The 55,243-nt window shown below is 65.1% G+C and carries 57 protein-coding genes (2 of these 57 cut by a window edge); 36 read left to right on the forward strand and 21 right to left on the reverse strand.

From position 1 onward, the window contains the following. Positions 1-891, reverse strand: partial view of an aldehyde dehydrogenase gene (locus JG743_RS26450; protein WP_202294287.1) — the 5' portion only. The gene continues 600 nt to the left of window position 1, outside the view; only the first 891 of its 1,491 coding nucleotides appear in the window; it begins with the start codon at positions 889-891; its stop codon lies off the left edge, out of view. 74 nt (positions 892-965) lie between these two features. Continuing rightward, complete coding sequence (locus JG743_RS26455) at positions 966-2,411, reverse strand: APC family permease (protein WP_202294290.1); 1,446 nt, start codon at positions 2,409-2,411, stop codon at positions 966-968. Between the two features lie 176 nt (positions 2,412-2,587). On the opposite strand from JG743_RS26455, the gene JG743_RS26460 reads away from it, so the two are divergent. Genes JG743_RS26460 through JG743_RS26475 form a run of 4 tightly spaced genes read left to right on the forward strand, consistent with a single transcriptional unit; the run spans position 2,588 to position 6,678 of the window. Continuing rightward, positions 2,588-3,352, forward strand: coding sequence for an IclR family transcriptional regulator (locus JG743_RS26460; RefSeq protein ID WP_202294293.1), 765 nt, complete (start codon positions 2,588-2,590; stop codon positions 3,350-3,352). Continuing rightward, positions 3,349-4,635: a Tm-1-like ATP-binding domain-containing protein gene (locus JG743_RS26465; RefSeq protein WP_202294296.1), complete on the forward strand. Its 1,287-nt coding sequence runs from the start codon at positions 3,349-3,351 to the stop codon at positions 4,633-4,635. Before JG743_RS26460 ends, JG743_RS26465 begins: the two co-directional genes overlap by 4 nt. Positions 4,636-4,643: 8 nt before the next feature. Continuing rightward, on the forward strand, positions 4,644-5,327 hold the full coding sequence (locus JG743_RS26470; RefSeq protein ID WP_202302977.1) for an HAD family hydrolase: 684 nt from the start codon (positions 4,644-4,646) through the stop codon (positions 5,325-5,327). Further along, the gene (locus JG743_RS26475; protein ID WP_202294299.1) at positions 5,320-6,678 is read left to right on the forward strand and encodes an aminotransferase class III-fold pyridoxal phosphate-dependent enzyme; all 1,359 of its coding nucleotides are present in this window, start codon (positions 5,320-5,322) and stop codon (positions 6,676-6,678) included. Before JG743_RS26470 ends, JG743_RS26475 begins: the two co-directional genes overlap by 8 nt. A 61-nt stretch (positions 6,679-6,739) precedes the next feature. Here the strand turns inward: JG743_RS26475 and JG743_RS26480 are convergent, their stop codons facing one another. Continuing rightward, positions 6,740-7,618: a helix-turn-helix domain-containing protein gene (locus tag JG743_RS26480; RefSeq protein WP_202294301.1), complete on the reverse strand. Its 879-nt coding sequence runs from the start codon at positions 7,616-7,618 to the stop codon at positions 6,740-6,742. Positions 7,619-7,712: 94 nt separating this feature from the next. Between JG743_RS26480 and JG743_RS26485 the strand changes: the two genes are divergently transcribed. Together JG743_RS26485 and JG743_RS26490 are read left to right on the forward strand one after the other, a co-directional pair. After that, the gene (locus JG743_RS26485; RefSeq protein WP_202302979.1) at positions 7,713-9,257 is read left to right on the forward strand and encodes a 4-hydroxyphenylacetate 3-hydroxylase N-terminal domain-containing protein; all 1,545 of its coding nucleotides are present in this window, start codon (positions 7,713-7,715) and stop codon (positions 9,255-9,257) included. An 11-nt stretch (positions 9,258-9,268) separates the two neighbouring features. Next, positions 9,269-9,778, forward strand: coding sequence for a flavin reductase (locus JG743_RS26490; RefSeq protein ID WP_202294304.1), 510 nt, complete (start codon positions 9,269-9,271; stop codon positions 9,776-9,778). Between the two features lie 6 nt (positions 9,779-9,784). Here the strand turns inward: JG743_RS26490 and hpaR are convergent, their stop codons facing one another. After that, positions 9,785-10,195: a homoprotocatechuate degradation operon regulator HpaR gene (gene hpaR, locus JG743_RS26495; RefSeq protein WP_244672915.1), complete on the reverse strand. Its 411-nt coding sequence runs from the start codon at positions 10,193-10,195 to the stop codon at positions 9,785-9,787. 213 nt (positions 10,196-10,408) lie between these two features. Here hpaR and JG743_RS26500 point away from each other — a divergent pair, with 213 nt between their 5' ends. The 5 genes from JG743_RS26500 (at position 10,409) to hpaH (ending at position 15,105) form a co-directional block, all read left to right on the forward strand. Then, positions 10,409-10,795, forward strand: coding sequence for a 5-carboxymethyl-2-hydroxymuconate Delta-isomerase (locus JG743_RS26500; protein WP_202294307.1), 387 nt, complete (start codon positions 10,409-10,411; stop codon positions 10,793-10,795). 27 nt (positions 10,796-10,822) lie between these two features. Next, positions 10,823-12,340 (forward strand): 5-carboxymethyl-2-hydroxymuconate semialdehyde dehydrogenase, encoded by a 1,518-nt coding sequence (gene hpaE / locus JG743_RS26505; protein WP_202294310.1) that lies wholly within the window; start codon positions 10,823-10,825, stop codon positions 12,338-12,340. 15 nt (positions 12,341-12,355) lie between these two features. Further along, the gene (gene hpaD / locus JG743_RS26510) at positions 12,356-13,336 is read left to right on the forward strand and encodes a 3,4-dihydroxyphenylacetate 2,3-dioxygenase (protein ID WP_202294313.1); all 981 of its coding nucleotides are present in this window, start codon (positions 12,356-12,358) and stop codon (positions 13,334-13,336) included. Positions 13,337-13,429: 93 nt separating this feature from the next. Then, complete coding sequence (locus tag JG743_RS26515) at positions 13,430-14,305, forward strand: fumarylacetoacetate hydrolase family protein (protein WP_202294316.1); 876 nt, start codon at positions 13,430-13,432, stop codon at positions 14,303-14,305. Continuing rightward, a complete protein-coding gene (gene hpaH, locus JG743_RS26520; protein WP_202294319.1) occupies positions 14,302-15,105 on the forward strand; it encodes a 2-oxo-hept-4-ene-1,7-dioate hydratase in 804 nt (267 codons plus the stop codon). Before JG743_RS26515 ends, hpaH begins: the two co-directional genes overlap by 4 nt. Before the next feature lie 203 nt (positions 15,106-15,308). Here the strand turns inward: hpaH and JG743_RS26525 are convergent, their stop codons facing one another. From JG743_RS26525 to JG743_RS26545, 5 genes are all read right to left on the reverse strand, one after another. Then, positions 15,309-16,322, reverse strand: coding sequence for an isopenicillin N synthase family dioxygenase (locus JG743_RS26525; RefSeq protein WP_202294322.1), 1,014 nt, complete (start codon positions 16,320-16,322; stop codon positions 15,309-15,311). 169 nt (positions 16,323-16,491) lie between these two features. After that, on the reverse strand, positions 16,492-17,145 hold the full coding sequence (locus JG743_RS26530; RefSeq protein ID WP_202294325.1) for a methionine ABC transporter permease: 654 nt from the start codon (positions 17,143-17,145) through the stop codon (positions 16,492-16,494). Beyond that, positions 17,126-18,217, reverse strand: a complete 1,092-nt coding sequence (locus JG743_RS26535) for a methionine ABC transporter ATP-binding protein (RefSeq protein ID WP_202294328.1) — start codon at positions 18,215-18,217, stop codon at positions 17,126-17,128. Before JG743_RS26535 ends, JG743_RS26530 begins: the two co-directional genes overlap by 20 nt. Before the next feature lie 83 nt (positions 18,218-18,300). Beyond that, positions 18,301-19,152 (reverse strand): MetQ/NlpA family lipoprotein, encoded by an 852-nt coding sequence (locus tag JG743_RS26540; protein ID WP_202294331.1) that lies wholly within the window; start codon positions 19,150-19,152, stop codon positions 18,301-18,303. 244 nt (positions 19,153-19,396) lie between these two features. Beyond that, positions 19,397-20,086: an SDR family NAD(P)-dependent oxidoreductase gene (locus JG743_RS26545; protein ID WP_202294334.1), complete on the reverse strand. Its 690-nt coding sequence runs from the start codon at positions 20,084-20,086 to the stop codon at positions 19,397-19,399. Positions 20,087-20,287: 201 nt separating this feature from the next. Here JG743_RS26545 and JG743_RS26550 point away from each other — a divergent pair, with 201 nt between their 5' ends. Beyond that, on the forward strand, positions 20,288-21,403 hold the full coding sequence (locus JG743_RS26550; protein WP_202294337.1) for an anhydro-N-acetylmuramic acid kinase: 1,116 nt from the start codon (positions 20,288-20,290) through the stop codon (positions 21,401-21,403). Here JG743_RS26550 and JG743_RS26555 read toward each other — a convergent pair whose 3' ends face one another. From JG743_RS26555 to JG743_RS26585, 7 genes are all read right to left on the reverse strand, one after another. Then, entirely contained in the window at positions 21,404-21,832 is a 429-nt protein-coding gene (locus tag JG743_RS26555) for a GNAT family N-acetyltransferase (protein WP_202294340.1), read from the reverse strand. A gap of 126 nt (positions 21,833-21,958) precedes the next feature. Next, the gene (locus tag JG743_RS26560) at positions 21,959-23,218 is read right to left on the reverse strand and encodes an ABC transporter substrate-binding protein (RefSeq protein WP_202294343.1); all 1,260 of its coding nucleotides are present in this window, start codon (positions 23,216-23,218) and stop codon (positions 21,959-21,961) included. Between the two features lie 48 nt (positions 23,219-23,266). After that, positions 23,267-23,689 (reverse strand): DUF4440 domain-containing protein, encoded by a 423-nt coding sequence (locus JG743_RS26565; RefSeq protein WP_202302983.1) that lies wholly within the window; start codon positions 23,687-23,689, stop codon positions 23,267-23,269. Positions 23,690-23,697: 8 nt separating this feature from the next. Continuing rightward, positions 23,698-24,747, reverse strand: a complete 1,050-nt coding sequence (locus tag JG743_RS26570) for an aldo/keto reductase (RefSeq protein WP_202294346.1) — start codon at positions 24,745-24,747, stop codon at positions 23,698-23,700. After that, positions 24,744-25,097, reverse strand: coding sequence for a TIGR04076 family protein (locus JG743_RS26575; protein ID WP_202294349.1), 354 nt, complete (start codon positions 25,095-25,097; stop codon positions 24,744-24,746). Before JG743_RS26575 ends, JG743_RS26570 begins: the two co-directional genes overlap by 4 nt. Beyond that, positions 25,098-25,586, reverse strand: a complete 489-nt coding sequence (locus JG743_RS26580) for a DUF3830 family protein (protein WP_202294352.1) — start codon at positions 25,584-25,586, stop codon at positions 25,098-25,100. A gap of 8 nt (positions 25,587-25,594) precedes the next feature. Then, a complete protein-coding gene (locus tag JG743_RS26585; RefSeq protein WP_202294355.1) occupies positions 25,595-26,323 on the reverse strand; it encodes a GntR family transcriptional regulator in 729 nt (242 codons plus the stop codon). A 128-nt stretch (positions 26,324-26,451) separates the two neighbouring features. Here JG743_RS26585 and JG743_RS26590 point away from each other — a divergent pair, with 128 nt between their 5' ends. The 5 genes from JG743_RS26590 to JG743_RS26610 are packed head-to-tail and all read left to right on the forward strand — an operon-like array spanning position 26,452 to position 31,178. Next, a complete protein-coding gene (locus tag JG743_RS26590) occupies positions 26,452-27,243 on the forward strand; it encodes an ABC transporter ATP-binding protein (RefSeq protein ID WP_202294358.1) in 792 nt (263 codons plus the stop codon). Next, positions 27,240-27,989 (forward strand): ABC transporter ATP-binding protein, encoded by a 750-nt coding sequence (locus JG743_RS26595; protein ID WP_202294361.1) that lies wholly within the window; start codon positions 27,240-27,242, stop codon positions 27,987-27,989. Before JG743_RS26590 ends, JG743_RS26595 begins: the two co-directional genes overlap by 4 nt. After that, complete coding sequence (locus JG743_RS26600) at positions 27,986-28,894, forward strand: branched-chain amino acid ABC transporter permease (RefSeq protein ID WP_202294364.1); 909 nt, start codon at positions 27,986-27,988, stop codon at positions 28,892-28,894. Before JG743_RS26595 ends, JG743_RS26600 begins: the two co-directional genes overlap by 4 nt. Beyond that, complete coding sequence (locus tag JG743_RS26605; RefSeq protein WP_202294368.1) at positions 28,891-29,874, forward strand: branched-chain amino acid ABC transporter permease; 984 nt, start codon at positions 28,891-28,893, stop codon at positions 29,872-29,874. The genes JG743_RS26600 and JG743_RS26605 overlap by 4 nt, the downstream gene beginning before the upstream one ends. Then, positions 29,871-31,178: an NAD(P)/FAD-dependent oxidoreductase gene (locus JG743_RS26610; protein WP_202294371.1), complete on the forward strand. Its 1,308-nt coding sequence runs from the start codon at positions 29,871-29,873 to the stop codon at positions 31,176-31,178. The genes JG743_RS26605 and JG743_RS26610 overlap by 4 nt, the downstream gene beginning before the upstream one ends. On the opposite strand, the gene JG743_RS26615 is transcribed toward JG743_RS26610, so the two are convergent. Then, on the reverse strand, positions 31,170-32,363 hold the full coding sequence (locus JG743_RS26615) for an MFS transporter (protein ID WP_202302985.1): 1,194 nt from the start codon (positions 32,361-32,363) through the stop codon (positions 31,170-31,172). The genes JG743_RS26610 and JG743_RS26615 overlap by 9 nt on opposite strands. Before the next feature lie 48 nt (positions 32,364-32,411). Between JG743_RS26615 and JG743_RS26620 the strand changes: the two genes are divergently transcribed. After that, a complete protein-coding gene (locus tag JG743_RS26620) occupies positions 32,412-32,951 on the forward strand; it encodes an Lrp/AsnC family transcriptional regulator (RefSeq protein ID WP_192254581.1) in 540 nt (179 codons plus the stop codon). A 193-nt stretch (positions 32,952-33,144) separates the two neighbouring features. Further along, positions 33,145-34,167, forward strand: a complete 1,023-nt coding sequence (locus tag JG743_RS26625; protein ID WP_202294374.1) for a LacI family DNA-binding transcriptional regulator — start codon at positions 33,145-33,147, stop codon at positions 34,165-34,167. On the opposite strand, the gene JG743_RS26630 is transcribed toward JG743_RS26625, so the two are convergent. Then, entirely contained in the window at positions 34,155-35,150 is a 996-nt protein-coding gene (locus tag JG743_RS26630; protein WP_202294377.1) for an alpha/beta hydrolase, read from the reverse strand. The two genes, JG743_RS26625 and JG743_RS26630, sit on opposite strands and share 13 nt — an antisense overlap. Positions 35,151-35,165: 15 nt before the next feature. After that, entirely contained in the window at positions 35,166-36,314 is a 1,149-nt protein-coding gene (locus JG743_RS26635) for a Gfo/Idh/MocA family protein (RefSeq protein WP_202294380.1), read from the reverse strand. A gap of 180 nt (positions 36,315-36,494) precedes the next feature. Here JG743_RS26635 and JG743_RS26640 point away from each other — a divergent pair, with 180 nt between their 5' ends. From JG743_RS26640 to JG743_RS26695, 12 genes are all read left to right on the forward strand, one after another. Next, a complete protein-coding gene (locus JG743_RS26640; RefSeq protein WP_202302988.1) occupies positions 36,495-37,295 on the forward strand; it encodes a class I fructose-bisphosphate aldolase in 801 nt (266 codons plus the stop codon). Between the two features lie 3 nt (positions 37,296-37,298). After that, on the forward strand, positions 37,299-38,249 hold the full coding sequence (locus JG743_RS26645; RefSeq protein WP_202294383.1) for a PfkB family carbohydrate kinase: 951 nt from the start codon (positions 37,299-37,301) through the stop codon (positions 38,247-38,249). Positions 38,250-38,339: 90 nt separating this feature from the next. Beyond that, a complete protein-coding gene (locus JG743_RS26650) occupies positions 38,340-39,485 on the forward strand; it encodes an ABC transporter ATP-binding protein (RefSeq protein ID WP_202294386.1) in 1,146 nt (381 codons plus the stop codon). 119 nt (positions 39,486-39,604) lie between these two features. Further along, a complete protein-coding gene (locus JG743_RS26655) occupies positions 39,605-40,852 on the forward strand; it encodes an ABC transporter substrate-binding protein (RefSeq protein ID WP_202294389.1) in 1,248 nt (415 codons plus the stop codon). A 134-nt stretch (positions 40,853-40,986) separates the two neighbouring features. After that, on the forward strand, positions 40,987-41,883 hold the full coding sequence (locus tag JG743_RS26660; RefSeq protein WP_202294392.1) for a carbohydrate ABC transporter permease: 897 nt from the start codon (positions 40,987-40,989) through the stop codon (positions 41,881-41,883). Between the two features lie 5 nt (positions 41,884-41,888). Next, positions 41,889-42,731 (forward strand): carbohydrate ABC transporter permease, encoded by an 843-nt coding sequence (locus tag JG743_RS26665; protein ID WP_192254565.1) that lies wholly within the window; start codon positions 41,889-41,891, stop codon positions 42,729-42,731. A gap of 110 nt (positions 42,732-42,841) precedes the next feature. Continuing rightward, positions 42,842-43,663 carry a sugar phosphate isomerase/epimerase family protein gene (locus tag JG743_RS26670; RefSeq protein WP_202294395.1) on the forward strand — a complete coding sequence of 274 codons (822 nt, stop codon included), beginning with the start codon at positions 42,842-42,844 and terminating at the stop codon, positions 43,661-43,663. A 4-nt stretch (positions 43,664-43,667) separates the two neighbouring features. Then, positions 43,668-44,744 (forward strand): Gfo/Idh/MocA family protein, encoded by a 1,077-nt coding sequence (locus JG743_RS26675; protein WP_202294398.1) that lies wholly within the window; start codon positions 43,668-43,670, stop codon positions 44,742-44,744. Then, positions 44,744-45,562 carry a sugar phosphate isomerase/epimerase family protein gene (locus JG743_RS26680; RefSeq protein WP_202294401.1) on the forward strand — a complete coding sequence of 273 codons (819 nt, stop codon included), beginning with the start codon at positions 44,744-44,746 and terminating at the stop codon, positions 45,560-45,562. Before JG743_RS26675 ends, JG743_RS26680 begins: the two co-directional genes overlap by 1 nt. Continuing rightward, positions 45,562-46,389, forward strand: coding sequence for an alpha/beta fold hydrolase (locus tag JG743_RS26685; RefSeq protein ID WP_202294404.1), 828 nt, complete (start codon positions 45,562-45,564; stop codon positions 46,387-46,389). The genes JG743_RS26680 and JG743_RS26685 overlap by 1 nt, the downstream gene beginning before the upstream one ends. Next, entirely contained in the window at positions 46,386-47,108 is a 723-nt protein-coding gene (locus JG743_RS26690; protein ID WP_202294406.1) for a ribulose-phosphate 3-epimerase, read from the forward strand. Before JG743_RS26685 ends, JG743_RS26690 begins: the two co-directional genes overlap by 4 nt. Further along, on the forward strand, positions 47,108-48,139 hold the full coding sequence (locus tag JG743_RS26695; RefSeq protein ID WP_202294409.1) for an ROK family protein: 1,032 nt from the start codon (positions 47,108-47,110) through the stop codon (positions 48,137-48,139). The genes JG743_RS26690 and JG743_RS26695 overlap by 1 nt, the downstream gene beginning before the upstream one ends. Here JG743_RS26695 and JG743_RS26700 read toward each other — a convergent pair. Then, positions 48,114-48,389 carry a hypothetical protein gene (locus JG743_RS26700; protein WP_202294412.1) on the reverse strand — a complete coding sequence of 92 codons (276 nt, stop codon included), beginning with the start codon at positions 48,387-48,389 and terminating at the stop codon, positions 48,114-48,116. The genes JG743_RS26695 and JG743_RS26700 overlap by 26 nt on opposite strands. Before the next feature lie 103 nt (positions 48,390-48,492). Continuing rightward, positions 48,493-49,410, reverse strand: a complete 918-nt coding sequence (locus tag JG743_RS26705) for a LysR family transcriptional regulator (RefSeq protein ID WP_202294415.1) — start codon at positions 49,408-49,410, stop codon at positions 48,493-48,495. A gap of 110 nt (positions 49,411-49,520) precedes the next feature. Between JG743_RS26705 and JG743_RS26710 the strand changes: the two genes are divergently transcribed. From JG743_RS26710 to JG743_RS26730, 5 genes are all read left to right on the forward strand, one after another. After that, positions 49,521-50,159 carry a DsbA family protein gene (locus JG743_RS26710; RefSeq protein ID WP_202294429.1) on the forward strand — a complete coding sequence of 213 codons (639 nt, stop codon included), beginning with the start codon at positions 49,521-49,523 and terminating at the stop codon, positions 50,157-50,159. A gap of 41 nt (positions 50,160-50,200) precedes the next feature. Beyond that, positions 50,201-50,809, forward strand: a complete 609-nt coding sequence (locus JG743_RS26715; RefSeq protein WP_202294432.1) for an NAD(P)-dependent oxidoreductase — start codon at positions 50,201-50,203, stop codon at positions 50,807-50,809. 229 nt (positions 50,810-51,038) lie between these two features. Further along, complete coding sequence (locus tag JG743_RS26720) at positions 51,039-51,677, forward strand: response regulator transcription factor (protein WP_202294434.1); 639 nt, start codon at positions 51,039-51,041, stop codon at positions 51,675-51,677. A 410-nt stretch (positions 51,678-52,087) separates the two neighbouring features. Beyond that, positions 52,088-54,178: a DUF5801 repeats-in-toxin domain-containing protein gene (locus JG743_RS26725; RefSeq protein ID WP_202294436.1), complete on the forward strand. Its 2,091-nt coding sequence runs from the start codon at positions 52,088-52,090 to the stop codon at positions 54,176-54,178. A 450-nt stretch (positions 54,179-54,628) separates the two neighbouring features. Then, positions 54,629-55,243, forward strand: partial view of a type I secretion system permease/ATPase gene (locus JG743_RS26730; protein ID WP_244672916.1) — the beginning only. Its footprint extends 1,338 nt past the window's final position; 615 of the gene's 1,953 nt are visible here — the first part of the coding sequence; it begins with the start codon at positions 54,629-54,631; its stop codon lies off the right edge, out of view.

A 55,243-nucleotide genomic window follows, 5' to 3' on the forward strand; every position in this document is an offset into this window, starting at 1 on the left:
TCCGGAGTTGCGGAAAATGCCGTTGGCCGAGACGGTCGCCGCCTGCTTCAGGTCGGGCGCATCGGCGAAGACGATGTTGGGCGACTTGCCGCCGAGCTCGAGGAAGACGCGCTTCAGGTTGGAGCGCGCGGAATATTCGAGCAGCCGGCGGCCGACCGGCCCCGAGCCGGTGAAGGCGATGGCGTCGACATCCATATGCAGGCCGAGCGCCTCGCCGGCAACGGCGCCACGGCCGGTGACGACGTTGAGCACTCCGGCGGGAAGTCCGGCCTCGGCGGCGAGTTCCGCCAGCCGCAAAAGCGTCAGCGAGGCGATCTCCGGCGGCTTGACGACGATCGAGTTGCCGGCGGCGAGCGCCGGCGCGATCTTCCAGGCGCCGATCATCAGCGGGAAATTCCAGGGCACGATGACGCCGACGACGCCGAGCGGCTCCTTGTGGATCAGCCCAAGCACGTTGTCGGCCGTCGGTGCGATCTCGCCATAGATCTTGTCGATCGCCTCGGCGTAGTAGCGGATGGTGCCGGCCGCCGACAGCGGCTCGGCCTTGTAGGCCATGCCGATCTCGGTGCCGTTGTCGCGCACGCCGAGCACGGCGAGCTCGTCGGCGTGCTTCTCGACCAGCTCGGCGAGCTTCGTCAGCACCTTCTTGCGAGAGGCCGGTGCAGCGCACGACCAGGAACCCTTCTCGAAGGCCTTGCGGGCAGCGAGCACCGCGCGATCGATGTCGGCGGCATTGCCGTCGGCGATGCTGGCGAACGGACGCCCGTCGATCGGCGAGATCACCGACAATGTGGCGCCAGTCGCGCCCGCCGTCTGGACGCCATCGATGAACAGGTTTTGCGCGCCGATCTCGGCCTTGCGCAGCGTGTCGATGGTGGTCTGGCTGATCATTGGCTAGCGGCTCCGAAGGCAACGTGAAGGGTGGTTCGAGAAGGGCGGCGCCGGGCGCCGCCCCTCTGTCAGTCTCAATCCTTCAGAGGCACACCGAGATTTTCGAAGGCGACCGGATCGCGGCCCTTCAGCGCGCCCGCCAGCAACAGGCCGACCACGGCGGCGATCAGCACCAGTAGCGGCAGGAACACGCCGAGGAAGCCGCCCGCGCCCGACAGGCTGCCGAAATTGATGACGATCAGGTAGATGATGACGACAAAGGCGATGAAGGTAAGCCCCGGCAGGACGGTGGTCTTCAGCGCGTTTTCCTGGGCGGACGGATGGGCGCGGAAGTACATCACGACGGCCAGCGAGGCCACCGCCATCATCACGATGACGCCGAGCGTGGCGACGTTGGTCAGCCACGAAAACAGCGCCAGCACCGGATCGAGGCCGAGCACGGCGAAGAGCCCGACGACAACGGCCGCAAGCACGCTCTGGATGACCGAGGCGACATGCGGGCTCTGGTGCACCGAATGGGTCACGCCGATGGTCTGCGGCAGAAGCTTCTCGCGGCCGGCGACGTAGATGTAGCGGGCAACCGCGTTGTGGAATGCCAGCACGCCGGCGAACAGGCTCGACACGAACAGGATGCTCATGGCGTGGGTGAGCAGCGTTCCGGAATAGCGGTCGGACAGGCCGAACAGGAAGGTGGTCGGATCCTGGAGGCCCTGCAGGGCCGGCAGCAGCTTGTCGACGCCGGCGCCGACCGCCATCAGCCAGGCGGTGACCATGTAGAACAGGCCGATCAGGATGACGGAAAAGTAGGTGGCGCGCGGAATGGTGACCTTGGGGTCGCGCGCCTCCTCGGCATAGATGGTTGTCGCCTCGAAGCCGATAAATGCGGCAAAGCAGAACAGGATGGCGATCGCCGGCGCGCCGCTGGTGATCTGGCTCCAGCTGAACGGCGCGGCCGACAGGCCGCTGTCGCCGCCGGTCCTAAGGATCGTCAGGTCGAGGATCAGCACCACCACATATTCGGCAAGCACCAGCACGGTCAGGATCTTGGCCGACAGGTCGACCTGGCGGTAGCCGAGCACGGCGACGATGGCGATGGCGATGAAGCTCCACACCCACCAGGGCAGAGCGATGCCCCAGCCGGCGAACAGGCCGGCGGTGGCGGCGCCGAGCAGGCCCATGACGCCGATCTGCATGGCATTGTAGGACAGGATGGCGATCAACGCCGTGGCGCCGCCGGCGAGGCCGCCGAGCCCGCGCGCCGCATAGGCATAGAAGGCGCCCGCATTGCCGACATGGCGCGACATGGCGACGTAGCCGACCGCGAACAGCAGCAGCAGCACCGTCACGATGAGATAGGTGCCGGCAAAACCGGCACCGTTGCCCATCAGCATGCCGAGCGGCGTGCCACCCGCCACAGCCGTGAGCGGCGCCGCGGCCGAGATCACCATGAAGGTGATGGCGCCAACGCCAAGGCTGTTCTTCCTTAGCCGGTTCGCTTCGCCGGCTTCAATTGTCGTCATCTTTCCCTCCAGATCCGCGCTCGCGGAAACCAAGTGTCCCTGAAATGCCGGGGCCTTCTGCGGGCCATTTATCGTTTCACTATTTGGAACGACATTTCGAATATAGACTTGCAAAGGAATCGACTTGCTGTCAAGTTAATTCGCACGTTAAGTATCTGATGGAGGATCAGACCGGGATGGGCACGGTAGGCAAAGCCGTTTCACTGCTGGAAATGCTCGGTCGCGGCGCGCCCGAGACGGCGCTGGCCGACCTCGCCAGGCGCGCCGGCTTCGACAAGGCGACGACGCGGCGGCTGCTGGTCTCGCTCATCGAGCACGGGCTGGTGGAGCAGGATGAAACCACGCGGCTTTACCGGCTGGGCGCCGGCGTCGCGCGGTTGGCGCTGATGCGCGAGGTGCAGTTTCCGTTCCTGCGCATGGCGGTGCCGGTGGTCGAGCACCTGGCGGCCGAGACCGGCGAGACCGTGCATCTCTCCGAATATTCGAAGCGCGGCCTGATCTCCGTCCATGTCATCGAATCGGCCAAGGCCAACCGCGTCAGCGTGCAGCTTGGCGAGGTGCTGCCTATGCATGCGACAGCTTCCGGCATCGCCTTCCTGGCGTTCACCGAAGAGCATGTCCGCGCCGGCGTCCTCGCCGGACCGCTGCCGGCCTTCACCCCCTACACGATCGGCGATGCCGAAACGCTTGCTGAACACATCGCCGCCGCCCGCGCGCGCGGGCATTCGACCGGCTCGCAAGGCTATGAGGAAGGCGTGCTCAGCGTCGCGGCGCCGATCCTCGGCGCCGACGGCTTGGCCATCGGCACCATCGCGGTCGCAGCACCCAGGGTGCGAATCCAGAAGGGCGACATCGAGCGCCATGGCGCCAGCGTCGCGGCCGCGGCGCGCGGCATCAGCGAGCGGCTTTTCGGCGGCCTGCCGGGCCGCAAGCGGGCATGACAACAACGACATTGCAGGGAGAACCGACTGTGGAGGAAACACGCCGTATCCTGGTTATCGGCACCGGCGACACCAAGGCCGACGAGCTTCTGTTCATGCGCGAGCGCATCGAGGCCGTCGGCGGTGTCGCCGTGATGATGGATGTCAGCGTGCTTGGCGACCCGCCCTACCGGCCGGCCTATGACAGGCATGCCGTGGCCAGCGCCGCCGACACGACGATCGAGGCGATCATCGCCAGCGGCGACGAGAATTCGGCGATGACCTTGATGGCGCTCGGCGCCTCGCGGCTGGCGCGGGCTCTGCACGACAAGGGCGAGATCGACGGCGTCATCGCGCTCGGCGGCTCGATGGGCACCGACCTTGCGCTCGACGTGGCGCTGGCGCTGCCGCTCGGCGTGCCGAAATTCGTCGTCTCGACGATCGCCTATTCGCACCTGCTGCCGCCCGAGCGCATCGCCACCGACCTGATGATGATCCTGTGGGCGGGCGGGCTCTATGGGCTGAACAGCGCCTGCAAGGCGGTGCTGTCGCAGGCCTGCGGCGCGGTGGTGGGCGCGGTGCGCGCCGTCGTCAAACCGGACGAGGCCAAGCCGCGGATCGGCATGAGCTCGCTCGGCAAAAGCTGCCTGCAGTACATGGTGACGCTGAAGCCGGAGCTCGAAAAGCGCGGCTACGAGGTGATCGTCTTCCATACCACCGGGATGGGCGGACGGGCGCTGGAGGCGATCGCCGCGCAGAAGGGCTTTGTCGCGGTGATGGATTTCAGCCTGCAGGAGCTCGCCAACCAGCTCACCGGCTCGGTGGTGAATTCCGGCACCGACCGGCTGGAGAATGCCGGGCGGCAAGGCATCCCGCAGATCGTCGCGCCCGGCGCCATCGACATGGTCGATTTCCCGACCTGGCAAGCGGTGCCAGCCCGCTTCAACGAACGGCCCTACCATGCGCACAACCGCCTGCTCGCCTCGGTGACCTCGGACGGCGCGACCCGCAGGGAGATCGCGCGCGCCATCGGCGACAAGCTCGCTGCAGCGACAGGCCCGACCGCTTTCATCCTGCCCGCCGGCGGCATCCAGCAATGGGATCAGGAGGGCGAACCGTTGCATGAACCGGAAGCGCTGTCGGCCTTCATCGACGAGATGCGTTCGAGCGTGCCCGCCAATACCGAGCTGCACGAGATAGCCGGGCACATCAATGACGCCGCCTTCAGCGCCAAGGCGCTGGAGATCTTCGACCGCTGGGTCGCAGACGGCATCGTTCCGCCCGGCCGGAGGCATGCCGCATGAGCAGGTCCTTGCCAAAGGCGCTGGTGCTCGATTTCGGCGGCGTCGTCACCCGCACGCTATTCGAGACGCACGCCCTGACCGAACGCGCGCTGGGGCTGGCGCCGGGCACGCTTGCCTGGCGCGGCCCATTCGACCCGGCCTCCGACCCCCTGTGGCGCGCCATGCAAGCGGACGAGATCAGCGAGCGCGACTATTGGAGGACGCGCACCCGCGAGGTCGGCCAGCTGGTCGGCGAGGACTGGCGGGATATGTCGACCTTCGTGCAGCGGGCGCGCGGCGCCGACCCGCAGGCGGTGGTGCGGCCTGAGGCCGAGCAGGCGATCCGGGCGGCGCATGCGGCCGGCGTCAGGCTCGCCATTCTCTCCAACGAGCTCGACCTGTTCTACGGCAAGAGCTTTCGCCAGCGGCTGCCGCTGCTGTCGCTGTTCGAGACGATCGTCGACGCCACCTACACGCATATCCTCAAGCCCGACCGCCGGGCCTATGCGATGCTCGGCGAGGCGCTGGAGCTGCCGCCTGGCGAGTGCGTCTTCGTCGACGACCAGCAGCGCAACATCGACGGCGCCAACGCCGCCGGCATGCTCACCGTGCATTTCGACGTCGCCCAGCCGGCGCAAAGCTACGCCGAGGCGCTTGGCCATTTCGGCCTCGCCCTCTCCCAATCGGAAACCGGAGTCTCCACCGATGCGTGACATCAACTTCCTCACCGAGAACAATGCCAAGCCGATCTGGCATCCGATGGCACATCCGGCCGAGATGCGGGCGACGCCGCCGAAGATCATCATGAAGGGCGACGGCGTGTCGGTGACAGATGCCGACGGCCGCACCGTGCTCGACGCGGTCGGAGGCTTGTGGAACGTCAACCTCGGCTACAGCTGCGACCCGATCAAGAAGGCGATCGCATCGCAGCTCGACGCACTGCCATATTATTCCGGCTTTCGCGGCACCTCGACCGGACCGTCGATCGAGCTCGCCTACGAGCTTTGCGAATGGTTTGCCCCGGAGGGCATGGTGAGGGCCTTCTTCACCTCGGGCGGTTCGGATTCGGTCGAGACGGCGCTGCGGCTTGCCCGGCAATACTGGAAGATCAGGAGCCAGGGCGACCGGACGAAATTCCTGGCGCTGAAGAAGGGCTATCACGGCACGCATTTCGGCGGCGCCTCGGTCAACGGCAACGCCAATTTCCGCCGCAACTACGAGCCGCTGCTGCCCGGCGTCTTCCACACGCCGGCGCCGTGGACCTACCGCAATCCGTTCGACGAGACCGATCCGGCGAGGCTGGCGAAGCTCTGCGCGCGGGCGATCGAGGACGAGATCGCCTTCCAGGGCGCCGACACGATCGCGGCCTTCATCATGGAGCCGGTGCTCGGCGCCGGCGGCGTCATCGTTCCGCATGAGAGCTTCATGCCGCTGGTCCGCGCCATCTGCGACCGCCACGACATCCTTTTGATCGCCGACGAGGTGGTGACCGGCTTCGGCCGCACCGGGGCCTGGTCTGGCTCGCGGCTCTCTGGCGTCAAGCCCGATTTCATGACCATCGCCAAGGCGATCACGTCGGGTTATTTCCCGCTCGGCGCCACGCTGATCGGCGCCAAGGTCGCCGACGTGTTCGAGGCCGACAAGACGAGTTTCGGCGCCATCGGGCACGGCTACACCTATTCCGGCCACCCGGTCGGCTGCGCGGCAGGACTGGCGGCGCTCGCCGAAACAAGACGGCTTGCCGTCAACGAGAACGCCGCCGCCCGCGGCATCGAGCTCGGCAAGGCGCTGGAGGCGCTGAAGGCGAAGCATCAACTGGTCGGCGACGTCCGCTATCAGGGCCTGATGGCGGCGCTGGAGCTGGTTTCCGACCGCGCCGCCAAGAAGCCGGCCGACAAGAAGACCCTGGCCGTGGTGGCCGAAGCCGCCTACCAGGCCGGCGTCATGCTGCGCGTCTCCGGCAACACCATCATCCTGTCGCCGCCGCTGGTCATCTCGGCGGCCGATGTGGCGAAGATCGGCGAGGCACTTGATGCGGGGCTGAGGGCCGCTGACGCGGCCTAGGGAATAGGCAGTAGGGATTGGGGACTAGAGAGCCGAACCCCTACTGCCTACTGCCTACTGCCTACTGCCTATTCCCTCTTTCCAACCGTTCCTTCCGCCACGCCGCCGGCGACAAGCCAACCGTCTGCCGAAAGAAGCGCGAGAAATAGGCCGGGTCGTTGAAGCCGGTCTCGTATGCGATATCCTCGACCGTGCGGATGGTGAAGAGCAGCAGGCGCTTGGCCTCGACGAGGCGCCTTTCGCCAATCGCCTGCCGCACGCCGGCGCCCAGCACCTGGCGCGCGGCCTTGTCGAGCAGGTGGCGGGTCGTGGCGAGCTCCTCGACATAGCGCTCGACCGGCCAGTCGTCGCGGAAGTGACGGTCGATCAGGCGCCGCAGCCGGCCGCCCAGCGCCACCGCCGCCGGCACTGCGACGGCGTGCGATTCGGCATCGAGGCGGGCGATGCCTGACAGCGCCACGGCGATCAGCGGCGGCAGGATTTTGTCCATGCCGGGCAGCCTGTCGGCATATTCCGCCTGGATCATCCTGACCGTATCGCGCAACCGCTCCCACAGAGCCGTTTCTCCGCGACCTGTGACGAAGACCGGCTGGTCGAGCGGCAGCGCGGACTGTTCGGCGAGCACCGCGAGTGCCGCATCGGCGACCGAGATGACGATGGCGTCTGTCCCCGGCTCGATGTCGAAGCCATGCACCACGCCACTCGGCATGAAGCTCACCGTTGGAGCCGAAAAACTCCAGCCTTTGTCCTCGATCCGATAGGTGCCGTTGCCTCCGGTCCAGAAGGTAATCTGCGCCATCTGCGGATGCTTGTGCGCCAGCACCTGGCCGCGATGCACGGAGGCGCGCGCCTGCACCGTCTCGACATGCAGGAAGCCGACGTCGAGCGCGCGCGTGGGCTCGCCATAGACGAAGAACTCGGGGATGGCGGCCTGGCTCATGGCTTTCCGGAAAAAGTCCAAGTGGTTTTGGTGTTTCGTCCATAAACCATTGCACCGCTTCGGGCTACTCTCCAACAATCAAGGGAGGATCATGATGCGATCGGAAGATTTCCGGGCCGACACGAAACGGCCGTTCACAGGCGCCGAATATCTCGAAAGCCTGCGCGACGGGCGCGCGGTCTATATCAATGGCGAGCGGGTGGCCGACGTCACCAGCCATCCGGCGATGCGCAACTCGGCGCGCTCGCTGGCACGCCTCTACGACGCGCTCCACGATCCCAACCGACAGGCGGTGCTGACCTCGCCGACCGACACCGGATCGGGCGGCTACACGCACAAATATTTCCGCGTCGCGCATTCGGCCGCCGACCTTGCCCAGCAGCAGACGGCGATCGCCGACTGGTCGCGCATGTCCTATGGCTGGATGGGGCGCACGCCTGACTACAAGGCGGCGCTGATGAACACGCTCGGCGCCAATGCCGAATGGTACGGCCCGTTCAAGGACAATGCGCTGGCCTGGCACAAGCGTGCCCAGGAAGCGGTGCTGTTCATGAACCACGCCATCGTCAACCCGCCGATCGACCGCCACAAGCCGGCCGAGCAGGTGAAGGACGTGTTCGTCCACATCACCAAGGAGAACGATGCCGGCATCTGGGTGTCCGGCGCCAAGGTGGTGGCGACGTCGTCGGCGCTCACGCATTACAATTTCCTGGCGCAGAGCTCGGCGACGGTGACCGAGGACCCGTCGCTGTCGGTGATGTTCATCGTGCCAATGAACGCGCCGGGGATAAAGATGTTCTGCCGCGTCTCCTACGAGCAGACGGCCAACACGGTCGGCCAGCCCTTCGACTATCCGCTGTCGTCGCGCTTCGACGAGAACGACGCGATCCTGGTGCTGGACAACGTCTTCATCCCCTGGGAGGACGTGCTGGTGCTGCGCGACGCGCAGAAGATCCTATCCTTCCATCCGGCGTCCGGCTTCATGCATGGCTACTGCTTCCAAGGCTGCACGCGCTTTGCCGTCAAGCTCGACTTCCTCTGCGGCCTGCTCGCCAAGGCGCTGCGCGCCACCGGCGGCGATGCCTTCCGCGGCAACCAGGCAGCACTCGGCGAGGTGATTGCGCTGCGCCACATGTTCTGGAGTTTTTCCAACGCGATGGCGCACAATCCGATCCCGTGGGCCAGCGGCGCGGTGCTGCCCAATCTCGAAGCGGCGCTCGCCTACCGCACCTTCATGTCGGAGGCCTATCCACGTGTCATCGACACGGTGCGCCGGGTGATCGCCTCGGGGCTGATCTACCTGCCGTCCTCGGCCAAGGATTTCGACAATCCGGAGATCGACCGCTACCTCGCGCAATATGTGCGCGGCTCGAACGACATGGGCCATGTCGAGCGCATTAAGATCATGAAACTGTTGTGGGACGCGACCGGAACCGAATTCGGCGGCCGCCATGCGCTCTACGAGCTCAACTATGCCGGCGCGCCGGAAGAGGTGCGGCTGCAGGTGCTGAAGGGCGCCGAGCGCGGCGGCCGGCTGAAGCAAATGGAGGAACTGGTCGACGCCTGCATGGCCGACTATGACGAAAAGGGCTGGACCGGCGACACCTGGCTGCCGCCGCTCTCGGCCGCGGCAAGCTGAGGAGCCCGGCCATGGAGGCGCAGGTCTCGAGGCTGGAATTCCGGGACGCCATGGCGCGGGTCTGCGCGCCGGTCAACATCGTCACCACGGACGGCCCGGCGGGGCGCGGCGGCTTCACCGCGACCGCCATGTGCAGCGTTTCCGACGATCCGCCGACGCTCTTGGTGTGCATGAACGAACGTTCGACGCAGACCGGCCTGTTCCTCGCCAACCAGCGCTTCTGCGTCAACGTTCTCACCCAGTCGCATATGCATCTGGCGGGAAAGTTCGCCGGCGCGATCCGCGACATGGCCGAGCGCTACAATGCGGCGCGGTGGCAGACCATGCCGTCCGGCATGCCGGCCCTGCTCGACGCCATCGTCAGCTTCGACTGCGAGATCGGCGCGGTGAACAAGGTCGGCACACACAATGTCATGTTCGGCCGCGTCGTCGACATCCGCCATGGCAGCGACGAGGCGGCGCTGCTCTACGTCGGCCGCAACTACATGCAGCCGAGCGCGGTCGGCAGTTTTGGCGGGTGAACGCCGTCAGGTCTGGTTCTCGGACGACTCCGACTGGATCAGGCCCTCGAGCATATCGAGCAGCCGCTCGTGCTGCTCGGCGCCGTAGCGCTGCTCGATCGCCTCGTAGATGGCGATGCGCTCGGGCGCCAGGTCCTCGATCAGCGCCAGGCCGGCCGGGCTGATGGCAAGCAGCGCGCGGCGGCCGTCATCCTTGACCTTGTTGCGGGTGATGAACTCGCGCTCCTCCATCGCCTTGATGATGCGGGTCAGGCTCGGCGGCAGGATCGAGGCGCGGTTGGCGAGCTCGGTCGCTTCCAGCGGACCAGTTTCGGCAAGCACGCGCAGCACGCGCCATTGCTGCTCGGTGATGTCGTGGCGGGCGAGCATCGGCCGGAAATGCGCCATGATCACCTCGCGGGCTCGCAGAAGCGCCATGGGCAAGGAACGGCGGGTGCTGGGCGGTAGCAAGGTCAGGTCTCCGGCAAATCCAGTTCGACTCGCGCATAAGGCTCGGATCGCAGCTATATCCGCGATTTTGCCGGGAGCGGCAATCCCGCCGCCCGGATGCGCGATCCCTATAGAGAACGACGCTTGACATTCGATCGTCAAGATGTAATTCACACGTTAATTAAAAGGTGGAGGAAACCTTTGCCCCATATGGCGATCGAATATTCCGCGAATCTCGACGCGAAGGTCGACATGGGCGCGCTTTGCGAACTCGTCTCGCGCACCATCCTCGAAACCGGCCTGTTCGAGCCGGGCGCGGTCCGGGTGCGCGCCTTCCGCGCCGAGGCTTATGCGATCGCCGACCGCCTGCCCGAGAACGGCTTCATCGACATGAACTTCCGCATCGGCAAAGGCCGCAGCACTGATGAGAAGAAGCGCGCCGGCGAAGCGATCTTCGCCGCGGTGTCCGAGCATCTGGCGTCGTTGCTCACGACACCGCACTTCGCGCTGTCGCTGGAGATCCGCGAAATCGACGCCGAGCTGAGCTGGAAGAAGAACGCCATCCACCCGCGGCTCCGCGGCAAGTGACTGGTGCTAGAGAACAGGAAAGACCCCATGGCGACACTGGACGACAATCTGCGCAAGGCAGAGGCCTATCTGGAGCGCTTCAGGAAGGATGGCGTGCTCAACCAGATCGGCGGCGAGGCGGTGCCTTCCGCCGACGGCTCGACGTATGAGACGATCTCGCCGATCGACCTGAAGCCGATCGCCAGGGTGGCGCGCGGCAAGCCCGCCGACATCGACCGCGCCGCCAAGGCAGCGAAAGCCGCCTTCAAGGAATGGGCGGCGATATCGGGCGACGCCCGCAAGAAGCTGCTGCACAAAATCGCCGACGCCATCGTTGCGCGGGCCGAGGAGATCGCCTTCGTCGAATGCGTGGACACCGGCCAATCGCTGAAGTTCATGGCCAAGGCTGCCCTGCGCGGCGCCGAGAATTTTCGCTTCTATGCCGACCGCGCGCCATTGGCCCGCGACGGCCAGACGATCCGCGCGCCGAACCAGGTCAATATGACGACGCGTGTGCCGATCGGCCCGGTCGGTGTGATCACGCCGTGGAACACGCCGTTCATGCTGTCGACCTGGAAGATCGCGCCGGCGCTCGCCGCCGGCTGCACGATCGTCCACAAGCCGGCCGAACTGTCGCCGCTGACGGCGCGGCTGCTGGTCGAGATCGCCGAGCAGGCCGGCCTGCCCAAAGGCGTGTGGAACCTCGTCAACGGCTTCGGCGAGGACGCCGGCCGGGCGCTGACCGAGCATCCCGACATCAAGGCTATCGGCTTCGTCGGCGAAAGCCGCACCGGCTCGATGATCATGAAGCAGGGCGCCGAGACGCTGAAGCGCGTGCATTTCGAGCTCGGCGGCAAGAACCCGGTGATCGTCTTCGCCGACGCCGATCTCGAACGCGCCGCCGACGCCGCCGTCTTCATGATCTATTCGCTGAACGGCGAGCGCTGCACCTCATCGTCGCGCCTGCTGGTCGAGGAAGGCATCTATGACAAGTTCACCGCGCTTGTCGCGGAGAAGGCGAAGCGTATCAGGATCGGCCATCCGCTCGACCCCGAAACGGTGGTCGGGCCGCTGATCCATCCGGTGCACGAGGAAAAGGTCCTGTCCTACATCGACATCGGCAAGTCGGAAGGCGCGGTCGTCGCCGCCGGCGGCGGCAAGTTCGCCGGGCCGGGCGGCGGCTGCTACGTCAGCCCGACGCTGTTTGTCGGCGCCACCAACAAGATGCGCATCGCCCAGGAAGAGATCTTCGGGCCGGTGCTGACCGCGATCTCGTTCAAGGACGAGGCCGATGCGCTGGCTTTGGCCAACGACACCCAATACGGCCTGACCGGCTACCTCTGGACCTCGGACGTCACCCGCGCCTTCCGCTTCACCGACGCGCTTGAGGCCGGCATGATCTGGGTCAACTCCGAGAATGTGCGCCACCTGCCGACGCCGTTCGGCGGCGCAAAGAGCTCGGGCATCGGCCGCGATGGCGGCGACTGGTCGTTCGATTTCTACATGGAAACCAAGAACATCGCGTTCGCCACGGCGCCGCATTCCATCCAGAAGCTCGGCGGCTGACCGGAGACCCCAAAGATGCCCCTGCCCCAACCCAATCTCTACCCGGAATTCAACATCGTGCGGCTCTCCCATGTCGAGCTCGCCGTCACCGACCTCGCCAAGTCCCGCGCCTTCTATGTCGACACGCTCGGCCTGCAGGTGACCGACGAGACCAGCGACGCGATCTATCTGCGCGCGCTCGAAGAACGTGGCCATCACTGCATCGTGCTCAGGAAGGGCCCGGTCGCGGAAGCGCGCGACCTCGGCTTCAAGCTGTTCTCGGAGGAGGATCTCGACAAGGCCGCGCATTTCTTCAAGGCCAAGGGCCTGCCGGTGGAGTGGGTCGAGCGGCCGTACCAGTCGCGCACCTTCCGCACACGCGATCCGCACGGCATTCCGCTGGAATTCTATTCCAGGATGGAACGGCTGCCGCCGATCCATCAAAAATACGCGCTGTACAAGGGCGTGAAGCCGCTGCGCATCGACCACTTCAACTGCTTTTCGCCGAACGTCGATGAATCGGTGGCGTTCTACAACGAGCTCGGCTTCCGCGTCACCGAATACACCGAGGATGCAGAAACCGGCAGGCTGTGGGCCGCCTGGACGCATCGCAAGGGCGGCGTCCACGACATCGCCTTCACCAACGGCCTCGGGCCGCGGCTGCACCATGTCGCCTTCTGGGTGCCGACGCCGCTCAACATCATCGACCTGCTCGACCTGATGGCGACCACCGGCTGGCTAGCGAACATCGAGCGCGGCCCCGGCCGGCACGGCATCTCCAACGCCTTCTTCCTCTACATCCGCGACCCCGACAACCACCGCATCGAGATCTACTGCTCCGACTACCAGACGGTCGACCCCGATCTCGAGCCGATCAAATGGGACCTCAAGGACCCGCAGCGCCAGACGCTGTGGGGCGCGCCGGCGCCGAGGAGCTGGTTCGAGGAAGGCAGCGTCTTCGCCGGCGTCAAGCCGCGCCCGTCCGACCTGGCGGCGTCGCCGATCGTGGCGCCTTAGTCTCGCGATGACAGCGATCCTTCGCGCCCCCCTCTGTCCTGCCGGACATCTCCCCCACGAGGGGGGAGAGCGGCCATTCACCGGAGTTTCAGCATGAGCGCGGCACGCCTCGCCACCTTCACGGTCGGCGGCAGGACGCGCTACGGCGCGATCACCGGCAAGGGCGTCGTCGATCTCTCGGCGCGCCACGGCCAATGGCCGACGCTGCGCGAGGTGATCGAGGCCGGCGCCTTGCTACGGCTGGCCGAGGAAGCAGATGCTTTCGCACCCGACTTCAAGGTGGAGGACATCGCCTACGAGATCCCGGTCCCTTCGCCGGAAAAGATCATCTGCGTCGGCGTCAACTACCCGGACCGCAACGAGGAGTACAAGGACGGGCAGGCGGCGCCCTCCAACCCGTCGCTGTTCATCCGCTTCCCGCGTTCCTTCGTCGGCCACGGCGCGCCGCTGGTGCGGCCGCCGGAATCGCCGCAGCTCGACTATGAGGGCGAGATCGTCATCGTCATCGGCAAGGCCGGCAGGCGCATCGCCGAAGCCGACGCGCTCGGCCATATCGCCGCGCTTTCGCTATGCAACGAAGGCACGCTCCGCGACTGGGTGCGCCACGCCAAGTTCAACGTCACCCAGGGCAAGAATTTCGACCGCTCCGGTTCGATCGGCCCTTGGCTGGTGCCGTTCACCGACGAGGCGCAGATCGCCGACATCTCGCTCACAACCCGCGTCAATGGCGAGGTGCGACAGCAGGACCGCACCAGCCGCATGATCTTTTCCTTCCGCAAGATCATCGCCTACATCTCGACCTTCACCACGCTGGTGCCAGGCGACGTCATCGTCACCGGCACGCCGACCGGTGCCGGCGCCCGCTTCGACCCGCCGATCTGGCTGAAGCCGGGTGATGTGATCGAGGTCGAGGCCGACGGCATCGGCCTGCTCCGCAATGGCGTCGTCGACGAAGGGACTGACCGATGATGACGGAGGCTGACGTCGAGGACGCGGCGGCAAGGCTGTTCAAGGCCGAGCGCGAGCGCCGGCAGATCAGGCTGCTCAGCCTCGACTTTCCGCAAGCGACGATGGACGACGCCTACCGGGTGCAGGCCGCGTTGGTGAAGAGGAAGGTCGCCGCGGGACTGGCGATCAAGGGTTGGAAGATCGGCCTGACCTCGAAGGCGATGCAGTCGGCGCTCGCGATCGATATCCCGGATTCCGGCATTCTGTTCGACGACATGTTCTTCGACGACGGCGGCATCGTTCCGGCCGACCGCTTCATCCAGCCGCGCATCGAGGCCGAGATTGCCTTCGTCATGAAGGCGCCGCTCGCCGGCCCCGACGTGTCGATCGACGACGTGCTCGCCGCCACCGACCATATCACGCCAGCGCTGGAGATCCTCGACACCCGCATCGAGCGGATGAACAAGGAGACCGGCCGGATCCGCACCTTCTTCGACACCATATCCGACAATGCCGCCAACGCCGGCATCGTCGTCGGCGGCCGCAGCGCCGGCCCGCGCGAGGCCGATCTGCGCTGGATCGGCGCCATCGTGTCGCGCAATGGCGAGGTCGAAGAGACCGGGCTTGGCGCCGGCGTGTTCGACCATCCGGCGAGAGGCATCGCCTGGCTGGCCAACCGGCTGCACCAATACGGCATGCGGATATCCGCCGGAGAGGTGGTGCTGTCCGGCTCCTTCATCCGGCCGGTGGAGTGCCGGAACGGCGACGAGATTGCTGCCGATTTCGGCCCGTACGGAACCATCCGCATCGCCTTCGCCTGACAGCTCATTCGGATAGAAAAAAGGCCGGGCGCGAAAGCGGCCCGGCCAGAAATGAAGGTCAAACCTTCAGAGGGGAACACCGTCCGGCGCAATGGGAGGAGAACGCCGAACGATGTCCTGTATGTGGGCTTTGATCGGCATGTTTGCGACGAACAAAATTCCAAAAACTGGCCAAACAGCGAAAAAATCTCGCTTACTGCGGCTCAACTAGCCGCCGTCTCCAGCAGATCGGCATAGTGACGCCGCGCCACATCCGGATGGGAGCGCAGGCGGCTCTTCAGCACATTGGTTCCGACGTCGCGGAACAGCGGATTGTCTGGATCGCACGCGGGGCCGCGCGCCTCGGCCGCCAGTTCCTCGGGCAGCTCGAGCAGCGGAATCGTCGCATCGAGCCGGGCGCTGAAGAAGAACGGCACCGAGATGCGCTCGACGCCGGGCGGCGGCGTCACCACGCGATGGACAGTTGCCCTGAGATAGCCGTTCGAGGCCAGTTCGAGCAGCTCGCCGATGTTGACCACCAGCGTCTGCGGGATCGGGTCCACATTAACCCAGCCGCCATCGTACTCGACCTGCAGGCCCTTGTTCTCGTCCTGCAGCAAAAGGGTCAGGAAGCCGCCGTCCTTGTGCGCGCCGACGCCCTGGTCGTCGCCGGTGGCGTCGCGACCGGGGTAGCGCACGATCTTCATGCGATGGTTGGGCTCGTCGCGATAGATCGGATCGAAGGCGTCTTCCGGCTGCTCAAGCGAGAGCGCGAAGGCCTTGAGCAGGCGGATCGCCACCTCTGTCGCCTTGGCCTGCCAGGCGAGCAGCGCCGGTCTCAGCTCCGGCAAGGATTGCGGCCACTGGTTCGGCCCCTGCAACCGCGTCCAGGCCGGGACGCCCGGCCCCTGCGGGATCGTCGGGCGCTCGACGCCGATGTCGAGCTGCTCGCGCCAGTCGGCCTTGCCCTTGGTCAGCTCGCCGCCAGCGCGCGTATAGCCGCGGAACTGTGAGGATTTCACCATCTCGATGGCCAGCTTGTCGGCCTCCGGCAAGGCGAAGAACCGGCGCGAGGCGTCGAGCACCTCGGAGATTTCAGAAGCCGATATGCCGTGGCCGGAGAGATAGAAGAAACCGACGTCCCGCGCGGCCGTGCGCAGGTCGAACAGAAAGGTCCACAGTTCCGAGGCGCCCTGGTCGAGACGGTCGAGATCGAGCACGGGGATGATTCTGGCCATGGTCAGGCTCCTTTCGCGGCGCTATGCGACCCCGCCTCACGATGCCATGCGGACCAGTGCCGTCCAAGCAACGCACGATCCAATCTCGGCGCGAACGACGCAAAGCCCGCGCTGCATTCCGCTGCCGACGGGCAAAGAACATCCGTTGCCGGTTTCGGGCGCCCATTCATCAGCGGCGGTCCAGCCTGGCGACCAGCCGGTCGCCCGCCCATTGGATGCCGCAGACAAGGATGATCAGGACGATGACCACGGCGACCATGACGCTGGTCTCGAAGCGCTGGTAGCCGTAGCGGATGGCGAGATCGCCAAGACCGCCGGCGCCGATGGCGCCGGCCATGGCCGAAGCGCCGACCAACGTCACCAGGGTTACCGTGAAGCCGGCGACAATGCCCGGCAACGCCTCCGGCACCAGCACCTCGCGGATGATCGTCCAGCGGTTGCCGCCCATGGCCCGCGCCGCCTCGATCAGGCCGTGGTCCACCTCGCGCAGCGACACTTCGGCGATGCGCGCATAATAGGGCGTGGCGGCGATCGATAGCGGCACGATCGCCGCCCAGGTGCCGATCGAGGTGCCGACGATCAGCCGCGTCACCGGGATCAGCGCCACCAGAAGGATGATGAAAGGAACCGAGCGGAAGCCGTTGATGACCGCCGCGAGCGCGCGGTTCACCCACAGGCTCTCGGCGATGCCACCACGGTCGGTGGCGACCAGCGCCAGGCCGAGCGGCAGACCGAACACCAGCGAGATGAGACCGGAGGCTCCGGTCATCAGGATCGTTTCCCAGATCGAACGGATGAGAAGTTCAAACAGAACCGGCGACATGGCCAAGCACCTCCACCCGCGCATCGCGGGCTTTCAAGAACGCGATGACTTCCGACAGATGTTTTGCATCGTTGCCGGCCACCGCGAGGAACAGCGTGCCGACGGGCTGCTGCTGGACATGGTCGATGCCGCCATGGACGATGCGAAACGGTCCCGGCACGGCAATCGCAAGGTCCGACAGCAGCGGGCCGCGCGCAGCCTCGCCGGCGACATCGATCCTCAGGATCGCCTCGCCGCCGCCCGCCGGGGCGAGCCGGCCGGCGATCTCATGAGGCAGTTGCGGCCGGATGCCGCCGAGCAGGCTCCTGGTGATCTCCGAGCGCGGATCGGCGAAGACCGACCACACCGGCCCCTCCTCGACGATGCGCCCGGCATCGATCACCGCGACGCGGTCGGCGATCGAGCGGATCACCTCCATCTCGTGGGTGATGAGCAGGATGGTGAGGCCGAGCCGCCGGTTGATGTCCTTCAGCAGAGCGAGGATCGAGCGCGTCGTCTCCGGGTCGAGCGCCGAGGTCGCTTCGTCCGACAACAGCAGTGCCGGGCGCGCGGCAAGTGCCCTGGCGATGCCGACACGCTGCTTCTGGCCGCCCGAGAGTGCTGCCGGATAGGCTTTTGCTTTCTCCGACAGGCCGACGAGGTCGAGAAGCTCGGCCGCGCGCGCCAGGCGCTCCGCTTTGGCGCGGCCCTCGATCTTCAGCGGCAGGGCCACATTGTCCTCGACGGTCTTGGCAGAGAGCAGGTTGAAATGCTGGAAGATCATGCCGATGCGGCGCCGCAGCGGCTGCAGTTCGTGCTCGCCAAGCCGGCCGATCTCGCGGCCCTCGATGAAGACCTCGCCGGTATCGGGGCGCTCCAGCCCGTTCAGGCAGCGGATCAGCGTCGACTTGCCGGCACCGCTGCGGCCGATGATGCCGAGGATTTCGCCCTTGCGCACCGTGAGCGAGACGCCGTCGAGTGCCGCCGTCTTGCCAAAGCGGCGCTTGAGATCGACGAGGCGGACGACATCTTCCAGATCCGCGGGATGGCTGTGCGCCGGATCGACCAATTCGGCCGTGACATGTTGGTTCATCTTTGTTTCCGTTTCAGCGATCCGCAAACGCGATGGCGGCCCGCAGTACAGCGGGCCGCCTGCTGCTGCCTGCCAGGCGCCGATCAATAGGCGCTGATGCCGGTGCCCTTGTAGACCTTGTCGAACTCGGCCTTCACCGTTTCGTTCTGGTAGGACGCGACCAGCGTCTTCACCCAGGCTTCGTTCTCATTGCCGGCCTTGACGGCGATGAAGTTGCGGTAGGGATTGTCGGCCACCGGCTCCTGGGCGATGCGGTTGTCGGGACCCAGGCCGCTCTTCAGCGCCCAGTCGGTGTTGACCACGGCGGCGTCGAGGTCCTCGACCGAGCGGCCGACAATGCCGGCATCGAGTTCCTTGATGACGACCTTCTTTGGATTCTCGGCAATGTCGGCGGTGGTCGCCAGGATGCCGGTACCGTCCTTCAGCTTGATCAGGCCTTCGTTCTGCAGCACGTGCAGCGCGCGGCCCTCGTTGGACGGATCGTTGGGCAGGCCGATGACGGCACCTTCCGGCAGGTCGGCGACCTTGTTGTATTTCTTCGAATAGAGGCCGATCGGCCAGACGCCGGTATAGCCGACGGGGACGATGTGATAGCCTTGCGTCTTGATCTGGTTGTCGAGATAGGGCTTGTGCTGGAAGGCGTTGGCGTCGATCTCGCCGCGCTCGAGCGCTTCATTGGGCTGGGTGTAGTCGTTGAAGACGACGGTCTCGATCGTCAGCCCCTTTTCGGCAGCCTGGGCGACGACGACGCGCCAGACATCCTCGTCCTCGCCACTGATGATGCCGACCTTGATAGCCTTCTTGTCCTCAGCGAAGGAGGGCGTCGGCGCAGCGAGCCCGACAACGGCAAGCGCTGTAGCAAGAAGCGCTGCAAGTCCGGCGCGCCTGGTGATTGACGTAGCGAGAGATTTTGAAGCGTTGCCGTGATCGGACATGGTTGTTTCCTTGCAATCCTGAAATCGTATCGGCCAGGCGGGATGCGAAGCCTTGATGACAGGATCGGCAATGCTGCGCGTCCGATCAAAGAACTGCTTTTCTTCTCCACAACCAGGCAGGAAATATTCTCTCAAAGATCTTACGACAGTGAGCACGCCTGTCAGAGACCGCCGCGATGCGGACGGTGAGCGAAAGGCGCCGCTCGGAATCGGCGGCGCCCGTCTGTGCCCGGAGCAACCGCGGTCAGAACGTCTCGACCCAGGGCCTTAGCTCGACCTCGAAACTCCAGGCGCTGCGGTGCTGGCGGTGGACGGCCAGATAGGTCTCGGCGATAGCGTCGGGCGACAGCCTGCGGTCAGGCCGCTCCGGCTCGGCGGCCTGGCCGGGCGGCTCGATCTGACCGTCGATGATGAAATGCGCGACGTGGATGTTCTTCGGAAACAACTCGCGCGCCATCGACTGCGCCAGGCCACGCAGGCCGAATTTCGGCATGGCGAAGCCGGCCGAACCGGAAAAGCCCTTGAGGCTTGCCGTGGCGCCGGTGAACAGGATCGAGCCGGAGCCGCGCGCCAGCAGCCGCCGCGCCGCCTGCTGGCCGACGAGGAAGCCGCCATAGGCGCCGACCAGCAATGCCTGTTTGACCGCGTCCGGGTCGAGCTCGGCGATCGGTCCGCGCGTGCGCCCGCTGGCGTTGAAGACCGCAAGCTCGAGCGCGCCAGCCTTGTCGGCCGCCTCGAACAGCCGGGCGACGGAGGCGGCATCCGACACATCCGTTTCCACCGCCTGCGCGCCGGTCTCGCCAGCAAGGGCCGCAAGCTTGTCGACATTGCGGGCGGCAAGGACGATGCGGAAACCTTCCTTGCTGAGAAGCCGCGCCAACGATGCGCTGAGGCCAGCACCAGCGCCTGCGATCACTGCGACATTGGCCGCCATCTCGGTTCCTCCCTACGTGCGATGCCGATGGTCACAGGCTCGCGCCTTCCGCGACAAGAGGCAAGAACGGTGTTGCTCCATTTTCGCCGTTCGGCGCAAAAGGCCGCCGACATTTGCGATGATTTGCTGGCTATCGCGAAAGGCTTGCCTGCAGGACCGATCCGTCCGACACGTGGTTCAATGGCGATTCGAGGAGCGACCATGGAACCAATCTGGGCCGTCGGCCTGATGACCGGCACCGTGCTTGACGGCAATATCGACGTCGCGCTGATCAAGACCGACGGCGAGCGCATGGCCGACTTCGGCACCTACACGCTGGCCCCCTACCCGCAATCGATCCGCAGCCTTTTGGAGGAGACGCTGCGCCAGGCGCGCGCCTGGAATTTTGACGGACCGGAGCCGGCGATCTTCGGCGAAGCCGAGGAAGCGCTGACGCGTGCCCAGTCGACGGCGGTCAAGGAGCTCGTGGAAGGCCACGGCATGACGGTGGCCGATATCGGCGTCGTCGGCTTCCACGGCCAGACTGTCCTGCACCGCGCGCCGCAACCGGGGCGGATCGGCCGCACCCGTCAGCTCGGCGACGGCGAATTGATGGCCGCCATTCTCGGCACCAAGGTCGCCTATGACTTCCGCTCGGCCGACGTCGCCGCCGGCGGCCAAGGCGCGCCGCTCGCCGCCGCCTATCACGCGGCGCTGCTCAGGGAGGCCGACGCCAGCGGCGACACCGCAGTGCTCAATCTCGGCGGCGTCGGAAACATCACCTGGTGGGACGGCAAGAACAACATCGTCGCCTTCGACACCGGGCCAGCCAATGCGCCGGTCAACGATTTCATCAAGGCGAAGGGGCTCGGCGAGATGGACCGCGACGGCAGGCTGGCGGCCGCCGGTGCGGTCGACGAGGAGCGGCTCGCGCGGCTGCTTCAGCATCCGTATCTGACAAAACCCTACCCCAAATCGCTCGACCGTTTCGACTTCACAGCCGCGATGGCCGACGGGCTGGGAAGCGAGGACGGCGCGGCCACGCTGACCGCGTTCACCACCGCGGCCGTCGGCAAGGCGCTTGATCTGCTGCCGCGCCGGCCGAAGCGCCTCGCGGTCAGCGGCGGCGGCCGCCACAACCCGACGATGATGGCAATGCTCGCCAGCCGCGCCGGTGTCGAAGTCGTGCAGGCCGAGACGCTCGGCTGGAAGGGCGATGCGGTCGAGGCGGAATGTTTCGCGTTCCTGGCGGTGCGCGTGCTGCGCGGCCTGCCGATCAGCTTTCCGAGCACGACAGGCGTGCCGCAACCGATGCTCGGCGGGAAACTCGCCGGTTGATCAGAGGGCGAGCAGCCTCTTCTGCAGGAAGATGCGGCTGCGGCCGATGGGAAAGTCCGGCAGCGCGCCGAACGGCTGGTAGCCCTGGCGCTCATAGGCCTTGACCGCTTTCGGGCTGAAAGTGTCGATCCAGGCGCCGTGGCAGCCGCGCGCAACAGCCTCCCGCTCCGCGGCTTCAAGCATGGTTCCGGCCATATGCTGGCCGCGCAGCGGCTCGTCGACCCAGAGCCACTGCACGAACAGCCAGCCCCAGGCGGTGTAGCCGGAAATGCCGGCGACCACCTTGCCCCGCTCATCTCGCACGAAGACAGCGAGCGGCTTCCTGCCGGAGGCGCCGACATCGCCGTCGTTGAAGGCGGTGAGCTGTTCGCCGAGAAAGGCGAGCTCCTGCGGCGAGGGATCGGCGGTGGTCTCAAGCGTCGTCTTCATGGCGGCTCGGCTCGGTTGTCGGCCAAGCTTTATCCACGCAAGTGATAAGGACGCAAGGTCCACCGCGCCCCGGCGCCAATCCCGATTTTCGGATCGAGACAGACGCCGGAGCAGGGGCCAGCTTTGCTACTGCAGCTTGGCCTGCAGCGCGTTGACGTCGTCGGTGGTCATCTCGCCGTCCGTTGTCACCTTGCCGTCGACGATCTTCCACAGCCGGAACGGGCCAGTGATGTCGCCATACTTGTCAAAGGCGACGGGACCGATGACGCCTTCGTAGCGGATCGGCTTGCCGTCCTTGATCAGGCCGAGCGCCTTGACGAACTCTTCCTTGCCGGCATAGATCGGCGTCCCGGCCGGATCGACCGCCTTGTACATTGCATCCTTGATCTTGGCCGGATCCTCGGAGCCGGCGATGGCGATCGCCAGCCCGACGATGGCGCCGGCGTCGTAGGAGCGATCGGCCGCCGGGTTCGACGGCTCGATGCCAGAGAATTCCTTGTAGTTCTTGTTGAAATAGTCGGTCGATGCGGTCGGGCTGGTGCCGGACGACGTGCCATAGGCATCCTTCAGATAGTCGGCGCCGACGGAGTCGATGAAGTCGGGGCTGTTCATGCCGTCATTGAGCAGGAACTTCTGCACACCGCCCTGCGAGATCCAGGTGCGGGCGATGGTGGCGCCGTCGACGGGCGTGCTGACGAGGTAGAGTCCGTCCGGCTCGCCACCCATGGCCGCCGTAACTTCCGAGGCATAGCTCGACTGCTTCTCGTTGTAGGGCGTGTCGGAAACGATGGTGCCGCCGAGCGCTTTGTAGGCGCGCGAGAATTCCGCCACCATGTTGACGCCGAAGTCGTTGTTGACGTGGATGATCGACAGCTTCTTGAAGCCCTTGTCGATGGCATATTTGGCGGCGGCGACGCCCTGCAGCGCATCCGAGGTGATGGTGCGGAAGAAGATGCCGTTGGTCTTGCCGTCCCGCCCCAGCGCCGTCAGCGTCGGCGAGGACGAAGCCGGCGAGACCTGGACGATCTTGGCCGGTGCCGTGACCGAGGTCAGTATCGGGATCGACACCGACGAGATGATGCCGCCGATGATCACCGGCACCTTCTTGACCTGGACGAGCTGGGTCGCGGCATCGACGGCGATGTTGCCCTGGCTCTGGCTGTCGCGGGTGTCGGTGGCGAGGTCGCAGCCGCGCACGCCGCCGGCGTCGTTGATGTCGCGGAAGGCCATCTCAACCGACTTGGCGCCCGCCTGGCCGTATTCGCCGGCCGGGCCGGTGAGTTCCATGACCAGGCCGACGGTGATCTTGCAGTCGGCCGCGTGAGCGGCGCTCGCCGCCATCAGCAGGCCGAGCGCGGTGGTGATCTGGAAAATTGTCTTTCTCATTGCTGTTCCCCTTTCGTTACTCGACTCTTGTTTTCACACTTTGCCTGTTCAGCCTCCCGGCATCTGCAGCCAGGTTTCATGCAGATGCCGCCATTCGACGCCGTTGGGCGCTGATGAATTGGTGGTGAAGACGGCGCTGGAGCGCCGCCGGCTCGCCTGGCCAGCGCGTTGCTGTGCCTCGACATAGGTGAGGACAATGACGCCGCCGGCCTGCCATGCCGGCCGGATGTCCTCGATCGCAATGGCGAAGTCGCCGTCGAGGGTTGCGCGACCCGCCTTGACATAGCCAAGCACTGCGTCGCGATCGAGCAGTTGGCCGCTTGGCACGACCATCGTGAAGCCCTCGCCCATGACGCTTTCGAAGCGGCCGAAATCGGCTTTGTCGCAACGTTGCTTGTCGAACCAGTCGACGAAGAAGCGGTGCAGGTCGACCACCTCGGCGCTGGCGCGGAACAACAGCGAAGCGTCCATGGCCGCGCTCATACCCGGCCTGCGTTCAGATTGTAGTGCATGATCGAGCCGTGGCGGCCGTGGCGGTCGCGCTCCAGCGTGTAGACGTCGCCCTCGAGGCCGGGGCCCTCACCGATCACGGCGGTGATCGCGGTCTTGTCATCCGGTGTCAGCGCGACGTCCATGATGCGGGCGTTGGCGAGCGCATGCGCCTGGTTGCGGGCGCCGACGATGACCGCTGCGACCTGCGGCTGTTCCAGCACCCAGGCGCTGGCGACGGTGGCGATGTCGACGCCATGGCGATCGCCGACCGCCTTCAAGGTCCTGAGCAGAAGCTGGAAAAGCTCCCAGCCGCCGAAATCGTCGATGATCAGCTTGTATTTAACCAGCGAGCGGTTCTCGAGCGGCGTGGCTGGCTCGGCAACACCCAGCCATCTCTCGCTGAGGAAGCCGCCCGCCACCGATCCGTAGCAGAGGAACCGCATGCCATGCTCCCTAGCCAACGCAGCAAGGCTGCCTGCCGGGCGTTGGTCGAGGACCGAATACTGCAGCTGCTGGCTGACCACGGGCACGCCGGCCGCCAGGATTTCGCCGAGGCGCTCGGTGTCGAAATTGGTGGTGCCGACGTTGCGCACCTTGCCTTCAAGGCGAAGCTCGTCGAGCCAGCCCATCGCGTCGACATAGCCAGCTATCGCATAGTCCCACCAGTGGAACTGGACGAGGTCGAGCCGCTCGGTCTTCAGCCGCCGCAGCGACTGGTCGACGATGCCCCTGACATAGTCGCGGCTGATGCCGGCAAGCCTTTCGAGGTCCGGCACCAGCTTGGTGTGCACCTTCATCCTGGCGGCGGCATCGAGGCCGCGTTCGTGGGCAAGCCGAAGGCGGGCGGCGCCGATCAGCTCCTCGACGCCGGTGTAGATGTCGGCGCAGTCATAGGTGAAGATGCCGGCATCGAAGGTGGCGATCAGGTCTGTGACCGCCTGCTCGCGGTCGATCGCGCCATGGCCGCCGGCAAGCTGCCAGCCACCTCGGATGACGCGCGAGATTGTATAGCCGGAGCTGAGTTCGATGGCCGTCATTTCTCGTCACCTTCCACCGGCAGCGGCACGGCCGTGGTCTCGGCATGGCTGAAGCGCCGCTTGCCCGTTCTCACGATCCGAAGCCGGCTGGCACAATTCGGATCGGGACAAGCGATCTCGGCGTCCGAGGTCATCCAGTCGTTCGGGTGGGTCGGCCGCTGCTTTGCCGCGAGCAGCGGCAGCACGGCGGCGATGGAATAGATCGAGAAACCCTGCCCCGCCGGCAGGGACAACATCTCGCCTCTGAGCTCGAAATGATCGCCCGCCTTGGCGCCGCAATAGATCGGCTTGCCCTCGGGAATGACCACCTCGACGCGGAGGTCGAAGAGTTCGAAACTGTCGTCGGCCATTCAGACCTCCACCAGGCTGAAGGTGACATCGCAGGCGCCGTTGCGGCGGATGATGCCGCAAGCGGCGGCGAATTGATCGCGCTCTTCGGGGCGCACCTGCGCCACCACGCTGCCGGCCAGCCAGCCGATCGGGAACAGCAGGCGCGCGCCCGGACCGTAGTATAGGCCGATGTCGAAGATCGCATTCGGATTGCCGCCCCACATGCGCGGCGGCACATAGGAGAGCACGATGTCGCCCGGCTGAGGCGTCAGCGTTGCATTCTCGGCCGGCAGTGGCCTGGCATAGGCCTGGCCGTCCAGATGCGCTGACGGAACCGGGCAGGAAATCTCAGGGCCGGTCCACATGGCATGGATGCCGGCAACGACGCGCGGCTTGTCGAGATATGCCAGCACAAAGGCAGCGTTGTCGGGCGCCTTCTCCGGCAGCAGCAGCGCCGTCACGGAAAGCTTCGAGCGCGGCTCGGTGATCCTGATGGCGGGCTTCGTCATATCGGCACTCAGCCTTTCGCCGCGGTGGATTGCAGCTTGTCGCGCAGGAAGGCAAAGGGCCGGCTGATGTCGGCCACCAGCGCCTCGCGCGCCGCCTGCGCATCCTGTTTGGCAAGCGCTGCAACGATACGGCGGTGATAGTGGGCGGTATCGACCTCGCCGGCCTCGGAGAAGGCGTAGATGGCGACGCGGATGCAGGGGCCGGATTGCAGCCAGAGGCTCTCGATCATCGGGATCAGGACGGCCGAGCCGCAGCACCGGTAGATTTCGAAATGGAAGCTCTGGTTGAGCGTCGCTTCGCGGTCGATATCCTTCTTGTGCTTCAGCGCCCGCATCTCGTCCCACTCGCCGAGCATGGCTTCGATGGCGGCGATCTGGCGCGGGCCCATGCGCGTGGCGGCAAGCGCGATTGCTTCGCCCTCGATCAGCGAGCGGGCGCGCAGGAGATCGTCAATGCGCTCAAGCGTGATCGGCGGCACGCGTACGGAACGGTTGGGCAGCGCCTCCAGGGCCTGTTCGGTGATCAGCCGACCGAGCGCCTCGCGCACCGGCATCGTGCTGGTGACCAGCGCATCGGCGAGCCCGCGGATGGTCAAGACCTGGCTCGGTTCAAACAGCCCGCCAATCAAGGCCCGGCGCAGCTCGGAATAGACGCGATCCTGGACGGTCTCGCGGCCGACCGGCGTGAGCTGGGCTGCGATCGTTTCGTTGTTCCGCTCGATGGCAGTCTTTTGCATGACACTCCCGGTCTTGGGCCCGTTTTCGGGCTTGCGGAGAAAATTAAAGCCGATTAGCGTGATCAAAGCAAGTGTGATCACAAATCAAAAAATCAGAAGGCGGCAACGACCGCTCGGCCAGAGGGTGCATGAGCGAGACAACCGAGGACGAGACCCGAGCACCGGTGCTGTCGGCGAAGAACGTCGTCAGGCGCTTCGGCGGGCTTGTCGCGGTGAATGACGTCTCGTTCGAGGTGCGACCGGGCGAGATCCTCGGCCTGATCGGCCCAAACGGCGCCGGCAAGACGACGATGTTCGACCTGCTCGCCGGCAGCATCCTGCCTTCCAGCGGCGAGATCTTTCTCAACGGCGCTTTGGTCTCGGGCGAAGCCGCCCATCGCCGCATCGGCCGCGGCCTCGGACGCACCTTCCAGATCCCGCGGCCGCTGCCCAACCTGACGCTGATCGAGAACGTCATGCTGGCCGCGCAAGGACAGACCGGCGAGCGGCTGCTTGCCAATTTCGTCACGCCGTGGCGGGTCGCCACCGAGGAGAATGCGGCGGCAAAGAGGGCCGCAGAACTGTTGGAACTCGTCTCGCTTACACGGCTGGCGCACGAGCCGGCGCGCGTGCTTTCCGGCGGCCAGCGCAAGCTGCTCGAACTTGCCCGCGTGATGATGGCCGATCCGATGATCATCCTGCTCGACGAGCCGGCCGCTGGAGTGAATGCGACGCTGCTCGAGGTCATCATCGACCGCATCCGCGACATCAACGCGAGCGGCATCACTTTCCTGCTCATCGAGCACAATATCGACATGGTGGCGCGGCTCTGCCACCGCGTGCTGGTGATGGCGAGCGGCGAATTGCTGTGCGAAGGCACGGCCGACGAGGTGGCGCGCGATCCGCGCGTCATCGAGGCCTATCTCGGAGGCGCGGCATGAGCGAGACCGTGCTTGACGTCCACGATCTCGAAGCCGGGTACGAGCCCGGCGTGCCGATCGTGCGCGGCGCCTCGATTACCGTCAACAAGGGCGAGATCGTCGTCGTCCTAGGGCCCAACGGCGCAGGCAAGTCGAGCCTGATCAAGGCCGTCGCCGGCCTGGTGCCGATCAGCCGCGGCAGCGTGCTTCTCGACGGCAAGGACATCACCGCGGCACCGGCGCATACCATGGTGCGGCTTGGCCTTGCCTTCGTGCCGCAGACCGAAAACGTCTTTCCGCTGATGTCGGTGGAGGACAATCTGAAGGTCGCCTGCGGCATCCTCGAGCGGCGCGACGCGCCTGCCCGCATCGAGGAGATGTACACAGCCTTTCCCGACCTCGCCCGCCAGCGCCGCACCGCCGCCGGCAATCTGTCGGGCGGGCAGCGCCAGATGCTCGCGGTGGCCCGCGCGCTGATCGTCCATCCCAAGGTGCTGGTGCTCGACGAGCCTTCGGCCGGCCTGTCGCCGAAATTTGTGGCGATGGTGTTCGAGATGCTCTCCGCCATCCGCAAGTCCGGCGTCACCATCCTTCTGGTCGAGCAGAACGCCAAGGCCGCACTTGCCATCGGCGACCGCGCCTATGTGCTGGTCGAGGGCAAGGACCGGCACGAGGGTGTCGCCGCCGAACTCTGGAACGACCCGGTGGTGGCCGAACTGTACCTTGGTCAGCGCCCCTCGCGCGCCGGGGAAGGAGACGCCGCATGAGCCTGCAATTTGTCGTCGACGGATTGCTGACCGGTTCGATGATCGGGTTGGGCGCCATCGGCGTGACGCTGACCTATTCGATCCTGCGCTTCTCGAACTTTGCCCATGGCGACTTCATGGCCTGGGGCACCTATGCGACGCTTGCCGCCGTCAGCGCCATCGGCGCCATGTTCGGCAAGGTGGCGCCGATCGCACCGCTGTCCTTCGGCTGGCCGCTCCTTGTTGCCTTGGCCATCGGCATGGCTTTCACCGCCCTTTTGGCACTGGCCCTCGACAAGGTGCTGTTTTCGCGACTGCGCTCGCAAGGCCAGGCGATCATCGTGGTGATGGCAAGCTTCGGCGCCTCGATGGCGTTGCGGAGCCTGCTCGAGTTCACCTTTTCCTCGCGGCCGACCTATTTCAGCCGCGCCATCCAGATCGCCATGCCGGTCGGCTTCGGCATTCGCATCACGCCCGACCAGATCGCCTTGCTGCTGCTGACGGCCGTGCTGGTGCTCGGCGTGCACCTTTTGATGACGCGCACGCAGACCGGCCGTTCCATGCAGGCCTTGAGCCAGAACCCGGCATTGGCCCGCATTGTCGGCATCGATGTCGCCAAGGTGGTGCGCGTCACCTGGATCATCGGCGGGGCGCTGGCCTGCGTCGCCGGCGTCATGATCGGCATTCTCATCCAGATCCGCCCGTTCATGGGGTTCGACATGCTGCTGCCGATGTTCGCCGCCGCCATCCTGGGCGGCATCGGCAGCGTACCGGGTGCTGTTCTCGGCGGGTTGATCATCGGTCTGGCCGAAGCCGGCGCGGTGCAACTGATCGGCGCCGAATGGCGCGCCGCCGTCTCCTTCATCATCCTGATGGTGGTGCTGTTCGTGCGGCCGATCGGCCTTTTCGGAGTGCGAGAAAGATGATCGACCTCGTTGGCTACGGCGCCTTCTTCCTGACCACGGCGCTGATCTTTTCGCTGGTCACGCTGGGCCTCAATTTACAATGGGGACTGACAGGGCTGTTCAATGTCGGGCTCGCCGGCTTCGTCGCCATCGGCGCCTATACTTCGGCACTGCTGACCACGCCCGACGACGCCGCGCGGCTGGGCGGCTTCGGCCTGCCTATTCTCGTCGGCTGGCTGGGCGCCCTGATCGTCGGCGGCATCGCCGCAGCGCTTACCGGTGTCGCCACGCTGCGGCTGAAATCGGACTATCTGGCGATCACCACTTTTGGTGTTGCAGTCGTCGTGCAGCTGGTCGCGCTTAACGCGCAGAGGCTGACCGGCGGCCCGTTCGGCATCGGCTTCATCCCCCGCCCCTTCGGCCGCCTTGCCGAGACGCCGCTGCTGTTCAACCTGTCCAACCTTGCCATCGTCTGCGCGATCACGCTGATCGTCTATCTGGCTTTGGAGCATCTGGCGCACAGCCCCTGGGGCCGGGTGCTGAAGGCGCTGCGCGAGGACGAGCGGGCGGCGATCTCGCTTGGCAAGAGCGCGCGCTTCTACCGCGTCCAGGCCTTTGCCGTCGGCGGCGCCATCATGGCCCTTGCCGGCGCGCTGCAGGCGCATTTCACCGGCTTCATCGCGCCGGACAACTATCTGCCGATCCTGACCTTCCAGGTCTGGGTGATGCTGATCGTCGGCGGCTCCGGCAGCAATCTCGGCGCCGTCATCGGCAGCGTCCTTGTGTGGGGGATATGGGCCGGATCGGGGACGCTCACCAGTGTGCTGTTCCCGCCGGAGCAGCAGGCGCGCGCCGCTTCGCTGCAGATCGTCGCCATCGGCGTCATGCTATGCGTCATCCTGCTGATCCGGCCGAACGGCCTGTTCGGCGACAGGCTACGGCGGCGACGCTTCGGCAAGCAAGACAAGGTCGTGGCGGGCGAAAGCGGCGCCGGGTCATGAATGCCGTGGTCAGGCAGCAGATGAACGGCGTTTCGCTGTGGCACGCGGTCAGCCGCAACCGTCGCGACCGGCCCGCGCTGCAAGGCAGGCTCGATGTCGACCTCGCCATTGTCGGCGCTGGCTTCACCGGCCTATCGACCGCGTTGCACGCCGCCGAAAAGGGGATTTCGGTCGCCGTGCTCGAAGCCGAAACCATTGCCTGGGGCGCGACCGGCAGGAATGCCGGCCTCGTCGTACCGAATTTCGCCAAGCGGGACCCGAACGACATCATCGCCGAGCTCGGGGCAGAGCGCGGCGAGCGTCTGGTCGATTTCGCCGCCGGCAGCGCCGATCTCGTCTTCGGCCTGATCAAGCAACACGGCATCGAATGCGACGCCCTGCAGAACGGCTGGATCCAGCCGGCGCACACGCCTGTCGCTTTTGAAAAGACCAGGTCGCGCGCCGAGCAATGGGCAGTGCGCGGCCGGCCGACCGTCACGCTGGACAGCACGGCAGTGACCGAACTCACCGGCATTCGCGGCTATGCCGGCGGCTGGATGGACAGATCGGGCGGCGTGCTCAATCCGGTCGAGTATGCGCGCGGCCTGGCCGATGCGGCGGATAAGGCCGGCGCCCGCATCTTCGAACAGACGTGTGTGACCTCGATCGATCCGGCAGCCGATGGCTGGTCGGTGAAGACCGCCTCGACGTCGGTGCGCGCCGCGAAGGTCCTGATTGCCACCAATGCCTATGGCGGATCGCTGAAGCCGATATTGCGACGGACCTATGTCCCGCTGAAAGTCTTCCAGATCGCCACAGCGCCGCTGCCGCAGGGTATACGCGACCGCCTGCTGCCCGGCGGGCAAGCCGTCGGCGACACCAGGCGTAACCTGTTCACCTGCCGCTTCGACGCTCAGAACCGGCTGATCAGCGGCGGCATGCACATTGTCGGCGTCGGCGCCGAGGCGCGTGTGCCGCAGACGGTCTGGCGGCGACTCGCCAGGCATCTCGATCTGCCCGACTTGCCGGCGCTTGCCTACAGCTGGACGGGCGTGGCGGCGGTCGAGCCGGATTTCCTGCCGCGTCTCGTCGACCTCGGGCCAGGCCTGATCGCCGGCTTCGCCTGCAATGGTCGCGGCATCGCCATGACCACGGCGATGGGCAAGGTATTGGCGGACTGGGCTGATGGGGCGGACGCCCGGGACTTGCCGCTTCCCTTCGCGCCGCCATCGCCGATCCCGCTCCATGGCGTGGTCCGCTATGCACCGAATGTGCTGCTCCCCTGGAGCATGCTGCGGGACCGGCTGGACGAGAGTTTAGTCTGACACGGCCGGCCGTGGCGACCGCCATGCCGCCGCCGCGGCCGAGACCAGCATCAGCAGAGCGGCGATGATCGCGCAGTTGGCGAAGCCCAGGCTCATGTAGAGCGGCCCAAAGCCGGCGGTGCCGATGGTGACGGCTAGATAGGTCACTGCGCTGTTCAGGCCCATGATGGTGCCGCGCCGCGCGGGGTCGAGCGCGGTAAGGCGCATCACTAGGACGTTGAGCCCGAAATGGTTGGCCAGGCCCCAGATGGCGATGGTCGCCATCAGCGGACCGAAGCCGCCGCTTGTCAGGGCCATGGCGACATAGACCGCCGCCACCAGGAGATAGGCGAACGGCATGACGCGGCGCGCGCCGAGGCGGTCGATGACGCCGTCGAGCAGTGCTGCCGCGCCGAAGCCGAGGCCATAGGCGACTGCCGCAAGGCCGTTGGCGCTGACCGGCTCGCCGAGGCCCTGGTGAAGGTGATCGCCTAGGTAGCCGTAGACGCCGTAGAAGGCGGTCATGAAGGCGCCGCAGGCGACCAGCAGCGGCAGGATGCCGGGCACGGCGAGCGCGCCGAGCGGCGAAGGCGCCGGGCCGCCTTTCGTCATGTCGCGCAGCGAACTGACAGCCAGCCCGGCGACGGCCGCCGCAGCCAGAAGCGCGACGGCGGCGAATACGGCGCGCCAGTGGATCAGGTCGGCAAGCACCGCCGACAGTGAGACGCCGGCCACCATGGAGAGCGTCCAGCCGGTCAGCACGACGCCGATGGTGCCACTCTCGCGGCCGGGCGGCGCGATCGCCGCGGAGCTCGCATAGATCGCCGGCATGGCGATGCCGGCGGCAATGCCGGCGACGAGCTGGGCCGCGACCAGCGCCGTCACCGTCGGCGCCAGCGCACTGGCGACAAGGGCGATCGCCAGCAGAAGCAATGCCGCCTGCAGCATGCGGCGCGCGCCGATCCGGTCGATGTAGCGGGCAAGGAAAAGCGCGCTTGCCGAGGTGCCGAGGCCGAAGGCGGCGGAGGCCGTCATCACGGCCGGCACGCTCGCTCCGAACGATGCCGCGACAGCAGGCGCGATCGGCCCGAGGACCAGCGAGTTCGAGCCGATGACGGCGATGCAGGCGGTCAGGAGATAGGCGAGCGCCGGGATCGGCGGCCGGGGCGCCGCCACCATAATTGCTGATTGATCGCTGTTCGACATATGATCATAATGGCCGTATTTCATTCGGCATCAATGAGGAATTCCGATATGGATGAAGAAACAGATGGCATTCAGCGGAACAGGCAGCCTGCCCGCGATATCGACCCCATCGACCGAAAGATATTAGGCATCCTGGTCGACGACGCGACCATCAGCTACGCCGAGCTCGGCGATCGCGTCGGCCTGTCGCCGCCGGCAGCGCATGAGCGGGTGAAGCGCCTCAAGCGCAGCGGAGCCATCCGCGCCACGGCGGCGATCATTGATCCCAGGGCGGTGAAGAAGCCGCTGCTCGCCTTCGTGCATATCGACACCAGGGGCTGGGGCAAGACGCCGGAACTGATGGCGGTTTCCGAGTACCCCGAAGTCGAGGAGATTCATACGGTGGCCGGCGACACCTGCATGCTGCTCAAGGTGCGCACGGAGGATACGCGGGCGCTCGAAGGCCTGCTGGCGCGCCTTTACGAGACGCCCGGCGTCACCTCGACGCGCAGCTATGTGGTGCTGTCGACCTATCTCGAGCGGCCGGTGCAGCCCGGCATCACCGCCGAATGGCCGGCGCCCCGGCATATGGCAACGCCTGTCTACTAGGCGCTGCCCTCGGACCAAGCTGCACATGCACCTGGACAAAATTTACGCATGCAATAATTTCTCATGACGCGTTGAAACTTGAAAACTTGTCTGTAAACTTTCACCTTGCAGTTGCGCGCCGGCGCGCTCTATGTAGGTGCCGGAGCAGCCGCATGGGACCAAGGGTTTGGATGTCCATGCCGCGAGGGTTCGAATGGCGATGACGCATAAGACGATGGAGGATTTCGCCCGTTCCTGCGGCGTCTCCAGGCCAACGCTTTCGAAATATTTTGACGATCCAACCAGCGTCAAGCCGGCGACCAGAAAGCGCATCGAGGAGGCGCTGCGCTCATCCGACTACCAGCCCAACCTGTTTGCCCGCAACCTCAACCGCAAGCGCACCCGCAGCATCGGCATCGTCGTGCCGACCGTCACCGACCCGTTCTATTCGGAAATGGTCAGCCGCATCGAGCTTCGGCTGCGCGACGAAGGCTACTGGCCGATCGTCATCTCCTCGCACGGCTCGACCGAGCTCGAAGTCGAAGCGACGCGGACCATCCTGTCGCTGAAGGTCTCCGGCGCGCTCGTCGCGCCGCTCGGGCGGCGCTCCGATCACCGCACGCTGGAGAAGCTGACGCAGGCCATCCCGATCGTCTATTTCGACACCTATCTCGAAGGCGGCACGCCCTTTGTCGGCAACAACAACACGCAGAGCGTCGCGACGATCGTCGAGTATCTCTGCCGCTCCGGCGACGCCCCGGTCTATTTCGACATCCCGCATGTCAACCATAACTCGCCGGAACGGCTGGCCAGCTATGTCGCCTCGATGAAACGGCTGGGGCACGAGCCCATCGTCATCGGCAACACCAAAGACTATACGTGGGATTTCGAGCGGATCGGTTACGAACAGACCGAAAGGATGCTCGGCAATAGCGGCCTGCCGGGCAAGACCATCCTGTGCAACAACGACCGTCTTGCCTTCGGCGTGATGGCGGCCGCCTTCTCCCGGGGGATCAAGGTCGGCCGCAAGGCGGATTGCGACCTGCGTGTGGCGGCGCATGACGATCATCCGCTGAGCCGCTACACCTGTCCCGGCCTGACCACCATGGCGCAGGATTTTGCCGCCATGGCCGGCCGCAGCGTCGAGACACTGCTTGCCTTGCTCAACGAGGACGGGACGGGGGTCGCGCCCAAGGTCAAGCTCGACGCGACTTTGGTGATGCGTCAGTCGGCCTGATCTTTCGCGAAAGCGCGATCGAATTCACGCCATGTGGCAACCCCCGCCTCGACCGCCTGCCGCGATGCCGGGCCGTGGCGGCCCATCGAGACGAAGCCGTGGATCTGGCTTGGCCAGCGCTTGAGCACGACCGGCACGCCGTCGTCCTGGAGCCGCCCGGCATAGGCTTCTCCCTCGTCGGCGAGGATGTCGTGGCCAGCGATGGCGACGAATGACGGGGCGACCCCGGCGAGGCTCTTGGCCTTGAGGGGTGAGACGCGCCAATCACCGATGTCGGCGGCGTCGCGGATATAGTGATCGCGGAACCAGGCCATGGTCGAGGCGGTGAGGCCAAAGCCCTCGGCGAAGCGGCGGTAGCTGTCCGCCGTCTGCGCGGCATCGGTGTTGGGATAGAACAGCAACTGTGCGGCGAGCGGAATATGGTCGTCGCGCGAGAGCAGGCTGAGCACGGTGGCGAGATTGCCGCCGGCGCTGTCGCCGGCAACGGCGACGCGCCGCGCATCGATGCCGAGATCGGCGGCCGCATTTTGCATGAAGGAAAGCACGGCGCGGCAGTCTTCGACCGCAGCCGGGAATTTGTGCTCCGGCGCCAGCCGGTACTCGGGCGCGACGACGACGCAAGCCGCGATGTTGGCGAACCAGCGGCAGATCTCGTCATGCGATTCGAGATTGCCGATCACCCAGCCGCCGCCATGCAGATAGAGCAGCGCCGGGGCACCTGCATCAGGGGCGCCCTGCCCGCGATAAATCCTGAGCGTCAGCGGGCCTCCGGGTCCGGCGATCGCGCGCTCATTGACTGAGCCCACCGGCTCGCGCTCGCCCTGCAGGTCCGGAAGACCCTCTTCATAGGCACGGCGTGCCTGTTCCGGCGTTCCAGGCTCGAACGGCGGGGCGCCGGCTTGCCGGCCGAGGTCGAGAACCAGCCGCGCCTGCGGATCGAGCGCGGACAGGGTCGGCGTTGCAGTCAGCGGCGATGTCGTCATGGACGAACCTCTTGATCAGGCCAGCAGGCTTGCCGCTTCGTCCTCGCCGAGAAGCGGCGGCTGGTCGACGGTGCCATTGACGGCAACGGACCCGCGGCTTTCGCCCGAGGCCAGGATCGCCTCCATGATCTCCAGCACATGCAGCGCCAGGTCGCCGGAGGCGCGGGGCTTGCGGCCCTCCGTAAGCGCCCGTGCCAGGTCGGCGACGCCGAGCATGCGGTAGTTTGCACGGTCGGGCGCGGCATAGGGCCAGTTGCGCGCGCCATAGAGTTCGCCCTCGCTCTCAAGATCTTTCCAGTCGGCGCCGCGCGCCGACAGCGAGACGGTGCCACCGAACGTGTCGGGATCGGGTAGCCTGAGCGAGCCTTCTGTGCCGTGCAGCTCGATCGGATGGTTGGAGTGTTTGAACACATCCCAGGAGGCGCCGAAGGTGACGGTGGTGCCGGAGCGGAATTCTAGCAGCGACAGGATGTTGGTCGGCGTGCCGACCTTGAAGCTGGTGTTCTTGAAGGGACCGTCGGCGGTGATCAGCCGCTCCTCCTGGCCGCGCGTCGCCATCGCCATGACGCGGGCGACCGGGCCGAGCAGGTTGACCAGCATGGTCAGGTAGTAAGGGCCCATGTCGAAGACCGGGCCGCCGCCGGGCTGATAGTAGAATTGCGGGTTGGGATGCCAGTGCTCCATGCCGCGCCCCATCATGAAGGCGGTGCCGGTCACGGCGCGACCGATCGCGCCCTCGTCCATCAGGCGGCGCGCCCGCCGTCCGGCGGCGCCAAGGAACGTGTCGGGGGCCGAGCCGAGCAGAACATTGCGCGCCCTCGCCTCGGCGACCAGCCGGCGGCCATCGGCGGCGGACGTCGCCAGAGGCTTTTCGGTGAAGACGTGCTTGCCGGCCGACAGCGCCGAAAACGAAATGTCGAAATGCGCCGCCGGTATCGTCAGATTGAGGACAAGGTCGATGTCCGGGTCGGCCAGCAGCTCGTCGACGCCGAGCGCGCGGATGCCGTATTCCTTGGCACGGAGCGCGGCCATGTCGGCTGAAATGTCGGCACAGGCGCGCAAGTCGACGCCGCCGAACAGAGCCGCATTGCGCAGATAGGTCATCGAGATATTGCCGCATCCGATGACGCCGATGCCGAGCTTTGTCTTTGATTTTCCGTGCATTTTCGATCGTACCTCCCAACGCGGTCATGGCCTGGCTGCACCCTTGTGCCAGCAACGAAGCACAGTCGAAGGCCGCTATACAACATTTTAATTCTTGACGCGCGTAAAATTTTTATAGAGCATGTGAAAACGCTGACGCAGCCGGATTTTGAAATCAAACGATTGGGGAATTTTGAACTCATGAGCCTAGGAACCAAGGTGCGGCTTGCGCGCCTCTTCTCGCATCCATCGGGGAACCTTTTTGGCGGCGCGGTCGACCACTTCGTCGGCTATGGCGACGTGCGCAAAGGCGGCCTTGCCGACCTGCCGGGTGCGCTCGCACGCGTCATGGCGGGCAAACCCGACTACGTCAGCATCCAGCCTGGCACCGCGCGCCATCTGTGGCCGCAATATGCGGGCAAGGCGTCGCTGGTGATTCAGGCGGGCTGCTTCACTCCGGACGATCGCATCAGCGAGTTGATCGCAACGCCCGAGGATGCGGTGCGCGCGGGGGCCGATGCGTTGGCGGTGGCCATTCCGGTGCGCGGCGCGACCGAGGGCAAATACATTCGCTGGCTGACCGATTCGGTGAATGCGGCGGCCCGCTACGGCATGCCTGTGGTGGCGCATATCTACCCTCGCGATTTCACCGACGGGGCAAAAATCGTCTTCACCCCCGACGAGATCGCCTATGCGGCGCGCATCGGCTACGAGTCCGGCGTCGACGTGATCAAGATCGGCTACACAGGCGATTTCGAGTCGTTCCGAGAGACCGTCCGGACCTGCCCGGTGCCGGTTGTGATCGCGGGTGGTCCGAAGACCGATACGCTGCTCGGCGCGCTTCAGCAGACGGCGGACGCCATGCGTGCCGGCGCACGCGGTGCCGTGGTCGGCCGCAATCTCTGGGGGCATGGCGATCCGCAGAAGGCAGCGCTTGCCTTTCGCGGCGTCATCCATGACGGCCTTTCGGCGCAAGACGCCCTGGCGAAGGCGGGGGCCTGAACGATGCCCACCGTCCCCTCGATCCTCGGCTTCGGCGCTATTGCGATAGACGACATCGTCTACGTCGATCAGCCGTTGTCGGCGGGCAAGGGGAAGGTCCTGCAAAGTGCCCGCGCTTTCGGGGGAAATGTCGCGACGGCGCTGGCCGCCGTCGCGCGGCTGGGCGGAACCGCCGGGTTCGTCGGCTGGCTGGGCAGTGCCGCTGACGACGCCGTGCTGTGCGATCTCGTTGCGAGCGGTGTTGAAACCGCATTCGCGCCGCGCCACCCCGACGCGCGCCCGGTGCGCTCGCGCATCACCGTCGGCTCGGACGGGGAACGGTTCATCGCCTATGACGACGATGCGATGCTGGGCACTTCTCCGGACTTTCCGGACGATATCCTCGGCCGCGCGACCGTCCTGATCGTCGATAGCTACGCGATCCGGTCGCTGGATGTCGTGGCCCGGGCTCGCGATCTCGGCCTTGCGATCCTCGGTGATATCGAATGGAGCAGCGGCCCAGCCACTGAGCGGCTGATCGCGCTCTGCGACCATCTCATTCTGCCACTCGGCTTTGCGCGGACTGCCACGGGGTGCCGGTCGCCCGCCGAGATGCTCGACGCATTGTGGTTGCCGTCACGGTCCGCCGTGGTTCTGACCGATGGTGGCAAGGGCGTGTACTACCGCGGGCGTGAAGAGACAGGTCTCTGGCACCTGCCCCCGCACCGGGTGGTGGTCGTCGATTCGACCGGCGCGGGTGACTGCTTTCATGGCGCCTATGCCCATGCGTTGACGCGCGGAGCCGGCACCGCAGGCCGGGTGGCATTCGCGGCCGCGGCGGCGGCCCTTTCGATCACGGGGCGTGGCGGGCGCGAGGCGCTTCCGAGCGACGACCAGGTCACCGAACTCCTGGCATCGACGAACCCGCCGTCGGCAGTCGAACTGAAATATGCGCATGCCGATACCGGAACATAGCCTGGAACTATCCGAGGAAACGTTTCGCAGGTGAACATAAGCCGAGGAAAGCTATAAAAATCATTGGCTTACACTTGTGGAGGGAGGAATATGGCAGAAGTCATTCTTGAGAATATCTGCAAAACCTACGGGAACAATTTTCGCGCAATCGACCAATTGAACCTATCGGTCGAGGACGGCGAGTTCTTGATCCTCGTCGGGCCGTCCGGCTGCGGCAAATCCACCGCGTTGCGAATGATCGCGGGATTGGAGGACATCACCAGCGGCAGCCTTCGGATCGGCGGGGTCGATGTCGTCGACATGCCGCCCAAGGACCGCGACATCGCGATGGTCTTCCAGAGCTACGCGCTCTACCCGCATATGACAGTGTTCGAAAACATCGCCTTTTCGATGCGGCTGGCGGGCAAGCCGAAGGCCGAGCGCAAGAAGCGCGTGGACGAGATCGCCAAAACCCTTCAGCTGACGTCTTTGCTGGACAGCAAACCCGCGAACCTTTCAGGCGGACAGCGCCAACGGGTTGCCATGGGCCGCGCCATGGTGCGCGAGCCCGCCGCCTTTCTGATGGACGAGCCGCTTTCCAACCTGGACGCAAAACTGCGTGTTCAAATGCGCGCCGAAATCACCAGCCTGCAAAAGCAGCTCGGCGTCACGACCATATACGTGACCCACGACCAAATCGAAGCGATGACGATGGGCGACAGGGTCGCGGTGTTGAAGGGCGGCGTGCTGCAGCAGGTCGACACACCCAAGAGACTGTACGAGGCGCCGGTGAATGCCTTCGTCGCCGGCTTCATCGGTTCTCCGTCGATGAACCTTTTCGAAGCGACCCTGAAGGGCGGCGAGCTCGTTTTTCGCGACTTCGCGATCCGGCTGCAGGATGCAGCTTTCGTCGGCAGGCCGGCCCTGAGGTCCTATGAGGGGCGCAAGATCGTGTTCGGCATACGGCCGGAGGATCTTTACGACAGCAGCCTCGAATCCGGCCGCAAGTATCAGACGATACCGGCAAAGGTGACTTCGATCGAAGAGCTCGGCTCTGAACATATCGTCCACCTGAACATCGATGCGGTCCGGGTGGACTCCGGCGATCCGGACGCGGTGGAGGATTTTGGCCTGGCATCGAACGCGGTGGCGAGATTCGAGCCGGCCAGCGCCATCCACTCCGGCTCGGAAATCCGGTTGGCCGTGGATGATGCCAAGTTCCATTTCTTCGATCCCGAGACGCATCTGGCGATCTGAAGATCTGCAGCAGACCGCAGGCGAGAGCGAGGCGCCTGCGAGAGATACTCGCAAGAAGGCTTCTGAATAAACCAGGCGATCGTCCGCATTGTGCGGTCGATCTTTAGAAGGAGGAGAAAATGATGTTTCGGATACAACCCGCGATGCTGAAGATAGCCGCGGCCGCATGGTTGCTTGGCGCAACCAGCGCCATGGCGGACACGACGCTGGAATTCACCCAATGGTGGGAGCCCGAATTGCCGGCCGGCTCGCTCAGGGCAATCATGAATGACTTCGAGGCTGCAAACCCCGGAATCAAGGTGACGCTGGTCAGCGGCCCCTATGCTACCACGCGAGACCAGATCTCGGTTGGTGCTGCAACCGGAACGCTTAGCGACGTCGTCGGTCTCGACGGTGCCTGGGTGAACAATCTGAACGCGCAGAATGCGTTGGCCGACATGAACCCGATGATGGATGCGAGCAAGTTCGACAAGACCCAGGTCGCGGACATCATCAAGGTGGACGGCAAGGCGGTGATGTTTCCCGTGGCTTCGTTCGTCTATCCGGTCTTCGTGAATTTGGACCTCGCAGCCCAGGCAGGCGTCACCAAGCTGCCGTCGACCCGCGCGGAGTTTCTCGAAGCGGCCAAGAAGATGACCCAGGCCGACAAGAACCAGTATGGCTGGGTGCTACCCCTGTCGCTGCAAACGCCGTCCGGCGTCCAAAACGACATGATGTCGTGGGTCTGGGCCTCGGGTCAATCGATGATGGCTGACGGCAAGCCGGCCCTCGAGGGCAAGCCGGTAGTGGACATGCTCACCTTCGTCAAATCGCTCAACGACGCGGGCACCATCTCGCCCGGCATCGCCACCAAGACCGAACAGGAAAAGGTCGAGGAATTCGTCAACGACCGGGTCGGGATGATGGTCGACTCGCTCGCGCATGTGAACCTTATCCGCAAACGCAATCCCAAGCTGAACTTCGACATCATCCCGGTCCCGGTCGTGGAGGGCTATACGGGCAAGCGCGGCCTTCCCTATGCCTCCTGGGGCATCGGCATCTCCGCGAGCTCGAAGCATCAGGAAGAGGCCTGGAAGCTAGTCCAATACCTGATGAGCGAGAAGGTCAACGCCAAGCTGGTGTCGCTGGCCAACGCCTTCCCGGGCAACGTCAACGCCAAGCCCGACTTCGTGACCTCGGACAAGGCTTTCGGCAAGGCTTTCGAGATCTTCAAGACCGGTTATCTTGCCAATGAGTTCACGGGCCTGCCTGTGGCGGAAGACCTGATGACCCAGTTCGACGTGCAAGCCCAGAAGATGCTCACCGGCGAACAGTCTCCGGAACAGGCCGCGGCCAACGCTCAAAAGGGCTGGATGGCGAAATTCTGATTGGCCTGTTTCCTCGTTTTCGATCTTCGACCGGGGGGCCTGACTTCGGGCCCCCCGGTAACAACGGATCGGCAATGTAAGACGGACCTGTTTCCGAAGCCCCTTCTCTTGAAGGCGTATCCCAAGGTTGGCATATGACCCGGCAGAAGCGCTCTCGCCATAGACTGAAACGAGCGGTCGCACCCTATCTATACCTGTCGCCCTCGCTCCTCATAATCGGCCTGCTGATGCTGCTGCCGATGGTGACGGTGATCGGCTATTCGTTCCAGAACAGCGCGGTGCTGCGTCGGGACCCGTCCTTTGCCGGACTGAAACACTACCAGGCGATCTTCGACGACCCTGTGTTCTGGGCCTCGCTGTGGCATACGCTCTACTTCACATGCATGAGTGTGGTTTTCCACATGACCATCGGCATGATCTTCGCGCTCATGCTGAACAGCGACCGCATCAATCCGACGCTGCGCAATATCCTGCGCGTGCTCTACATTCTGCCCTGGCTGTTCACCGCGGTGATCATCGCGGTGATCTGGCGCCTGCTGCTCGAGCCGAACGGTGTCGTCAACAGCGTCCTCATGCAGATGGGCATCATCGGTTCCAAGGTCGAGTGGTTCTCCTCGCCCGAGACGGCGCTGCACGCCGTGACCTTCGCCAATATCTGGGCGGGCTACCCGCTTTTCATGGTCAGCCTGCTCGCAGGCCTGCAGGGCATTCCCAAGGATTTCTACGAGGCAGCCGATATCGATGGGGCGAAGGCCTACCAGAAGCTGATCTTCATCACCATTCCGCAGCTGATGCCGATCATCATCAGCATCTCGCTGCTGGATTTCATCTGGACGATGCAGGTCTTCCCGTTGATCTGGATAACGACGGGCGGCGGTCCGATCTACTCGACCGAGGTGCTGAGCACCTACACGTATAAGCTGGCGTTTTCGAGCTACAACCTGTCGCAGGCATCGGCGAGCGCGGTGGTCATCCTGCTGATCTCTCTCGGCCTGACGCTGTTCTACATCCGCTATCAAAAGGCTCGGTAGTCACCATGAGGAAAAGGCACACGCCGAAAGACAGGCTGATCACCGTCGCGCTCCATGTCGCGCTTGCCGCGGGGCTGTTTTTCGCGGCCTTCCCGATCTACTGGATGCTGAGCAGCTCGTTCAAGTCGAATACCGAGATCTTTGCCCTGCCGCCAACCGTCCTGCCGAAGGCCTTCACGCTGGAGGCGTATGCGGCCATCCTTGGCGACCCGGTAAAGCTGCGCTTCTTCTTCAACAGCTACTTCGTGGCCGGAGCGGTGACCGTGCTGACGGTGCTGATCGCCTTGCTGGCCGCCTATGGGTTCAGCCGTTTCAATTTCCGCGGCAAGGGCAGTCTCAACACACTCATCATCAGCACGCAGACGATCCCGCCGATCACGCTTTTGATCCCCTTCTTCGGGCTTGTCGTCTCGTATGGCATCTTCGACACCTACGTCGCACTGATCCTGACTTACCTGGTGTTCACGCTGCCCTACGCGATCCTGCTGATGACTGGATATCTGAACACCTTGCCCCGCGATCTCGATGAAGCGGTGGCTGTCGACGGTGGCAGCAGTTGGACCGCACTCTGGCGGGTGATCGTCCCGATTTCACTGCCTGGTATCGTGGCGACGTCGGTCTACACCTTCCTGTTGTGCTGGAACGAATTTCTCTTTGCGCTGACGCTGACGAAGTCAACGTCCATGCGCACCGTCCCGATCGGCATCCAGCTGTTGATGGGGCAGCACGCCTTCGAATGGAACCAGATGATGGCGATGAGCGTGCTCGGCTCGCTACCGCTCCTGCTCATCTACCTCGTCGCCCAGAGGTTCTTCCTCGCCGGCATGACCGCGGGCTCGGTCAAGTAGGATGTCCCTCCCACGGAGAACTGATGGTGTAGGCCGCGGATCGAAATCGATGGATTGGACCTTCTCTGCTGGCAGGGCGGCCTACGCAGGTGGAATCAAGGAATGAAAGGATGAACGTGAAAGACCTCAAAGTCGGTTGCCAGACCTTCACCTGGGAAATGCTCGGAGACCGTTTTGCCGGCGGCCCCGACGACCTGCTCAAGGCGATCGCCGATGGCGGCTATGCCGGCATCGAGATCACAGACACGATGATCGGCCGCTATGCCGGCAAGCCGGCGGAGTTTGCGACCGCGCTGAAGGCATCCGGCCTAACGCTGGTCTCCTTCGCCTTTGGTTCTAACAGCGGCTTCACACTCAAAGAGAAGATCGGCGCTGACCTCGATACCGCCAGGCGCTGGATCGATTTCGCCGCCGCCTTCCCGGGCGCGCTTGTCTCGATGGGCTCGGCCACTGTCGTCTCCGACGGTCCGCGCGACGACAAGTTCGCCATTGCCGCCGAGGTCTACAACAAGGCCGGCGAGATCGGTCGCGAGACCGGCGTCCAGGTCGCGGTGCATCCGAGCTCGCACCACAACACGCTGCTCTACGACCGCGCCGACTACGACCGGATCTTTGGGCTGCTCGATGCTTCGCTGGTCGGCTGGGTGCCGGACACCGGCCACATCTTGCGCGGCCACAAGGACATGGCCGACACGCTCACCACCTATCGCGATCGCATCCGCTACGTGCACCTGAAGGACGTCGATGCGAACGGCACCTGGGCGATGCTCGGCAAGGGTGTCTGCGACACGGCGAAGGTGATCGAGATCGCCAGCGCGGCACCCAACTTCAACGGTTGGCTGGTGCTGGAGGAAGAATCCGAAACCGCCGCCGCCGATCCGGCCGGAGCGGTCAAGACCAACCGCCTGACCATGCGCGGCTACGGAGCCTGAGACGATGATCCGCAAGAAAGACCGTCGCCTTCGTGTCGGTGTGCTCGGCTGCGGGCCGATCGCGCAGTTCGCGCATCTGGAATCCTGCCTGAAGGCGAGCAACGCCGATCTCTACGCGATCTGCGACGCCGCGCCCGATCTGCTGGCGCGCATGGGCGCCACCTACGAGCCGCAGAAAATGTATGGCGACTTTGACGCGATGCTCGCCGACCCTGAACTCGAGGCGGTGATCGTCGCGACGTCGGATGCCTATCACGTGCCGATGTCGATCAAGGCACTCGAGGCCGGCAAGCATGTGCTGTGCGAAAAGCCGATCGGCGTTTCGGTCGAGGAAGGCCAGAAGCTGGCCGAAGCGGTCAAGCGCTCGGGCAAGGTGCTGCAGGTCGGGCACATGAAGCGCTTCGACCCGGCGCTGGAAGCGGCGCGCGATTTCGTCCGCGACGAGATGGGCGAGATCCTGGCGCTGAAGGCCTGGTATTGCGATTCCACCCATCGCTACACCAACACCGATGCGGTGCAGCCGCTGCCGGTCACCAGCAAGCAGGCGAGGAAGCCGGCCGGCAACCCGAAGGCCGATCTCAGGCAATATTTCATGCTGGCGCATGGCTCGCATCTCGTCGACACGGCGCGCTTCCTGTGTGGCGAGATCACCGCCGTGCGTGCCCGCCTCAACGAGAAATTCGGCGCCTATTGCTGGTTCGTCGAGACCGAGTTCGCCAATGGCGCGCTCGGCCATCTCGACCTCACCGTCGCCGTGCGCATGGATTGGCACGAGGGTTTTCAGCTCTATGGCGAGAACGGCTCGGTGATCGCGAAGACCTTCAATCCCTGGTACTTCCGGGCGAGCGAGGTCGACATCTTCCACGAGAAGGACGCGACCTCGCGCAAGCCGCTCGGCGCCGATGGCCATTTCTTCCGCCGCCAGCTCGAGGGCCTCGCCGAGACCGTCCTCCACGGCAAGCCGATGCGCGGCGCCGATGTCGAGGACGGGCTTGCCTCGATCCGCGCCATGGTCGCCATCGCGCGTTCGGTCGAGAGCGGCGAGCGCGTCGAGATCGCCAGCGTCACGGGAGCGGTCTGATGCAGCTCGGGGTGTTCGCCAAGACTTTTCCGGGCAGCGAGCCGGCCGGCGTGCTTGCCGCAGTGCGGGACGCGGGTTTTGCGGTCACCCAGTTCAACTTTGCCTGCGCCGGATTGCCGTCGATGCCGGATGATGTTCCGGCCGAGGCGATCCAGGCCATCGATGCCGCCATCGACGCCTCCGGCATCGGGCTGGTGGCGCTGTCGGGAACCTATAACATGGCGCATCCGGACAGAGCGGTACGCGACGATGGCCTGCGCCGGCTGGCGGTGGTGATCGAGGCCGCAGCTAAACTGTCCACGCCACTCGTCACGCTCTGCACCGGAACACGCAATGCGCAAGATCAATGGGCGCACCATCCCGACAATGCCGATCCCTCGGCATGGGGCGACATGGCGCGCGAAATGGAGAAGGCGCTTGCATTGGCCGAGCTTCATGGCGTCAACCTCGGCATCGAGCCCGAGCAGGCCAACATCGTCACCTGCGCCTCCGATGCCATGCGGCTGATTGCCGAGATGGGCTCGAAGCGTTTGCGTATCGTGCTCGATCCGGCGAACCTGTTCGAACAGGCGGATGCCGCACAGGCGCGCGCCATCGTAGCCGATGCGGTCGAACGCACGGCCGGCCATGTCGCCATGGCGCATGCCAAGGACCGTTTCACCGACGGCCGCTTCGCCACGGCCGGGCAAGGCGTGGTCGGCTTTCCCGACTTCATTTCGCGGCTCAAGGCGACCGGCTTCGACGGACCGCTGGTGACGCATGGGCTTTCCGCCGAGGAGGCGCCCGGTGTCGCGCGGTTCCTGAAGGGGCTGGTGTGATGGCGCGCGCAACGACGCTCTTCCGCGACGGCGCGACGCTGCGGGTCAGCGATACCGGCGAAGGCCTGGCGGTCGTCTTCCAGCATGGGCTGGGCGGCGGCGAGGCGCAGGTCGCCCAGACCTTCCCCGCCGGCTTCCGCCGCCTCACGCTGGAATGCCGCGGGCATGGCGGCTCTGGTCTTGGCGAGCGACGGCCATTCTCCTTCGACATGTTCGCCGACGACGTTCTCGCCGCCGCCGATCAGGCCGGCCTCGACCGCTTCGTCGCCGGTGGCGTCTCGATGGGTGCCGGGATCGCACTCCGCCTCGCCCATCGCCACCCGAAGCGCGTGGCCGCCCTGGTGCTGGTACGGCCGGCTTGGACCTTCGGCAATGCACCGGCCAACATGCAGCCGATCGCGGAAGTCGCCGGTCTCATCCTCGGCCACGGGCCAGACAAAGCGAGGGCGATCTTCGCGCAGTCCGAGACCGCCGCGCGGCTCCATCGCGATGCGCCCGACAACCTTGCTTCGCTGTTCGGCTATTTCGACCGGCCGGACGCGGCTTCGTTTGCCGAGGTGCTGGCCGACATCGCGGCTGATGGACCCGGCGTTTCCGCAAGCGATGCGGAGGCTCTCGACATGCCGGTGCTGGTCATCGGCAACGCGGTGGATGCCGTGCATCCGCTGTCCGCCGCCTATGCGCTGGCAGCCGCCATCCCCAACGCGATCCTTGCCGATGTCGCGCCCAAGGCGCGCGACAGCAAAAGGCATTTCAGCGAGCTGCACACGCAGATCTCCACATTCCTTCAGTCCCACTCGAAAGTCCGGAGCCTCATTCCGTCATGACCAGCAAATCCCTCTCCGGCCCCACCGCCATCGCAGCCCTGCCGCGCAACCGGCTGATCGGCGAGTTCTCGCTGTGGTCGGCCGATCTCGCCAATATGGAGCGCGACCTGAAGCGCATCGAGGCCTATGCCGACCTGCATCACATCGACGTTGCGGATGCCCGCTTCACCCCGGGCTTCCTGTTCTTCCCCGACCTGGTGGCGCGCATCGCCAAGCTGACGGCAAAGCCGATCCATGTGCATCTGATGGTCGAGGCTGAGATCGTCGAGGCGCAGACGCGCCAATTCATCGAGGCCGGCGCCGACCTCGTCACCATCCATGCCGAGAATGGCGAGGCGGGCCTGCGCGCCGTAAAGCTGGCGCATGAGCTCGGCGCCGAGGCCGGCGTGGTGCTGCGGCTGGAGACGCCAGTTTCGGCAATCGTTCCCTTCCTGCCGGATGTGGCATTCGTGACGCTTCTCGGCACCTCCATCGGCGTCAAGGGCCAGAGCCTGTCGGACCAGGCCTGCCCGCGTCTCGTCGAGGCGCGCGCACTGATCCGCAAAGCAGGGCGCGAGGCGGATATCATCCTTGCCGCCGATGGCGGCATCCGCCACGAGACGGTGCCGAGCCTGCGCGCCGCCGGCGCCGACACGGTGGTGCTCGGCTCGCTCGCCTTCGGCGACCAGGACCTCGCCCAGCGCATGGCCTGGCTGCACGGGTTGAAGGTCGCCGCCTGATGAGCACGCTTGCGCTCGCTTTCGATCTCGGCGGCACGGAGCTGCGCGGCGCGCTGGTCGAGCGCAGCGGCGAGGTCGTCGCCCGCGTCTCGGCGCCGACGCTTGCCGGCGCCGGATCGGAGGCGGTGATCGGCCAGATTATCACCCTGGCGGACACGCTGCTCAAGCAGCACCCGCAGGCAAAGGTCGTCGGCATCGGCATGTGCGCGCCCGGCCCGCTCGATCCCAAGGCGGGGATCGTGATCGGACCGCCGACGCTGGCCGGCTGGCACAACGTGCCGCTGATCGACATCCTCAGCCGGCAGTTCGGCCTGCCGGTGCGGCTGGAGAACGACGCCAACGCAGCCGCGCTAGGCGAATGGCGCTTCGGCGCCGGCCGAGGCAGCGGATCGCTGGTGTTCGTGACCGTGTCGACCGGCATAGGTGGCGGCGTCGTCGCCGACGGCCACATCTATCACGGCAGGCGCGGGCTGGCGGCCGAGATCGGCCATATGACCATCACCGGCGAAGGTGACCGCTGCTTCTGCGGCGCCGTCGGCTGCTTCGAGGCGGTCGCCTCCGGCACAGCGCTCGGACGCCGCGCGACGCGGCTTACCGCGCCCGACGACGGCTCGCTGCTCCGGCGTCTTTCCAACAACGGCGATGTCTCGGCGCGGCATGTCGTCGAGGCCGCACGGACGGGTGATGCAGCGGCTTCCCAACTGGTCGAAGCGGAGGCGAAGTGGCTCGGCATCGGCTTCACCAATCTTCTGCATCTCTATTCGCCGGACCTGATCGTCATGGGCGGCGGCCTTGCCAATGGCTTCGACCTGCTGGCGCCGGGGATCGGGGCGACCGTCGAGCAGCGCGCGATGCAAGCCTATCGCGACGTGCCGATTGTTCCGGCCGAGCTCGGCGACCGGGCGGGCCTGGTCGGCGCGGCCAGCCTGATCCTGTGGGAAGGCGAGCCCGGCACGGCGCTGGCGATGGTGCAGAACGACGAGCGGCGGGAACTGACCCTTCCGCCTATTTCCCGCAGTGGTGGTCGTTGATCTTGTTCAACGCATTCGCGTCGGGGCCGACCCGGTGGTAGGAGCACGCTCCGGCCGCCGTCGTGAACAATTGCTGGTCGTAGTAGTGCGGACCCGCGAACAGAATGTCGATGATATCGCGATGGGCGGGGACGTAGCGCTCGGGCTCCGCCGGGTAGTGGCGGTGCCTTTCTCCCGCGAGGGCCGAGGCGGAGATGCCGCAGACCACCCCGAGAACGAGAGCGCGGATCGCAAGGCGTTTCGTCGTCATCGGCATACCCTCCTGGCCGGTTCGATTCCCACCATATCCAAAATCGCCAGCCGGACAAAGGTTCCCTGGCCGGCGCTCGCGCGTGGGGCTGACCAGTCGAGAATCACCCCGGCATGACGCCCCGCGCGCGCTTGCGCTCGGCCGCCGCCAGGAGGTCGACGAAGGCGCGCACCTTGGCCGGCCGGAAGCGCGCCGGCGGAAAGACGGCATGGATGCCGCCGGTGGGCAAACTCCAGTCGGCGAACATGTGCACAAGGTGCCCCTTGGCGATCTCGTCGGCGACGCTGTAATCCGGAAAGATGCCGAGCCCGATGCCGGCATGCACGCAGGCATGGACAGCGGGGCTCTTGTCGCAGCTGACGACCGGGTTGAGCTCGGCCAGCACTGTTTCGCCGTCTTTCGAGAACAGCCATTGGCCGACGCCGCGCAGCTGGACATTGCCGACCCAGGGCAGCGACCTTGACTGGCTGGGGCCCACATCCGGCGGCAGCCTGGCCGCGAGTTCCGGGCTCGCGACGACAAGCTGCCGGAAGGTTCCGAGGCGCCGCGCCTGATTGCTGGAATCGGCCAGCCACCCGGCGCGGATGCCGAGATCGATCTGTTCGTCGACAAGGTTGCTGACCGCATCGTCGAAGATCGTCTCGACCCGCATCTTCGGATATTTCCTCAGATAGGCGGCGATGGTCGGCGCCACGACCTTCTCGCCATAGTCGAGCGGCGCCGTCAGCCTCAGCATGCCGGTCGGCTTGTCGGCGCTGCGCGCGATATCGCCATAGGCGGCTTCCGCCTCGCGCAGGATGATGGCGGCGCGGTCGTAGAACAGCCGGCCCTCCTCCGTCGGCGTGACGCGCCGAGTCGTGCGCCGCAGCAGCGTCGCGCCGAGTTCCTGCTCGAGCCTGCCGACCTGGTGGCTGACCACCGCCTTGGCGACATCGAGTCGGTCGGCGGCAGCGGTGAACGATCCCGTCTCGACAATTGTGGTGAAATAGACGAGCCGGTTGAGGTTCAGAAGTTCGGCCATGGACGAACCATTGTCTGATTTGATCAGACAGTCTGTATGATTGATCGCTATTTTTTGCAAGCAGTCGAGCTGCCATCTAGGTCCGAGACAGACATCCGGACGAGACGGCCATGAGCAATGCAACGCTGACCTATCTTTTCGACCCGCTCTGCGGCTGGTGCTATGGCGCGACGCCGATGCTGGACAGGCTGGAGACGAGTGGCGTGGCGCTCGAGCTGCTGCCGACGGGTCTCTTCTCGGGCGCCGGCGCGCGGCCGCTGGATGCGGGCTTTGCCGCCCATGCCTGGGCGAACGACCAGCGCATCGAGCGGCTGAGCGGGCAGCGCTTCAGCCAGGCCTATCTCGACAATGTGCTGAACGTTCGCGGTACCTTGCTCGATTCCGGCCCTGCCACGCTCGGCATCGTCGCGGCCCGCCTCGATGACCCGCGCCTGCGCCTTGCGGCGCTGAAGGCGATCCAAGAGGCCCGCTATGTCGGCGGCCGCGACATCGTCACGGTGGACGGCGTCGCCGCTGTCCTGACGGACGCCGGCATGGCCGACGCGGCCGGGATGCTGCAGGCGCCGACGCCGGAGTTGCTGGCGGCGCATCGCGAGCTGGTCGGCAAGGGCCGCGCGCTGTTCCAGCGCCTTGGCGCCAATGGCGTTCCCGCGCTCGCCGTGATCCGCAACGAGGCGCCGCGCCTCATCGGCGCCAACGCGCTGTTCGGCAGCTACGACAATCTCGTCGCCCATATCCAGGCGGCTTGACCCAGCCCACCAGCCCCTCCCCCAAGCAGAAAGGAAATGCCATGAAGATCGCCCTTATCGGCGCGTCCGGCCAGGCCGGCTCGCGCATCCTGAAAGAACTTTCCGACCGTGGCCACACCATCACGGCAATCGCCCGCAACCCGGACAAGATCGCCAAGCTTCCGGGCGTCACTGCCAAAAAGGGCGACGTCTTCGACGAGGAGGGCCTCGCCGCATTGATCAAGGGGCATGACGCCGTCGTCAGCGCGGTGCATTTCACCGCCAGCGATCCCGACACGCTGATTGCCGCCGTGCGCGCCTCCGGCGTCAAGCGCTACCTGGTCGTCGGCGGCGCCGGCAGCCTAGAGGTCGCGCCCGGCAAGCGCCTGGTCGATACGCCGGAATTCCCGGCCATATACAAGGCCGAGGCGCAGAAGGGCGGCGACTTCCTCGACACGCTGCGCACGGTCGGCGACCTCGACTGGACCTTCCTGTCGCCCTCGGCGCTGTTCACCGCCGGCGAGCGTACCGGCACGTTCCGCCTCGGCAAGGATACGCTGCTTGCCTCCGACAAGGGCAGCAGCATCTCATTCGAGGACTACGCCATCGTCATGACCGACGAGATCGAGACGCCCAGGCACATCCGGCAGCGCTTCACGGTCGGCTACTGATCGCGGGCTGGAGCTTCGCGTCCAGCCTGTGGGCGCCGTCACGACAGCTTGGCGGCGCCCACCGATCCTTCCCTGGCCGTGGTGCCGGCACAGCGCTTCGCGTGCTCCTGGGATTGCGGATATAGCCGAGACTATATTAGAGGTTTCTTGACAATAAGCTTAACCTCTGGTTTCATTCTTTTCAGGGATTTAGGCAAAGTTCGTTGCGTTTTTTACGGACGGTGTTCGCATGTCGACGTTGGTTGTCGCGGACCCGCGGGGGGTGTATCTCGCAGGTCTGGAGTGGGTGTTGCGGAAGGCCGGTCACGAAGTTGTCGCCGAGTGCCACCGCGCTGTTGACGTTCTCCCGCATGTGGAACGCCATCGACCTGATATTGCCATCATCGGCCTGGATTTAGCGGACCCCCAGACGGCCGGTCTTTCCTCCCGACTAAGAGCCAGCCACGGCGCCCTCGGCATTATCTTCATCCTGCAGCCAAACACCGGTCTCGGCGTCAAGGAGATCCAGGCGCTCGACGTTGACGGGCTGGTGCTTGACGGCATCAGCAACCGCTTTCTCGTCGAATGCGTGAGCGCAGTGGCGAGCGGCAAGAAATGGATCGACAACAAGATCGTCCAGCAGTTGCTGATGCCGAGGCCGCAATCCCAGCCTACGTCCAGGCTCACGGGGCGCGAGAGCGAAATCGCCGATCTCGTCTCGCGCGGCTTGCGCAACAAGACCATCGCCCAGCGGCTGCACGTGTCCGAAGGCACGGTGAAGATGCACCTTCACCATGTCTACACCAAGCTCAACCTCGTCAGCCGGTCGGAACTGGCCTGGGCGGCGCATGGCAAGGACACCGCCCATCCGGGGTCAGACCTGATCTGATCGGCCGGCGTTGGACCTGATCCCGGCAGCGGTTTCGGTGCTGCGAACAGCCACCGTTTTCTGATTGCCAACCAGCAGGCGCAGGGCCTGCGGCAGCCCCAACTTATCGAAGGATATATATCGTTCGATAGCACGGGCATTCACCGAAAAACTATCCAAGCGCGAATGGACGCGCCCTCTGCATCGGCCGGACAATGAGTCCGAGGGCCGCATTTCAAATCGACCCTCAGCAGCTAGGGTTTGTTAGCATTTCAGGTCATGGCGGACGGGCAATCGTAGTTTTCTACGCTTCCGGAACTTGCGTACGTGAAGGCGTGCTCTGTTCAGTTCTCGAAATCCACCATTTTTCGGCGCCCTGACCTAATTCCAACTGACCCTGGAACAGCTCAATCACAATTGGGAGGCAGATTATGGCTACTATTAACGACACAAATCTCGTTCTCGACGAGCAGATCGGCGTACAGACCGTCACCGATGATAATGATGTCCTCCTCGACCAGACGCTGAGCGACGCGCTCACCGCTCTCGGCGTGGCTGGAATCGGTCCGACCGACCCCACGACAGGCTTCCCGCAGGCGGCCGTCAACACCGCCCTCCTTGACACAACCGGAGCGACCGATCTGGCGCTGTCGATCCCCGCTGACGGCACGACGAGCGGCCTCTTTACCGTCGACGGTGTGGAAATCTTCCTCTACAACGAAAGCGGCATCATTTATGGGCGCGAGGCCGACGGGAATGGTGACGCTGATCCCGCGGGCGCTTTGGCGTTCGCGGTTGCGCTTGACTTGAGTGGCGGCGTGTCGTCAGCGCAGGTTTACCTCATTCAATACGAACCGCTGCATCACAACGATCCTTTAGCCGTTGACGACGACGACATCCTGTCGTTTGCCGACGGCAAGATCACACTGGATGTATCGACCACCGAAATCGTAACGACGTTTCAGACACTCGACTTCGCGTCGATCCCGTCAGGTAGCCCGCAGGAGACCCTCACGGTTGCGACAAGCGATCCCACTGACAATCATAGCGCGAAGTTTGATGGGCTCATCTTCCCGGGGACGGTGGCCGATCCAACGACAGTCCCAACCAACCCCGGAACCAATGATGATCTGAACCCCGACGCCATCGGCTTCGGTGTGAAGGGCGGCCAAGCCTCTCAGTTGAATCAAAATGAGGGCTTCTTCGTTCAGGACGCGGCCTGGACCTCCAATGATCCGGATCCGGATGCGAACGAGATCGGCGGCATTAGATTCGACCTCCAGGGCGTAGGCGGCGTGAAGAAAGTTAACATTGAGTGGTGGACTGTCGATGATGGAGCAGTAGTTGACCACGGGACCGACACAGTAAACCTACCAGCTGGCAGCGCCGTCTTTGAGAATTACACAATTGAAACGGCGGATAGCGTCGATCAAATCTACGTTCGATTTTTCTACGACACGAAGGCAAGCACCTCCGGCGTGCGTGTTGAGAACCTCGAAGTCGCGTTCCCATCAACGAGCGAGGTGCCAGTCGTCAAGCACGAGGACCTCGGGACGCACCTCGTGTTCGAGGACGCCGGGCCGACGTTCACCGACATCACTGGTGATGCCACGCCGTTCCAGGTCGGATTGGCCGCCGGTCAACAGGACACAGGGACGTTCACACTTACTCCCGGAGCCGACGGCTCACACGTCACCATCACCGACTGGACCGATCTCGGTGGCACTGCCATCACGGAGACCCTCACCAACGACGGAACCACGCTGACGTACCACGACGTGGCCACCGATACGGACCTCTACCAACTGAACGTGACGGACTCGGGGTACACCTTCGACGTGCTCTTCACCCCCCAGGGTGAGCAGTCCGACCTCAACTTCAATGCGGTCAAGTCGGGCGGTCCCCAGGAGACCTTGACGGTACCCACGGTGGACAACACCGGCAGCATCGTCTTTGACGGTCTGATCTTCAACGCTCACCCCGCAGCGGACGCGACCGAGGCAGTCTTTGCGCCGTTCAACACTGCTCCACTGGGAGGCCCGACTGTAGCGGCTGACGACCTTAACCCTGATGCAGTTGGATTCGGGGTGAAAGGCGGTCAGGCTTCGCAGATCAATAACAACGAGGGCTTCACCTTCCATACTGCGGACGGTTCTGATGTCAACAATCTAACCTTTGCGGTCGCAGGAATTGGAAACATCAACGCCATCACAGTAGAATCGTGGCTTTACGACGATAACGGTGTTTTGATCGATCACAATGTCGACAACGTTACTGGCTTGCGCTCGGGTAATCAGACCGTGACCATCAACGACGATGGTGGTCAAGCTTTCGACACGGCCTACGTTCAGTTCACGGTTCCCGGTGCCAACTCGGGTGTTCGCATCCTCGACTTCTCGACGAGCATCGAGGCTCCGGTTCCCGATCAGCCGTTCGCCTTCGAGCTGACAAACACCGACCTCGACGGGGATGCTGCTACGCAAACACTGAACATCGCCGCAAGCCAGGACTACATCGTTTAATGGCGTCCTCGTAGCCTTCATCAACGCCTGGCGATCCGGTCCCCCTTGGGGGACCGGTCGTTCAAGACCCCCACCGCAGCGCCTGCGCCGGCCTGATCTCGAAAGATATATATCGTTCGATCAGGTTCGGACATTGACCTCAATACTATCGAACCGGGAATGGACGCGCCCTCTTCGGCGGCGACACAATCGAGGATCAAAGGCCGCATTTCAGCGCGCCAGCGGATGCACTCGGGTAGGGCATCCGGCATCTGGGGAGGGGAACCCTTTTCTTGATGCGTTCCAAAAAAGGGGAGAATCTCGACGTACAACTCCGACCTTACGCTGCAGCGAACTCCGAAATCTTCAGGACGGGTCACGTCCGTCATCTGACACTACCAACGGGGGCAGCCATGGCTGTCCCCACTGCAATCCCTTGCACGAGATGTCATCCCGCACAGAGAAATAATGATGAAAGCCAACCAACAGCCCCCTGCCCTGCAAGCGGTGATGAAAGAGGCCAGGCGCGCCATCCGGCCGCTGATCTGGTTCAGCGGCGGCATCAACGTGCTGATGCTGACCGGGGCGCTTTACATGCTTCAAGTCTACCACCGGGTGTTGGCCAGCCACAGCCTGGAGACGTTGGTGATGCTGTCGCTGATGGCGGCGGGGGCACTCGCGACGATGGCGGGGCTGGAGGTGGTGCGCGGGCGCCTGCTTGCCAAAGTCGGAGCGTGGATGAACGCGCGGCTGGCACCGGTTCTGCTGACCGCATCGGTGGAATATTCCGCCTCGGCGCCCGGTCAGGCAAATGCCCGTCCGCTGCGCGACCTTGATCAAATTCGGAATTTCTTCACCAGCCCAAGCATCTTCCCGATCCTTGACGCGCCCTGGGCGCCGCTGTTCTTCGCCGCCATATTCCTCATGCATCCCTGGCTCGGCTGGTTGGCGCTGGTCGGCGGGATCATGCTGTTTGCGTTGGCCGTGCTCAATGAATACCTCACGCGCAAGCCGCTGACCGAGGCCACAAACGCGCAGTCGCGGGCATATGTGCAGGCCGAGGCGGCGATCCGCAACGCCGAGGTC

This window comes from Mesorhizobium sp. 131-2-1, from assembly GCF_016756535.1.
In the GTDB taxonomy this organism is placed as follows: domain Bacteria; phylum Pseudomonadota; class Alphaproteobacteria; order Rhizobiales; family Rhizobiaceae; genus Mesorhizobium.

Excerpts from the sequence above, each read along its gene's own strand:
- JG743_RS26525 (WP_202294322.1), bottom strand. The coding sequence starts at position 16,322 with ATGGCCAGAATCATCCCCGTGCTCGATCTCGACCGTCTCGACCAGGGC.
- JG743_RS26595 (WP_202294361.1), top strand. The coding sequence starts at position 27,240 with ATGAGCGAGACCGTGCTTGACGTCCACGATCTCGAAGCCGGGTACGAG.
- JG743_RS26485 (WP_202302979.1), top strand. The coding sequence starts at position 7,713 with ATGCGATCGGAAGATTTCCGGGCCGACACGAAACGGCCGTTCACAGGC.
- JG743_RS26690 (WP_202294406.1), top strand. The coding sequence starts at position 46,386 with ATGACCAGCAAATCCCTCTCCGGCCCCACCGCCATCGCAGCCCTGCCG.
- JG743_RS26695 (WP_202294409.1), top strand. The coding sequence starts at position 47,108 with ATGAGCACGCTTGCGCTCGCTTTCGATCTCGGCGGCACGGAGCTGCGC.
- hpaD (WP_202294313.1), top strand. The coding sequence starts at position 12,356 with ATGCCCCTGCCCCAACCCAATCTCTACCCGGAATTCAACATCGTGCGG.
- JG743_RS26640 (WP_202302988.1), top strand. The coding sequence starts at position 36,495 with ATGAGCCTAGGAACCAAGGTGCGGCTTGCGCGCCTCTTCTCGCATCCA.
- JG743_RS26625 (WP_202294374.1), top strand. The coding sequence starts at position 33,145 with ATGGCGATGACGCATAAGACGATGGAGGATTTCGCCCGTTCCTGCGGC.
- JG743_RS26675 (WP_202294398.1), top strand. The coding sequence starts at position 43,668 with ATGATCCGCAAGAAAGACCGTCGCCTTCGTGTCGGTGTGCTCGGCTGC.
- JG743_RS26685 (WP_202294404.1), top strand. The coding sequence starts at position 45,562 with ATGGCGCGCGCAACGACGCTCTTCCGCGACGGCGCGACGCTGCGGGTC.
- JG743_RS26540 (WP_202294331.1), bottom strand. The coding sequence starts at position 19,152 with ATGTCCGATCACGGCAACGCTTCAAAATCTCTCGCTACGTCAATCACC.
- JG743_RS26705 (WP_202294415.1), bottom strand. The coding sequence starts at position 49,410 with ATGGCCGAACTTCTGAACCTCAACCGGCTCGTCTATTTCACCACAATT.
- JG743_RS26530 (WP_202294325.1), bottom strand. The coding sequence starts at position 17,145 with ATGTCGCCGGTTCTGTTTGAACTTCTCATCCGTTCGATCTGGGAAACG.
- JG743_RS26515 (WP_202294316.1), top strand. The coding sequence starts at position 13,430 with ATGAGCGCGGCACGCCTCGCCACCTTCACGGTCGGCGGCAGGACGCGC.
- JG743_RS26590 (WP_202294358.1), top strand. The coding sequence starts at position 26,452 with ATGAGCGAGACAACCGAGGACGAGACCCGAGCACCGGTGCTGTCGGCG.
- hpaH (WP_202294319.1), top strand. The coding sequence starts at position 14,302 with ATGATGACGGAGGCTGACGTCGAGGACGCGGCGGCAAGGCTGTTCAAG.
- JG743_RS26565 (WP_202302983.1), bottom strand. The coding sequence starts at position 23,689 with ATGGACGCTTCGCTGTTGTTCCGCGCCAGCGCCGAGGTGGTCGACCTG.
- JG743_RS26480 (WP_202294301.1), bottom strand. The coding sequence starts at position 7,618 with ATGAGCCAGGCCGCCATCCCCGAGTTCTTCGTCTATGGCGAGCCCACG.
- JG743_RS26715 (WP_202294432.1), top strand. The coding sequence starts at position 50,201 with ATGAAGATCGCCCTTATCGGCGCGTCCGGCCAGGCCGGCTCGCGCATC.
- JG743_RS26460 (WP_202294293.1), top strand. The coding sequence starts at position 2,588 with ATGGGCACGGTAGGCAAAGCCGTTTCACTGCTGGAAATGCTCGGTCGC.
- JG743_RS26670 (WP_202294395.1), top strand. The coding sequence starts at position 42,842 with ATGAACGTGAAAGACCTCAAAGTCGGTTGCCAGACCTTCACCTGGGAA.
- JG743_RS26550 (WP_202294337.1), top strand. The coding sequence starts at position 20,288 with ATGGAACCAATCTGGGCCGTCGGCCTGATGACCGGCACCGTGCTTGAC.
- JG743_RS26700 (WP_202294412.1), bottom strand. The coding sequence starts at position 48,389 with ATGACGACGAAACGCCTTGCGATCCGCGCTCTCGTTCTCGGGGTGGTC.
- JG743_RS26585 (WP_202294355.1), bottom strand. The coding sequence starts at position 26,323 with ATGCAAAAGACTGCCATCGAGCGGAACAACGAAACGATCGCAGCCCAG.
- JG743_RS26580 (WP_202294352.1), bottom strand. The coding sequence starts at position 25,586 with ATGACGAAGCCCGCCATCAGGATCACCGAGCCGCGCTCGAAGCTTTCC.
- JG743_RS26620 (WP_192254581.1), top strand. The coding sequence starts at position 32,412 with ATGGATGAAGAAACAGATGGCATTCAGCGGAACAGGCAGCCTGCCCGC.
- JG743_RS26610 (WP_202294371.1), top strand. The coding sequence starts at position 29,871 with ATGAATGCCGTGGTCAGGCAGCAGATGAACGGCGTTTCGCTGTGGCAC.
- JG743_RS26615 (WP_202302985.1), bottom strand. The coding sequence starts at position 32,363 with ATGTCGAACAGCGATCAATCAGCAATTATGGTGGCGGCGCCCCGGCCG.
- JG743_RS26465 (WP_202294296.1), top strand. The coding sequence starts at position 3,349 with ATGACAACAACGACATTGCAGGGAGAACCGACTGTGGAGGAAACACGC.
- JG743_RS26555 (WP_202294340.1), bottom strand. The coding sequence starts at position 21,832 with ATGAAGACGACGCTTGAGACCACCGCCGATCCCTCGCCGCAGGAGCTC.
- JG743_RS26455 (WP_202294290.1), bottom strand. The coding sequence starts at position 2,411 with ATGACGACAATTGAAGCCGGCGAAGCGAACCGGCTAAGGAAGAACAGC.
- hpaE (WP_202294310.1), top strand. The coding sequence starts at position 10,823 with ATGGCGACACTGGACGACAATCTGCGCAAGGCAGAGGCCTATCTGGAG.
- JG743_RS26570 (WP_202294346.1), bottom strand. The coding sequence starts at position 24,747 with ATGACGGCCATCGAACTCAGCTCCGGCTATACAATCTCGCGCGTCATC.
- JG743_RS26710 (WP_202294429.1), top strand. The coding sequence starts at position 49,521 with ATGAGCAATGCAACGCTGACCTATCTTTTCGACCCGCTCTGCGGCTGG.
- JG743_RS26490 (WP_202294304.1), top strand. The coding sequence starts at position 9,269 with ATGGAGGCGCAGGTCTCGAGGCTGGAATTCCGGGACGCCATGGCGCGG.
- JG743_RS26720 (WP_202294434.1), top strand. The coding sequence starts at position 51,039 with ATGTCGACGTTGGTTGTCGCGGACCCGCGGGGGGTGTATCTCGCAGGT.
- JG743_RS26645 (WP_202294383.1), top strand. The coding sequence starts at position 37,299 with ATGCCCACCGTCCCCTCGATCCTCGGCTTCGGCGCTATTGCGATAGAC.
- JG743_RS26630 (WP_202294377.1), bottom strand. The coding sequence starts at position 35,150 with ATGACGACATCGCCGCTGACTGCAACGCCGACCCTGTCCGCGCTCGAT.
- JG743_RS26535 (WP_202294328.1), bottom strand. The coding sequence starts at position 18,217 with ATGAACCAACATGTCACGGCCGAATTGGTCGATCCGGCGCACAGCCAT.
- JG743_RS26545 (WP_202294334.1), bottom strand. The coding sequence starts at position 20,086 with ATGGCGGCCAATGTCGCAGTGATCGCAGGCGCTGGTGCTGGCCTCAGC.
- JG743_RS26575 (WP_202294349.1), bottom strand. The coding sequence starts at position 25,097 with ATGGCCGACGACAGTTTCGAACTCTTCGACCTCCGCGTCGAGGTGGTC.
- JG743_RS26660 (WP_202294392.1), top strand. The coding sequence starts at position 40,987 with ATGACCCGGCAGAAGCGCTCTCGCCATAGACTGAAACGAGCGGTCGCA.
- JG743_RS26680 (WP_202294401.1), top strand. The coding sequence starts at position 44,744 with ATGCAGCTCGGGGTGTTCGCCAAGACTTTTCCGGGCAGCGAGCCGGCC.
- hpaR (WP_244672915.1), bottom strand. The coding sequence starts at position 10,195 with ATGGCGCTTCTGCGAGCCCGCGAGGTGATCATGGCGCATTTCCGGCCG.
- JG743_RS26475 (WP_202294299.1), top strand. The coding sequence starts at position 5,320 with ATGCGTGACATCAACTTCCTCACCGAGAACAATGCCAAGCCGATCTGG.
- JG743_RS26665 (WP_192254565.1), top strand. The coding sequence starts at position 41,889 with ATGAGGAAAAGGCACACGCCGAAAGACAGGCTGATCACCGTCGCGCTC.
- JG743_RS26600 (WP_202294364.1), top strand. The coding sequence starts at position 27,986 with ATGAGCCTGCAATTTGTCGTCGACGGATTGCTGACCGGTTCGATGATC.
- JG743_RS26635 (WP_202294380.1), bottom strand. The coding sequence starts at position 36,314 with ATGCACGGAAAATCAAAGACAAAGCTCGGCATCGGCGTCATCGGATGC.
- JG743_RS26650 (WP_202294386.1), top strand. The coding sequence starts at position 38,340 with ATGGCAGAAGTCATTCTTGAGAATATCTGCAAAACCTACGGGAACAAT.
- JG743_RS26605 (WP_202294368.1), top strand. The coding sequence starts at position 28,891 with ATGATCGACCTCGTTGGCTACGGCGCCTTCTTCCTGACCACGGCGCTG.
- JG743_RS26725 (WP_202294436.1), top strand. The coding sequence starts at position 52,088 with ATGGCTACTATTAACGACACAAATCTCGTTCTCGACGAGCAGATCGGC.
- JG743_RS26560 (WP_202294343.1), bottom strand. The coding sequence starts at position 23,218 with ATGAGAAAGACAATTTTCCAGATCACCACCGCGCTCGGCCTGCTGATG.
- JG743_RS26655 (WP_202294389.1), top strand. The coding sequence starts at position 39,605 with ATGATGTTTCGGATACAACCCGCGATGCTGAAGATAGCCGCGGCCGCA.